We start from the raw sequence: 57,402 nt of genomic DNA on the forward strand, positions 1-57,402 counted from the left end.
ATGCGGATGCGGTCGGGAGGGGAGGGCGGGAGAACGGGGGCGGCGGGGAGGGGGGCGGCGGTGGGGGGGGGGGGGGAAGGGGGGGCGGTGGAGCGGGGGCTGGCCTGCGTGGCCGACGGCTGCGGTGGGGCGTGCGTCGCGGCGGCGTTGCGCAGCAGCCAGGTGCCGGAACAGAGGGCGAGGACGGTGACGGCGGCTATGGCGCAGTTGCCGACGCTGCGGCGACTGCTGCGGCGGCTGCTGTGGTGACTGCGGTGACGGCGGTGACTGCGCACGCGAGCCTCCTGTGACTCTCCTCGGGCCGCCCTCATCCCCTCCGGGCCGCGAGGGGCGTCGGACCCGGAGGGGGAGGGGACGTGCGGTACCGGTGGACGGACAGCGGAGGGTGTCCGTCAGATCCCGTCGCCTCTCGCCCGGCGATGCAGGAGCCAGGTACCGCCCGCGGCGGCGACGGCGAGAGCCGCCACGCCGGCCGCGGTCTGTACGGGATCGGGGCCAAGAGCGCCGCCGACCCCCGTCTTCACACTTCCTCTCGGATACACCTGTTCGTCACGCGGGGCCGTCAGCGTGACCACCAGGTCCCCCGTCACCCGCCGGCCGTCCTCGGCGCAGGTCGCGACGATCTCGTACGTCCCCGGCTGCGCACTCGGCGGCACCCGGAACTGCCCGGTCGCCGCCTGACCGTGCGTGCTCGGCGCCAGTGTGAAGGACCCCGCGCCCACCGCGCTGGCGTCGCCCTCCGCCGTGGCGCCCTCCTCGCAGTCGGCCGTGTCCACCGTGACCTGCCCGCCCGGCACGACCGACGCCGGGGACACCTCCAGGCCACCCCCGTCGCCGCCGTACGCCGGCGTGACGACGAGCCCCACGGCGCCCACGGCCAGCGCGGTCCCGGTCAGCACACGGGCGGTACCTCGCATCGATGTTCCTCCGCACTCAGCGGGGCCACGGCCCGCGACATCCCCATGTGCCGCTGCGTCGGTCGCGCCCCTGCCCTTACGAGGTAAGTGGCAGTGGGACGGGAGCGCTTCCCGAGGGGGCGTCAGAAATGCGGTGAACGGGTGTAGAGGCGAGCGCGGCGGGATCTATGACGCCGGCGTTTCAGCAGGTCATCGGGGGTGTGGCTGGGGTGTCGCGGCAAAGAACCCGAACGGCATGGTGCGCGCGTGTGAACGGGTGACCGGCACCGCGGCCGACGACGGTCCCCGGGGTGAGGATGCGTACGACGGCCTCGACCTGCGCCGCCGGCCAAGGGGCTTGCCGTCGTCACCTCCGGCTAGCCGCGGGTGGTGCGATTCCATAGGGGAAGCATCAGCCGGACAACTGGTCGATCCGGACGGAGTCCGCGCCGATGACAAGGATCTTGACCTGCTTCAGGACGCTGGTGCGAGGCGTCGTCGACGCGTTGCGGCACTGGAGGATGACGCTGCCCGGGTCCCGGTAGGTGTGAGCGACAGTCAGCGCGATCGGGACACTGCCTTCGGGGACCACGTCGACGGAGGTGATGTCGTAGTCGTTCCCGGCGTCGAGGCGGCACGTGACCCGTACGCCGCTGGTCTCGGGGTTCTCCACGTACAGTTTGGCCCAGATCACGTACGAGCCGGCATCCAGCGGCAGAACACCGACGCGCACATCTTCATCGGCGCGGCTGTGCAGCGTGAATTCGTCGTCGAAGCCGACCTTGACGGGCGACGTGGTCACCGTGCCGAGGAGGGCACCGGCACCGACCACGAGGCCCGCGCATACGCTCACCACCGCACCAGCGACAGACATGGTGACCCACAGCCGCCTTCTCGGAGCCTCCCGTCGCGCCTGCACGGCCCCAAAGACGCTCAGGCCCAGGGATACGGCGATGAAGGCGAGAAAAGCACGGGTCCACGGGCTGAGCTGTTCAATGAGTTGCGGCAAGGATGTGATGAGCACGCCCAGGAAAGCGGCAAGCAGGCCGGTGGCGGTGCCGGTGCCCGGTGGGGACTCACCGCGGGACGGATCAGGCGATGGCCTGGTCGGTTCCGACGCTTGGGACTCACCGCTGGAGGAGTCAGGCGACCGCGTGTTCGGCTCCAACAGCCGCTCCCCTCTCAACCTCGGTTCCATCCGCGCACCCTGTAGCCCCAACTTTCCCTGAAGCACCGGAGTTTAAGAACAGGGTCTCCTTGCACTTTCGCGCCATTTCGACGCACTCGGCCTTGTCGTCGCCGTTCGTCAAGGGAACGTCGCCGGGAGGGGCTGGCGGGAAAGGCTCGTGATGACGGGCCGTCAACCTACGATAGGCAAAGAGGCTTGTAGCCCTTCAGCTGTCGTGGGTACCACCAAAGGGGGATGGTGGAGGAGATGCGGCCGCTCGCGCGTGAAAGATCGACTACGCCTCGCCGCCGAAGGCCTGGTCTGCCTCCTCCCGTTGCCGCGGGTGGAGCAGGGGCAATCGCTGTGGCGGGAGCAGGGCTGGCGGCGTTACCCGGAATGGGTGTCGTTGGGCAGATCGCATGGCTCGGTGCCGCCGCGATCGGTGCCGGCATCGTCGTCTGGCTCCAGTCTGGGACCCTCGGCAGATCATCAGCGCAATCGGGAGGTCAGTCCATGGGCAGCGGCGACGGTCGGCCTGCCGAAGAAGAGCTTGTCTTTTCGGCCATTTTCCGGCTCCCCCCACAGACGTCGACTTACGTCAATTACACCGAGCTGCAGCGCTCGCTCCGCGACCTGGTGGCCAGGGCGGGCGACTCTCCCGCGAGCAACACCATCGTGTCGGCCATCACAGGCCAGGGCGGAATCGGCAAGACCGCGCTGGCCGTGCGGGTCGCCCACAGTGTGCGCGACCTCTTTCCGGACGGCCAGCTGTATGTGAATCTGCGCGGTTACGACAGCAGCCGCAAGAGCCCTTACGACGTCCTGGGGGACTTTCTCCGCGCCCTCGGAGTCGACGGAGCGGCCATCCCGACCGGTCTTGAACAGCGCATGATGCTCTACCAGTCCCGGATGGAGAACCGCCGGATCCTCGTCGTTCTCGACAACGCCCGCGACGCGGCGCAGGTGCGTCCGCTGCTTCCGGAGACCCCCCGATGCCCAGTGATCGTCACCAGCCGCTCCCGAATGGTCGGTCTCACCGGGACCCACTCCTGTGACATGGAGCTCCTCTCCCCTGAGGCCGCGGTGGAACTGCTCCGTCGTGTCGTCGGAGCAGAGCGTGTAGACGCGGACGCAGCCGCCGCGCGGCGCCTTACCGAACTCTGCGGTGGGCTTCCGCTCGCGGTGCGTATCGCGGCGGCCAAGCTCGTCGCCCGTCCGCACTGGACGCCGTCGAACCTCGTGGCGCGACTGGAGGACGAGCAACGGCGGCTGCGTGAGCTTCATGCGGGCGATCTCGGAGTGCGCTCCACTTTCGCCTTGAGCTACGCCGACCTGCTGCCACAAGCTCAGCGGCTGTTCCGTCTCTTGGCGGTGTGCCCGCCGTCGGGGTTCCCGCCATGGGTGGCCGGCGTGCTTCTGGAGGAGGATCTCCTGGATGCGACCGAGCTGCTGGAACTGCTCGTCGACGTGCATCTCATCGAGGTGGAGGACGCCCGTGATCCGGGCGGCCTGCCGCGCTACCGCTTCCATGATCTCCTCCGGGTGTACGCCCACGAACTCCTGCTGTCGGAGGACGGCGACGACGACGCCCGGCAGGCCCTGTCCCGGATCCTCACCCCGTATCTCTGGCTGGCCGAACGCGGTGCCGTACTCCTGCGGGCGCCGCTCGCGCCGGATCCGGGGCTGGCAGCCCTCGTCCCGGTCGAGGCGCGAAGGGCCTTGGAAGCCTCACCGTTGACGTGGTTCGAGACGGAGCGCGGCGCGCTGGTCGCTCTCGTGTCGGCGGCGCACGACGCGCGGATGGACGAGATCGCGTGGCGCCTGGCTGCCGGGCTCACCAAGTACTTTGACGTCCGTGCGCGCTGGCAGGACTGGGAGCGGACATACCGTCTGGGGCTCGCCTCGGCCGAACGCGCAGGCCAGGATCACGGACGGGCACTGATGACGCTGGGGCTGGGAGTGGCCGCGTGGTACGAGTCCGAGTGGACATCGGCGGACGAGCGGCTCCGTGAAGCGGTCGAGCTCTTCCGTACCACCGGGGATCGCCTGGGGCAGGCCCACGCTCTGCGGCGGCTGGGAGTGGTGCGCAGAGACCGCAGCCAGTGGGAGGCTGCCCGCAGCGCGTACGAGGAAGCACTGTCGCTCTTTCGAGCTGTCGGGGATGCGTCGTCCCAAGCACTGACGCTGCGCAATCTGGGTGACGTCGACCGGGACATGAGCAGGTTCGACACCGCGCACCAGCGCTTCGACGAAGCTCTCGCCCTCTACACCGCGCACCCCGACCCGGTTGCCCATGCCTACCTCGACCGCAGCCGAGGGGACGCGCTGTGCGCGGAAGGCCGCACGGAAGAGGCACTGGTCTGCCTGCGTGCTGCCCTGGACGTGTTCCACCAGGCCCACGACCGGCGAGCCGAGGCCCGCACCTTGCGCAACATCGGCCTCGTCCACCTGGACCAGCGTCACTACGGGGACTCCGAGGTCTATTTCCAGCGCAGCCTCGAACTCTTCGGCACCCTCGGGGATCGCCATGGCGAAGCGCGGACGCGCCTGTGTCTCGCCACAGCGCTCAGACACTCCGGGCGCGCCGTCGATGCGCTGCGTGCGGCACGGTCGGCCGCGACCGTCTTCCGCGAGCTCGACGACCGGCTGTGGACGGCGAAGAGCGAGGTGGAAGCCGGTGACATCGTGCTGAGCTCGGAGGGCCCCGCCGCGGCAGAGACCGCCTGGCGCAATGCGCTGGTCATCTTCAGGGAGATCGGCGCGGCCGAAGCAGCAGAGGTGGAAGGACGGCTCCACAACCTTCGGGAGGCCTGACGCTCGCGCGTCGCTGGTGGATCACGGCCGGACCCACCAGCGGCTCGGGGCACCTGCGTCGGGTGTGCCTGCGCCTCCCTTCAGCGCAGCGAGTCGAGTCAGCGCAGCGAGTCGAGCAGTTTGTCGATGAGTTGCTCGGGCGGCTGCTCCACGAGCCTGGCGTTGCCCGGAGTGGAGCACACCACGAACCGGACTCCCTTCCGGGCCTTCTTGTCGCGGCGCATGTACTGCCAGAGTTCCTCACGGGTCGCCGTCACGCCGCCGGTGGGCAGGCCAAGGCCCTGCAGCACGCGTTCCGTACGGTCGGCGAGACCTGGGCTCGCCGAGCCCAGGGCCTCCGAGAGCCTGGCCGCGAAGACCATCCCGATGGCCACGGCCTCACCGTGCCGATAGCGCGCATACCCGCCGACCGCCTCGATGGCATGGCCGACCGTGTGCCCGTAGTTGAGGAGCGCCCGCTCGCCCGCCTCCTTCTCGTCGGCACTCACGACGGCCGCCTTCACCCGGATGCCGCGCACCACGAGGTCGTCTACTACACCAGGTCCCGCGGCAATCGCGTCGTCCGGCGCTTCCTCGAGAATTCTCAGGACCTCGGGATCTGAGATGAAGCCGTACTTGGCCACCTCTCCCAGTCCGGCGACACGGTCCCGCTCTGGAAGGGTGCCGAGGGTGTCCAGGTCGATGACCACGGCTTTCGGCTGGTGGAAGGCGCCCACCAGATTCTTTCCGGAGGGAAGGTTCACTCCCGTCTTGCCGCCGACGGAGGAATCCACCTGGGCCAGCAAGGTGGTGGGCACCTGCACCAGCGCGACACCGCGATGCCAGGAGGCCGCCGCGAAACCTGCCATGTCGCCCACCACGCCACCGCCGACGGCCACCACCACATCGTCCCGGCCGAGCGCCATCCCCGCGAAGCGCTCGTAGCAGTGCTCGACCGTGGCGAGTGTCTTCGCCTCCTCGCCGTCGGGAACCTCGACCAGCTCCGCGTCCAGCCCGCTGCTCCGCAGCGCCTCGACGACGACGGGCGCGTAACGCGTGGCCGGTACCCCTGACGCCACCACGGCTGCTCGCTGGGTGTGTGGTGACAGGGACAGGCGGGTGCCGATGTCTGCCAACAGGCCCCGACCGATGATCACGGAGTACGGGCAGCCGGGCACGGACACCGGTACGGATACCGGATTCTGATGGTCACTCATGCGCTCAGAGTAACGGGGCGCCAACCGCTCTCCCCGCTTCGTCGGCGGACTGCCTTTCAAGACGGCGGTGCCGGTCGTAGAGCGCGCGATAGCGGGACGACGCCGCCACGTCCGGGGCCAGCGTCCGCGCCGCACTGACCCATCGTGTCGGGTCATCGACCGCCCGCACCGCGCGAGCCGCCAGCATCGCGCTGCCGTAGGAGGCTCCGACGGTCTGTGCGGGGATCACCTGCCCCTTGCCCAGCAAATCGGAGACGATCTGCGTCCACACGGTGTTGGCCGTACCACCCCCCACCGCCACCAGCCTCGCCGCGGGACCGCCGAATCGTTCCAGGGCCTCGAGGTTCCGCCGCGCCGCACAGGCGATGCCTTCCATCGCCGCACGGAACAGGTGCGGTGCTCCGTGCCGCAGGGAAAGGCCCCTCACACCGCCTCCCATCTCTGGGTGGAACTCGGGGGTCCGCATTCCCGCGAAATACGGGAGCACGAGCAGGCCTTCCGACCCCAGCGGTACTTCCGCGGCGGCGGCCGCGAGTTCACCAGGGGTACGGCGGGCCAGTTCGGCGATCCAGTCGAGAAGGCCTCCCGCTGTCGTGACGTTTCCGGAGGCGTGGAACGTACCGCGCATCAGCCCCGGGTAGATCCCTATGGAGCCTTCGGGCACGACCTCAGCCCCGTCTGGTCCGATCACCTGGAGCAGGAGCAGCGTGGTCCCGTACATCACCATGACGTCGCCCGGGCGTACGACTCCGACGCTGCACGCCTCGGCCACCGCGTCGATCGCACCCACGGTCACCGGCGTTCCCGCTGCGAGGCCCGTGGCGTCGGCCGCCTCGCGGGTCACTTCGCCGGCGACCTCGTCCGACCATGCCAGATCCGGTACCTCGAGGCCCGGGGCGATCTCCGCGTACCGGCTTCCGCACCACCGGGCCGCGCCTCGCGAGTACAGGGGAGCCGCCGAAGCGGCTGAGCCATGGTCCATGACATAGCGACCGGTCAGGCGTCGGATGAGGAAGGACGTCACGGTGTGCCATCTGGCGGCCCGGCGCCACAGGTGCGGCTCATGGCGACGGAGCCAGAGGAGTTTCGGGCCCACCGATTCCGACGTGAGCGGGACGCCGCCGTCGGCCAGCAGGGCGGCGCGGCCGTAGCGGGTGGCGAGTTCCTTGATCTCCGCTGAGGCCCGAGTGTCCACGCCGTAGAGGACGGCTGGGCGCAACGGCCGGTCGGCGGCGTCGCAGAGCGCGACGCACGGACCCATACCGCTGAGGCCCAGCGCGTCGACAGGCCGTGGTGACCTTGCGGCTAATTCACGCACTACCTGCACGAATCCGTCCCACCAGTCCCGTTCGGGCTCCTGCTCCACCTGCCCGGGCGAAGGCCGGCTGGACGTATGGCTACGAGTGCTGCGGGCGACGACTTGTCCGGACGGATCAACGAGTACGCCCTTGGTGCTGGAGGTTCCGACATCGACGCCCATGATCAGTGAAGGCATGGTCTCTCCTTGCCATAGGGAGCTACAGCTTTCCCTCGCGCAGGGCTGCCCATGTCGCCCAGGCGGGATCGGCCCGAACTCGCCGCCGATGCAGCGCTGTTGGATCCGCGCGGCGGCGAGGCCGGGGCATGCCTGCGGGGTGGCGTACAGAGGGAAGGAGCCTTCGTCGATATCAGGCAGCTCCCGCGCCACCAGCTCCGGCTGGAGGACGCGCTTCGTACTCAGCCCACGTTCACCGCACTCCAAGCCGCCCCCACCGCGCCGTACTCCGCGCTGCCGGCCCCGTACAGATCCTTCGCCGCGTTCAGCGTCGCCGTCCGTGCCCCCGCGTAGTTCGTCGAGGACGTCATGTAGACGGTCAGCGCCCGGTACCAGATCTTGCCGAGCTTGTCCCGGCCGATCCCGTTCACCGAAGAGCCGTTGCAGGTGGGGGAGTTGTAGCTGACGCCGTTCACCGTCTTCGCGCCGCTGCCCTCGGCCAGCAGGTACGCGAAGTGGTTGCCGATGCCCGACGAGTAGTGGACGTCGAGCGTCGCCGTCGTCGCGCTCCAGCAGTCGGCCGAGCTGCCGTCCTTCGACGGCTTGTCCATGTAGCGCAGGGCGTCCCGGCTGAAGCCCGAGCGGACGATCTTCTCGCCGATCAGGTAGTCGCCCGGGTCCGAGGAGTTGCCGGCGTGGAATTCCACGAGTGTGCCGAAGACGTCCGACGTGGCCTCGTTCAGCCCGCCGGACTCGCCCGAGTACGTCAGCGCGGCGGTCTTCGAGGTCACGCCGTGCGTCATCTCGTGGCCGGCCACGTCCAGCGACACCAGCGGGCCGAGCTGGGTGCCGTCACCGTCGCCGTACGTCATGCAGAAGCAACTGTCGTCCCAGAAGGCGTTGTTGTAGCCGTTGCCGTAGTGCACGCGGTTGAACGAACCCTTGCCGTCGCCGGCGATGCCCTTACGCCGGTGGACGTCCTCGTAGTAGTCCCACGTCACGTCCGTGCCGTACTGCGCGTCCACCGCCGCCGTCGAGCGGTCGGTCGCCGCACCCGTACCCCAGTGGTTGTCGGCGTCCGTGAAGACCGTCGCCGGGGCGCGGTTGAGGCAGACGGTCAGGAGGCACAGATCCGTCTTGTTCGCGGCGTCACCGGTGTACGTGCCGCCGCGCGTCGGGTCCTTCAACTGGTACGTCGACCCGGACGCCGTCGTCTCCAACGGCACCGTGCCGCCGTACAGCGACTTCCCGTCGCCCGACGCCGTCTCGATGCTGTCCCACGCGTCGATCCGGGCGCCGGTCAGGGCGTCGGTCAGCACGGTGCGGGCGACCGGGTTGCCGACGGAGTCCTGGGCGACCGCGTCGGTCCGCCAGGCCAGCTTCGGGGTGCCGTGCAGGACGTCGACGACCAGCTCGGGCTTGGCCGTCAGCCGCTTCAGCGTCTCGCCGAGGTTCGCGGCACGCAGCAGCTTCGCCGCGAGGTCGGCCGCCTTCGGCGCCGAGATCTCGGGTGTCACGCTCGACAGGGAGATCGGGCGCTCCGTGGCGCGCGAGGCGCCGCGGTACGTACCGTCCTTGGCCAGGTGGACGACGAAGTCGCCGCCGAGGACAGGCAGTTGGCGATACGTACGGTCGTAACGGACGTGCTGCGTGCCGTCCGGGTCCACGATCACGTCCCGCACGGTGGTGTCCTGCGCGGCGGTCAGCCCCAGGCTCGCCGCCTGGTCCGTGAGGACCGACGCCGCGTTCTCGAGCGCGGTGGCCCTGGTCGGACTGTCGTCCGCGTCGGCAGTGGGGGAGAGGGCGGTGGCCAGCAGGGTGGCGCCGACGGCGGCGATGCCCGCCGTGGCAAGACGGGAACCCCGGATGTGCGGCCGTATTCGGCTCATCGGTCTCCTTGAACTGGACGGCGCAGAGGATGCCCAAGATTCAAGGGGGCGTGCACATGCCATGGCCAGGGTGAATACGTGGAGGTGTGTGAGGGGAGAGAATCGTTTCCGTGCCCCTCTCTCCTCGACTCCCGTTCTTCGTCTACGGCACCCTCCGCCCGGGAGAGCCCAACCACGACCACTTCCTGCGCGGCCGCACCCTCACCGAGGAACCGGCACGACTCGTCGGAGCGGCGCTGTACGACGGCCCGGGCTACCCGTACGCCGTCGAGGAACGGGGCGGCGGCGACATGGTGTACGGCGACCTGATCACCGCCCGCCCCGAGGAGTACCCCGCGCTGCTCGCCGCCCTCGACCGCCTGGAGGAGTACGCCCCGGGCGACCCGCGCAACCTCTACGAACGCATCGCCCGCGAGGTGATCCGCGATGCCGACGGCACGTCCGTGCGCGCCTGGGTCTACGTCGCCGCCCCCTCCGTCGCTGCCCGCCTCCGCATACACGGCGAGCTGATCGAGAGCGGCGATTGGGCGGCGCGGACCAGTTGAGCTTCACCGACACGGCCGTCGGTGTCCGGGGCGGCCGTACCCGCAGACCCAGGCACAGCGTGAGCCTGACCTACGCGGGTTGACACTTCGGTGGTGCCCCCGACGAACCGCTGCGACCAGCGTGTCCTCCCTGTCGCCTGACGCTACGCTGCATTGACCGGTGGGGCGGTGGACGCCGCAGCCGTGCCGGACATCAGAGCGTGCCGAAGGAAGGCTGGGCATGGGGGACAGGCTGCGCATCGCCGACGTCGAGCACATTCCGACGGAGACGCTTGTACCGCTGATCACCGACAGCTTCGACAACCTCGTGACCGTGGCCGTCGCGGAAGCCACCAACGGTTTCATCCCGCAACGCACGCGTCGTCTCCTGCGGAAGGCGGAATGGCGGCTGGACTGGCAGGACGCCCTGCTCTGCGCCGCCGGAGAACTCCAGGTCGCCACCGAGCGGATGCGCTACACCAACGACCCCCGCCTGGAGGTCACCGAGCACCGCCTGCGTCGCGTCCGCCACCGCAGGCACGAGGCCGAGATCCTGGTCAAGAAGTTACGCCGCAACGACTTCCACAACAGCAGGGAACGCAAGAACGGGGCGGACTCCCGCCTCACGGCCCAGAGTTGGCTGAGGAGCGCGTTCCCGGACGAGTACGCGGATCTCCTTCGGCGGGAGCGCGCCCGCCGGAACCTGGGCGAGGAATCCGAGGCTCCCTCGTTCCGCAACGTGCACGAGCAGATCGAGTACGCCTGTGCCCACGGCCAGATCACCGCGCCAGGCACGCCGGAAGTCGACGCGTTGCTCGCCGCCGACGACATCGTCGTGCGGCGCGCCGCGGCCGACGACGCCAAGGACCAGGAGGAGCGCAACCCAGCGCTGCGCCATCCGCTGCTGCTCGGCCGCTGGGAGAACGCCCTGAGGGAGCTCGGGTACATGGTCGCGGAACGGGCTCACGCGCAATCCCCTCACGGGCTGGGCACGCTCCCGGACGACTTCTACGCCCTTCCCCAGCGCGAGGCGATCGAGGTGCTCAATGCCCGGCGCTTCCTCGCCGCCGTCCAGCAGCGGCGCCTGGAGTACAAGAGGTATCTCCGCCAGTTGACCCAGGTGCTGCGCGAACGCGAACGCGAAACCCCGCACGTGATCGCCTTGTTCGAGGCCAGGGAAGCGGCCGACCGACTCCTCGCCGAAACCCACCCGCTCGAATACGCCTTCATCCGCGCCGAGCTGCGCCCGCACGAGGAGCACGACGGCTTTCTGCCCCGCTCGCTCGTCAACAGTCCTCAGCGCGCCGAGATCAAGCGGCGGGTTCTGGCGGCCTTGACGGACGACACTTGGGCTACAACTTCCCTTTGACCAGGGCCGTTTGGAAGGCGGTCCAGGTGGTGGGGTGGAGGTGGAGGGCGGGGCCGGTGGGGTGCTTGGAGTCGCGGATGGCGATGGTGGTGGGGATGTTGGTGGCTATCTCGACGCACTCGGCTTCGTAGTCGCTGTAGCTGGACTTGCGGTAGTGGAAGGCAGGCATCACGGCTCACAGTTCCTTACGGAGTCTGCGGAGGAACGAGGCCGACTCCCGCTTGCCGAGCGCTCGATCCGCGATCATCTCGAACAGTTCATCGTATGCTGCGGCGCCCTCTCCGCCCTCCACCCAGCGCTGGGTGAAGGGGGCCTCCGCGTAGACGATGTCCATGGCTCCGGGTTCGGTGAACGAGATGATGTTGAACGAGCCGTTGAGGCCCAGGTGTGTGCCCCCGCTGAACGGATAGATCTGGAGGGTGATGTTCGGCAGGTCGGCCATCTGTGCCAGGTGGTCGAGTTGCCCGCGAGCTGTGTCTGCTCCGCCGGGGAAGTTGCGGAGCACTGCCTCGTAGATCACCGTGTGCAGCGAGAGCGGCGGATCGTTGGACAGGCGCTGCTGGCGTGCGAGCCGAGCGGCGACGAACTCCTCTTCCGGACCTCGGGTCCTGGCCGTCGTGGCGGTGGGCTCCCGCGTCAACGCGCGTACGTATACGGGGGTCTGGAGTAGTCCGGGCACGAAAGAGGGCTGCCACATCTTGATGGCTGTTGCAACGCTCTCCAGAGTGACGTACTCCTGCATGACGCCGTTGATCGCGTGGTCGTTCCACCAGCCCTTGGCCTTACGCCGTTCGCGATCGACCTTCGCCAGTTCAAGGAGTCCGCCGACGACGCCTGGGTCGTGCACGCCGTACAGCTCGCACAGTGCCCGAATGTCCGGGTCCCGCACGGGCACCCAACCGCCCTCCATCTTCGCGATCTTCGTGGTGGACGCGGTGAGCGCCTTGGCCGCATGCGTCTGGGTCAGGCCGGCGGCGGTACGCAACTTGATCAGCTCACCACCAAGTCGCCGCCCCAGGACGGTGGTTGTGCTGTTGCCCTGTGTCGGCCGGCTCGCGGTCACGTCGCTTCTCCTTGGGGGTCGGTGCGCGGTCAGTCTGGCCCGTTGCTTGAGTGCCACGCAAACCGATCGGAGGAATTTATCCGAGAGGAACTTGCGACGAATGTGCCGCCACCCCTACCGTCGGTGACGAACTGATCGCAATGCGACGTCAGTTGCTGCCCAACCCTGCCCGGAGGCCCGCCACATGACCGCCCCCACCGAACCTCCTGTTCTCCACCGCGACCGCCTCGACTACACCCCGTTCCCCAAGAGCGTCACCCTCGCCCGCCGCCGCGCCCACCGCCTCCTCACCGACTGGGGTCACCCCGAACTCGCCGCCGACACTGCCCTGTTGGTCTCCGAACTCGGTGGCAACGCCGTACTGCACGGCTGCCTCCGTGACCGCCTCTTCCGGGTCGAACTCACCCTCACCGAACACGCCGTCCGTATCGCCGTCACCGACCCGAAGGGCGAGTCGCTGCCGAGCCCGCGCAAGGCAACCGGGGGCGACATGTTCGGGCGGGGACTGCTCATCGTGCGCGAGGTGGCCGACCGCTGGGGCGTGAGTGAGCTGACCGTCGGCAAGGCGGTGTGGTGTGAGCTGGATGTCGCCCGCCGTGATGTCGAGGTGGAGGTCCCCGACAGCATCCCCGACATCTGCGCGGCTCTCCCGGAGGGGCGGCGTGAGGAGTTCGACCAGGCCATCAACGGGGCCGGCGTGCAGGAGATCCACGCCGTCATGCGGCACTGGATGCTGGAGGCCAGGCAGGGCGCCGCTTGACTTCAATCGGGCGCCTCGTCGTGCGCGACGTTGTGACCGTCAGTAAAGTAGGAGAAGTTCCAACTTTGCCGCAGTCCTACTTTTGGAGCCGTCCATGGCGTTCACCGGCCGCCGCCGAGAACTGCGCATCCTCGATTCCTGGCTCGACAAGGTCCGCTCGCCGTCCGGCGGGAGCCCGGGGCAGGCGCTGGTCCTCAAAGGACGGCGCAGGATCGGGAAGACCCGGTTGGTGCAGGAGTTCTGTGCGCGGTCCGAGGTGCCGTACGCCTTCTTCCAGGCGACCAGAAGCCAGCCCGCGCCGCTTGCCCGGCAGGCCCTGTTCGATGCCGTGACCGAGGGAGAAGGGCTGCGTGAACATGCTCGGGCACTCGCCCATGCTGTGCCCCCCGAGGACTGGGTGCGATCACTCGCCGCCGTCGCGGCCGCCTTGCCCGCTTCGGAGCCGTCGATCCTCGTACTGGACGAGGTGCCCTGGCTCGCCGAAGCCGACCCCGGGTTCGACGCCGCGCTCAAGACCGCCTGGGACATGCACCTGTCCGCCCGACCCGTGCTTCTCCTGCTGCTGGGCTCCGACCTGGCGATGATGGACCGGCTCACCTCCTACGACCATCCGTTCTACGGGCGGGCCGGGCAGTACACGGTCGGTCCGCTCAACCCCGCAGACGTCCGTGCTGTCACAGAACTGGACGCGGCGTCCGCCCTCGACGCCTACCTCGTCACGGGCGGATTCCCGGAGGTCGTCACAGGCTGGCGGCCGGGGGAGTCGTGGTCCGCCTATCTCGGACGGCAGTTGGAGGATCCCTCCTCGGTGCTGCTGACCACCGGGGAGCGCTCGCTGGCGGCGGAGTTCCCAGCCCGGCTGCAGGCGGGCCGGGTACTGCGGGCCGTCGGCTCCGGGGAGCGGACCTTCTCCGGGATCGCGGCCCGCACCGGCGGCAGCGGAGGTCAGCCGCTCGCCCACGGGACCCTCGCTCCGCTACTGAATGAGCTCATCGAGGCCAAGAAGATCGTGGCCGTCGACATGCCGCTCTCCACCCAGCCGGCTCCCAAACTGAAGCGGTACCGCATCGCCGACACCTACCTCCGCTTCTGGCTCGCTCACCTGGAGAACGCGATCGCCCGAGCAGAACGGGGGCGAGGCGCCCAGTCGCTGACCCGCATCGAGAAGTCCTGGCCGTCCTGGCGCGGGCGCGCGATCGAACCGGTCATCCGGGAAGCACTGGTGCGGCTGCTGCCCGACGACACCTTTCCCGACGTGTCCGAGGTGGGCGGCTGGTGGAATCGCCAGAACAACCCGGAAGTGGATCTGATCGGCGCCGACAGCGAGCCGGTGGCCGGTGCCGTGAGCTTCGTCGGCTCGGTGAAGTGGCGGGACGACGCCCCCTTCGACGTGCGCGATCTTGCTGAACTCGGCGAACACGTCCGTCATGTCCCAGGGGCGGAGAGGGCCGCGCTGGTCGCCGTTACTCGTACGCCGCCAACAGAGAGGGCGAGTGAGGACCTGGTGGCATGCTGGCAGCCGGACGCTCTGCTGGAAGCCTGGGGCTGACCGTCCCTCCCCGGTACTGGCGTGGTGAGCCCGGCGAACCCCGGCTCACTCAGGGTGAGTTGGGCTCCTGGCGGGTTTGTGCACGGAGGGGACGCCATGGGGGAGGTCAACGCGGAGACCAACCGCGACATCTTCCTGCGCGTCCGCACCGAGTCCGAGGTCCTGGAGGACTGCGCGCTGGGCGACTCCCGCAATGTCTACGAGCGGGTGGCACGGGAGGTCACCCGCGCGGACGGCACCGTTGTACAGGTTTGGGTGTACGTGGCCAGGCAAGCTCATCGAGGGCGGGGATTGGCGAACCCCGAGCTGAAGGTCAGTTCCGGACCGCCTCCACCCGCACCGCGCACGCCTTGAACTCCGGCATGCGTGACGTCGGGTCCAGTGCCGGGTTGGTCAGGGTGTTGGCGCGGCCCTCGCCCGGCCAGTGGAACGGCATGAAGACGGTGTCCGGGCGGATGCCGGTCGTGATGCGGGCGGGGGCGACCGCTCGGCCCCGGCGTGAGACCACGGCCACCGGATCGCCGTCGGCCGCCCCGAGCCGCGCCGCCAGCCGGGGGTGCAGCTCCACGAACGGGCCCGGCGCGGCGGCGTTCAGTTCGTCGACGCGGCGGGTCTGGGCGCCGGACTGGTACTGCGCCACGACCCGCCCGGTCGTCAGCAGCACCGGGTACTCGGCGTCGGGTTCCTCGGCGATTGCCCGGTGCGAGACGGGGGCGAAGCGGGCGCGGCCGTCCGGCGTGGCGAAGCGGTCGAAGAAGAGGCGGGGCGTGCCGGGGTGCACCGCACCGCCCTTGGCCTCGGCGCTCGTGGTCCCGTCGTCCGTGGCCTCGTCGTCCTGCGCCGGGTCGTCGGCCCCGGCGGCCGCGTCCAGCGAGGCGTCCTCGGAGTCCTCGGAGTCCGCCGGGGCGGCGTCCGCCTGCGCCGGGCACGGCCAGAACACCCCGTTCTCCTCCGCCAGCCTGCCGTACGTGATCCCCGAGTAGTCCGCCGCTCCGCCCGCACTCGCCCGGCGCAGCTCCTCGAAGACCTCCTCGGGGTCGGTCGGGAAGCCCTTCTCCAGGCCCTTCTCGCCGCCCAGCCGCGCCGCGAGCTCGTGCATGACGTCCAGGTCGCTGCGGACGCCCTCGGGTGGGGTGATCGCGCGACGGCGCAGCAGGACCCGGCCCTCCAGGTTGGTCGTCGTGCCCGTCTCCTCCGCCCACTGCGTCACCGGAAGGACGACGTCCGCGAGGGCCGCCGTCTCCGACAGCACGACGTCGCACACCGCCAGGAAGTCGAGGGACTTGATGCGCTCCTCGATGTGCGCGGCACGCGGCGCCGACACCACCGGGTTGGAGCCCATCAGCAGCAGCGACTTGATGTCCGTGCCAAGTGCGTCCAGCAGTTCGTACGCGCTGCGCCCCGGCCCGGGAAGGCTGTCCGGGTCCACGCCCCACACCTCGGCCACATGCCGCCGCGCCGCCGGGTCGTCCAGCTTGCGGTAGCCCGGCAGCTGGTCGGCCTTCTGGCCGTGCTCGCGCCCACCCTGCCCGTTGCCCTGCCCGGTGAGGCAGCCGTAGCCGGACAGCGGCCGGCCCGCCCGCCCGGTCGCCAGGCACAGGTTGATCCACGCGCCCACGGTGTCCGTGCCCTTGGACTGCTGCTCGGGCCCGCGCGCGGTCAGCACCATCGCGTGCTCCGGCTCGCAGAACATCCGTACAGCGTCCCGGAGTTGAGGAACAGACACACCCGTGATCCGCTCCACGAACTCCGGCCAGTGCGCCATCGCGGCGGCTCGCGCGTCCTCCCAGCCGACCGTGCGCTCCTGGACGTACTCCTCGTCCACCCGCCCGTCGGCGACGACCAGGTGCAGCATGCCGAGGGCCAGCGCGAGGTCGGTGCCGGGGCGGGGTGCCAGGTGCAGGTCCGCCTGCTCGGCGGTCTTCGTGCGGCGTGGGTCGATGACAATGAGCGTGCCGCCGTTCTCCTTCAGCTCAGTGAAGAAGCGGAGCGACGGCGGCATCGTCTCCGCCAGGTTCGAACCGACCAGGATCACACAGCCTGTCTTCGGGATGTCCTCCAGCGGGAACGGCAGCCCCCGGTCGAGCCCGAACGCCTTCATCCCGGCCGCGGCCGCCGACGACATGCAGAAACGGCCGTTGTAGTCGATCTGCGAGGTGCCGAGCACGATCCTCGCGAACTTGCCGAGGCTGTACGCCTTCTCGTTGGTCAGACCGCCTCCGCCGAAGACCCCGCACGCGTCCGGGCCATGTTCCGTACGCGTGCGTGCAAGGCCCTCGGCGATGCGGTCCAGCGCCTCGTCCCAGGTGGCGGGCACGAGCTCGCCGCCCGACCGCACCAAGGGTGAGGTCAGGCGGACGCTCGACGCCAGCACCGCGGGCGCCGTGCGGCCCTTGCCGCACAGCGCCCCCTTGTTCACCGGGAAGTCCGGGCGCTCGACCACCGCGACACCCCCGTCCTGCAGGGGCGTGAGGTTCATCCCGCACTGCAGGGCGCAGTACGGGCAGTGCGTGGGCGTCGCGGAGTTCGGCATACCGTTCAGCGTGCTTCCGGCGTGTTACGTGCGCGACGGCTCCCTGTTACGCGGCCGGGACGGTGACCTCCCCGTCGCCGCCCGGCCGCCGTGAGGCGCGGGAGCGCCCTGCTTGAGTTGCCGCGGGGTGATGGTGAGGTTGCCGTGGTTGCTGAAGTCGCCTCGTGTGTCTTATTCCGTACCGTAGTTGGCTGGTCACGCATGGTTGACGATTGAAGCGCCGGGGCTACAGTCCCAACTAAGGCGCTGAGCGCTCCACTGTGAGAGCCGCGATGGGTTGTTGGTTGTCTGCGGCGCCGTTGTGGCTGGTCGCGCAGTTCCCCGCGCCCCTTTCGGGGCGCTGCACCCCACGCGGTTATATGCGCACGGCCGCTCAGCGCATCGCATCTCCGCACGGCGTTCGACATACCGGGTATGCCCGCCGCTCATGGCGAACCGTCCATCGAAACAGCCCGCCAGGAGGTCCCCCGACCATGCCCCTGCGCCCTGCCGGCCCCCTGGGCCACCTGCCTCCCCGCGACCAGCACCTCTTCTGGCAGTACGGCCGCGGCCCCACCGTCCCCGTCCGTGACCCCCTGATCCACCACGCCGTCCAACGGCAGGCCACCGCCGCCCCGCACGCCATCGCCGCCGAACACCAGGGCGCGACGATCACCTACGGCGAGCTCGACCGCCGCGCCGACGCCCTCGCCGCCCGCCTGGCCCGCGAGGGCGTACGCCCCGGTGACCACGTCGGACTCTTCGTACGCCGCTCGATCCCGATGCTCGTCGGTCTGCTCGGCATCCTGAAGGCGGGCGCCGCCTATGTCCCCCAGGACATCGGCCAGGCACCCCCGCACCAGCTCGCCCACGTCATCCGCACCGCCCGCACCCGCGTCGTCCTCACGGCCGCCGAGCATGCCCACCGGGTGCCGCTGCCCGACGGCCACCTGATGATCACGCCGGACGAGCCACAGCCGTACGCCCCGAAACCGCGCACCCCGGAACCCCGCACCCCGGAACCCCACCCCCCGCTACGCCCCGACGACGGCTGCTACGTCCTCTTCACCTCCGGCACCACCGGCCGCCCCAACGGCGTGAAGGTCACCCACCGCAACGTCGCCAACATCCTCCTCACCGAACCCGGCGGCCTCGGCATCCGCCCCGGCGACCGCGTGGCCCAGCTCCTCAACGTCGCCTTCGACATGGCCGCCTGGGAGATCCTCGGCTGCCTCACCCACGGCGGCACCCTCGTCATCCGCGGCAAGGACGCCGCGGCGGCCGCCCGCACGGCCGACGTGCTGATCGCGACCCCGACCGTGCTGTCCGGCATCGACCCGGCGACCTGCCCGCGCGTCCACACGGTCGCCGTCGCCGGAGAGCCCTGCCCACGCCCGCTCGCCGACCGGTGGGCCCGGCACGCCGCCTTCCACAACTGCTGCGGCCCGACCGAGACGACCATCGTCAACACGATGCACCTCCATCACCCGTCCGACCCGCTGCTCACCATCGGCCGCCCGACCCCCAACAACACGGTCTACGTCCTCGACGCAGACCGCCGCCCGCTGCCCATCGGCGAGGTGGGGGAGATGTGGGCGGGCGGCGACTGCGTCTCGGCCGGCTACCTCGACAACGACGCCCTCAACGCCGAGCGTTACGCCCCGGATCCCTTCCTCGGCGCCGGCCATCGCATGTTCCGCACGCGTGACCTCGGCCGCTGGACCCCCGACGGCGACCTCGAACACCTCGGCCGCACCGACGACCAGGTCAAGGTGCGCGGCTTCCGGGTCGAGCTCGACTCCGTCTCCTCGGTGCTGGAGTCGGTCGAGGGCTGTCTGCGCGCGGTGACCTTGAAGCGGGATGCGCGGACCCTCGTGTCCTTCGTCTGCCCCGCGGACGTCGATCCGGACGGTGCCCGCCGCGCGGTGGCGGAGGCGCTGCCGTACTACTGCGTGCCCGAGACTGTCATGCCCCTGCCATCCCTGCCGGAGACCGACCGCGGCAAGATCGACAAACAGGCGCTGCTGCGGATGGCGGAGGAGCGGACGCTTCAGGGGGCGGCGCGATGACCACGTCGCTCAACCGTCAGGCCGTCGATCTGCCGCCGCTGATCCCAGGCCCGCGCCGCCTGCTCAAGCACCCGCGCCTGATGCACTACAACCGCCTGGCGGCCCTCGTCCTCACCGCCAACCTCACGTTCCTGTGGACGGGTTGGCCCCTGTCGACACCGACCCTGGGCCACGCGGCACTGGCGAACCTCGCCCTCGCCGTCCTCGTGCGCCAGCAGTACGTCATCAACCTCCTCTTCAGGCTGGCCACTTGGGCGCCGACCACCTGGCCGCTGAAGGTCCGCTGGACGCTGGGCAAGGTGTACCACTTCGGCGGGCTGCACGTGGGCGGGGCGCTGGCGGGGACGGCGTGGTTCCTGGCGCTGGCGTTCATGACGACCGACCCGGCACTCCTGGCCGTGAGCTGGACCCTGATCACCCTTCTCGCGATCGTCATCGGCACCGCCCTGCCCCCCTTCCGCTCCCGCCACCACGACCACTTCGAGAAGATCCACCGCTTCGGCGGCTGGACGGCCCTGATCCTGTTCTGGGCGCACACCCTGCTGTCGTCGTCCGGCCCGGTTGCGCTCATGGTGCTCGCGCTCGTCACCTTCAGCGTCGCCCTGCCCTGGTTACGGCTGCGCAAGGTGGACGTACGCCTGGAACGCCCCTCCCGGCACGTCGTACTGGCCCGCTTCGACCACGGCGAGACCCCCTTCGCGGGCTCCTCCACGGCGATCAGCCGCAGCCCGCTCAAGGAATGGCACTCCTTCGCCAACGTCCCCGCACCCGGCGAGCCCGGCTTCCGGCTCACCATCTCGCGCGCCGGGGACTGGACGGGCGCCTTCATCGACGACCTGCCCGCCCGGGTCTGGGTCAAGGGCATCACTACGGCCGGAGTCGCCAACATAGAGACCCTGTTCAAGAAGGTGGTCTACGTCGCCACCGGCAGCGGCATCGGCCCCTGCCTGCCCCACCTCCTCGCCGCCGAGGTCCCCTCCCGCCTGGTCTGGGCGACCCGCGACCCGCGCACCACCTACGGCGACGCCCTGGTCGACGAGATCCTCGCCGTGCAGCCGAACGCCCAGGTCTGGGACACCTCCCGGCACGGCAAGCCCGACATGGTCCGCCTCGCGTACGAGGCGTACCGCGACTTCGGGGCCGAGGCGGTCATCTGCATCTCCAACAAGAAGCTCACCTGGCAGGTGGTGCACGGCCTGGAGCGACGCGGGATTCCGGCGTACGGCGCGATCTGGGACTCGTAACTCGACGCAGAGGAGCGGATGATGAACAACCTCAAGATCGAACGCGACGGCGCCGTGGTGACCGTACGCCTGCACCGCCCGCACGTGCTCAACGCCCTCAGCGGCGAGCTGCTGGCCGAACTCCTCGATGCCCTGCGCCCGTTGGACCAGGACCCTGAGGTGGGCTGCTTCGTCCTCACCGGTTCGGACAAGGTGTTCGCGGCCGGCGCCGACATCAAGGAGATGGCGGGGAAGACGGCCGCGGAGATGGCGGCCGAGGACTACTTCGGGACGTGGGAGGGCTTCACAACACTCCGCACCCCGAAGATCGCCGCCGTCAACGGCTACGCGCTCGGCGGCGGTTGCGAGCTGGCGATGATGTGCGACCTCGTCATCGCGGGGGAGTCGGCGGTCTTCGGCCAGCCGGAGATCAAGCTCGGCGTGATCCCCGGCATTGGCGGCACCCAGCGCCTGACCCGCCTCGTCGGCCGCGCGAAGGCGATGGACCTGATCCTCACCGGCCGCACGATGGACGCCCGCGAGGCCGAAAGCTGCGGTCTCGTCTCCCGAGTCGTCCCGGACGACCAGGTCCTGCCGGAGGCCCTGCGAGCGGCGGCGACGATCGCCTCGTACGGCCGCCCGGCCGTCACGGCGGCCCGCGAGTGCGTCGACCGGGCCCTCGAAACGGGCCTGCGCGACGGCCTCCTCTTCGAACGCCGCGTCTTTCACGCCCTGTTCGCGACCGATGACCAGAAGGAGGGCATGACCGCGTTCCTGGAGAAACGAGCGCCCGTCTTCAAGGGGCGCTGAGGATTTCGCCGTGCGGTGCGGCCGGCGGTGCGCACGACCGGCGGCCACACTCGCGGCGATCACCCGCGTTCGTTCTGGTCGCCGGCAGCTCCAGCGCCCTGGTCGCCGGCTACGGTCTGGAAACGGTCAGGGGCGACACCGGATACAACCCCGAGCGGCCGCCGATGGCCTGGTGGAACCGCTCCGCCCTGACGGACCTCGTCACCGAGATCCTGGACGGCACCCAGGCTCAACGGGACGCAGTCGGCTTCGACCTCGAAGCGCTCGAAGCCGCGGCGACCGTCCGGCACGCCCGTGCCCGCCGTGACCTCGCACGCCGGCTGGGACACCGGCCGCCCGACGCTCCCCGCGCACCCCTCGTCCAGACTCCGCCCGCCCGGGAACGCGACCGCCAGGTGAAGATCGCCGCCCACACGGTCGTATCACTACTTGTCCCTCACGCGTGGCGCAGGACACGTTCCGTTGGGGAAAGGTCAGGGAAGTAATAGGGGCGCCTCAGACCGCCGCGAAAGGATGACCGTGACCACGTCGACTGCGCCTCCCCCCATACCTCGGGCTGCAGGATCGTTTCCGCTCATTGGTCACGCTCTGAAGATGCGCGACAACCTCGGTTTCATCGCCTCGCTGCGAGAGACGGGGGAACCTCTGATCGAGATCGTTCTGCACCCCGGGACGCGGACCGTGGTGGTGCAGGATCCGACCCTGATCCACCAGATGCTGAAGGCTCTCGGACCGAGCCTCGACAAGGGACGGCTCTACGACAAGATGGGCCAGCTGCTGGGCGACAGCGTGGTCACCGCCGTCGGCCGCACGCACGTACGCAAGCGCCGCCAGCTCCAGCCGGCCTTCGCCCACACCGAGATCACCCGCTACATCGACATCATGCGCGCCGAGGTGACGGCCGCCGTCGCCGCCTGGAAGCCCGGCGAGACGCTCGACGTCCGCGAGGTGATGGTCCAGCTCAGCCTCAACATGCTCACGAAGACCGTGTTCTCGGGCAGCCTCGACGAGGTCACCTTCCGTCAGTTGCGCAGCGACCTGTCGGTGGTGATGAACGGCATCGGCGCCCGCGTCATGCTGCCCGACTGGGTCGAGCGCCTGCCGCTTCCCTTCAACCGCCGCTTCGACCGGGCCCGAGCCGCCATACGCGCCACCATCAACAGCGCCGTCGAGGACCTGCAGGCCTCCGGGCACGGCACCGGGGACATGCTGTCCATGCTGCTGCGCGCCGTCGACGAGGAGACCGGCCGGCCGCTGACCGGGGATCAGATCTGTTCCGAGATCCTCACCCTGGCCATCGCCGGCACCGAGACCACCGCTCTGGTGCTGTCCTGGATCCTGTACGAACTCGCCCGCCACCCGGAGATCGAGGCCCGCGTCCTGGCCGAGCTGGAGGAGGTCGTCGGCGATCGGCCGGTCGCCTTCGACGACCTGACCCGTCTGCCTTACCTGAACCGGGTGATCACCGAGACCCTGAGGCTGCACCACCCCGGTTGGCTCGTCACTCGCCGCACGATCACCGAGACCCGGCTCGGCGAGTGGACCCTTCCCGCCGACACCGAGCTGGCCTACTGCCAGCACGCCCTGCACCGCGATCCCGAGCTCTACCCCGACCCGCTCACCTTCGATCCGGAACGGTGGCAGGACGATGCCCAGGAGCCCCGGCCGGGCGCGTTCCTGCCCTTCGGGGAGGGCAAGCACAAGTGCATGGGAGACCGCTTGGCCCTCGCCGAAATGATCACGGCGGTCGCGACGATCCTGCGGACGGTACGACTGGAACTCGCCGAAGGACAGGTGGTCCAACTCGTGGCGCGGACCACCGTACGGCCCCGCACTCTGCAGATGACGGTCCGCCCCCGGAACGGATGATCGCCGGTCAGGGAGCGTCTTCCGAACGGGAGGCGCTCCTCAGGCGCTCCGGCCTCGCTCTCGGTGAAGGTGCAAAAGCCCGGTCGGACACCGAAGAACCGCTCGATGGCGGCGATGTTCTCCGGGCTCGTCATCTGCTCGTTCTCGAAGAGGTGGTGGACCGTCTGCGAGGCGGCGCACGATGCGCTTCTGCGCGGCCGCCTTCGAGTTGTCGCGCTCCGGGCCCGCGCCGTCGAGCAGGGCCGACACGCGCTCGGGTGCGACCCCGGTGGTGGCCGGCTCGTCGGCGGCATCGTTCACCTGGGCGCAGCTCGTGATCGAAACCATCTCCCTGGCACTCAACGAGTCCCGCAGGGGCGTCCGCAAAGTCGACCTTCAAGCCCGCCGACGTGCTCGCCGCACAGCCGCACAAAGCAGCCCACGCACCCCTACCGTTCCGCGGTGAGCGCCTGGGTCACCCCGGGTTCCTTTCGCCCGAGGAACCGGGGGTCCGGTTCGAAGACGGCGTCCAGGGCCGCCTTGCCCGCCGCGAAGATCTCCCGGGTGCCGCCGTAGTACCAGGTCGCATCGTGCTTGGCCTCGACCCCGACGCCGTACGAGGCCACCCCCGCCTCCTGGCACAGTGCGACCGCTCGCCGGATGTGGAAGCCCTGGCTGATCAGCACCGCCTCGTCGACGCCGAAGATCTTCTTGGCGCGGACGCAGGAGTCCCAGGTGTCGAAGCCGGCGTAGTCGCTGACGATGCGGGAGTCGGGCACGCCATGCCTGGTCAGATACGTGCGCATGGCGTCGGGCTCGTCGTAGTCCTCGCGGCTGTTGTCGCCGGTGACGAGGACGACCTCGATACGGCCCGCGCGGTACAGCTCGGCCGCCGCGTCGAGCCGGTGCGCGAGGTACGGCGACGGCTCGCCCTCCCACAGACCGGCGCCGAAGACGACGGCGACGTCGGTGCGCGGCACGTCGGCCGTCGTGCGCAGCCGGTCACCGGTCACGACGTACATCCAGGTGGCCGGAAGCAGCGCCAGCACGCACCCGGACATCACGGCCTGCACCAGCCGCCGCTGCCCCGCACGGGTGCGCGGCAGTCGTGGTCGGGGCAGCTTCGGTCGGCGCATCTCATGGTCCTTCCCCGGTCGGCTGACCGCCTGTTCTCGACAGTCAGGGACGTCCTGTCAGCCTCCGCGGTTCACCGCCACCGACGTGACCAGGTTCACTCCGCCCCTCGAATGCGCAGGTCACACCCCCTCACACACCCCTGGCACCCCACCGTGAACCCGGTGTAAAGACCCGTTATTCAGGCGCAACGGGGAGGCAACCTCCCGCCGCCACCATCGGTTCATGACGGCGTCGAACCCTCTTCACGACGAGTCCACGACCCTCCCCGGCCCGGGGGCCCACCTCGACAGTACGGCGCACATCATGAACCGGATCAGCAGCCAGCTCGCCAGCCAGCTCAGCCTCGTCTCGCTCGACGGCAGGCGGCGTCCGCAGCCGCCCGCGCTCGTCGTCGTGGCCCACGGCAGCCGCGACCCGCGCGCCCTGAGCACCGTGCGCGCGCTCCTCGGCAAGGTCCGCGAGCTGCGCCCCGGCCTGCCGGTCCACCTCGGCCACATCGAGCTGAACGAGCCCCTGCTCCCGGACACCCTCGCCTCCCTCGCCGGCCGCGAGGCGATCCTCGTCCCGCTCCTCCTCAGCCGCGGCTACCACATCAAGCGGGACATCCCCGAGATGGCCGCCGAGTCGGAGGTGCACGCGCGCGTGGCCGGCGCACTCGGCCCGCACCCGCTGCTGGTGGAGGCCCTGTACTCCCGTCTCGTCGAGGCCGGCTGGCGCACCCCCATGGACGAGGCCACCCGCCGCAAGAGCGCGGTGGTCCTGGCGGCGGCGGGCTCCCGTGACCCCGAGTCGAAGGTGGACACCTCCCGCACGGCCCAGCTCCTCGCCGACCGCCTGGGCGTCCCGGTGGTCCCGGCGTACGCGACGACGGCGGCCCCGACCGTCTCGGACGCCATCCGAGCCCTGGCCGCCCGAGGCCGCACAAGGGTGGCAGTGTCCTCCTACTTCACGGCCCCCGGCCGTTTCGCGACGGAGTGCGCGCAGGCGGCGCCCTGGATCGCATCGGCGCCCTTGGGCACGCACCCCGCGATGGCGAAGCTGGTGCTCCAGCGCTACGACCAGACCCTGGCGACCCCGGCCACCACGACACCCGAACTGGCATCGGCCTAGGTCCCATGACGCCGCGGGGCCCGCGACGGGAATGGTCAGACAGGCCCTGGAGGGTCTGCGCCGCTCCCGGCCTCGACCGGACGGCGTAACGACGGCGCGTCCCGGTCCGTCGGCCGACTTACGTTCGTAAGGAGGCCGAGGGAGGCACTGATGCCCGACCATCCGAACGTCGCCGTCTTCCAGCGCGCCATGACCGCCTTCGCGGCGGGCGACATGGACGCGTTGGCCGAGGTCTTCCATCCCGACGTGGTGTGGCACATCGGGGGCAGGAACCGCCTGGCGGGCGACCACCGAGGGCGTGACGACACGTTCGCCCTGTTCAGTCGCGAGTTCCAGCTGACGGGCGGCACCTACCGCCCGGAGCTCCACGACGTCCTCGCCGACGACGACCACACGGTCGCCCTGCTCCATGTCACGGCGTCACGCGAGGGCCGAGTGCTCGACCTGGACTACGCCCTCGTCCTGCACATCGACGCCGGCCGGATCACCGAGGGCTGGGTGGTGACGACCGACCCGGTGGCGTACGACGACTTCTGGTCATAGCGGTCCGGTCACGCGACAAACCGGCAGATGAACAGGCGCATTCACTCACCCCCATTTGTCAGACCCTGCCTTTACTGTCGAGACATGGAAGGAACCGCGGCACACCCCCACGAAAACCACATCCCACCGCCCGGCTACGACCCGGCGTCGGTCGAACGCTGGGCCCCCGAACCCGACAAACGCCCAGGCCGCACCGCCTTCCAACGCGACCGCGCCCGCGTCCTGCACTCCGCAGCTCTGCGAAGGCTCGCCGGCAAGACCCAGGTCGTCACACCGGGTACGCACAGCCACGCCTGGGACCCAAGCCCCCGCACCCGCCTCACTCACTCCTTGGAGTGCGCCCAGGTCGGCCGAGAGCTGGGCGCAGCCCTCGGCTGCGACCCTGACCTCGTCGAAGCCGCCTGCCTCTCCCACGACCTCGGCCACCCCCCCTTCGGCCACAACGGCGAAGTCGCGCTGAACGAATTCGCCGAGGACTGCGGCGGCTTCGAGGGCAACGCCCAGTCCCTGAGACTCCTCACCCGCATCGAACCCAAACGGTTCACCCCGGAGGGCTCGGTAGGCCTCAACCTCACCCGAGCCACCCTCGACGCCGCCACGAAGTACCCCTGGCCCCGCGGCGCCCACCCCACCGACCCGGCCTCCACGAAGTTCGGCGTCTACGAGGACGACCGCCCCGTCTTCGACTGGGTCCGCAAGGACGCCCCCGGCTCCCGCACCACCTTCGAGGCCCAGGTCATGGACTGGTCCGACGACGTGGCGTACTCGGTGCACGACGTCGAGGACGGCCTGCACGCCGGCCACATCGACCCCAACTGCCTGCACGCCGAGCCGGAACGCCAGGCGGTCTTCGCCGTCGCCGTCGGACGGTACGTCCCCGCCGACACCGACCCGGCCGAACTCGCCGCCGCCCTCGACCGGCTCCAGGAAGAACCGTGGTGGCCGCACGGCTACGACGGTTCGGCCGTCGCCCAGGCCCGCCTCAAGGACGCCACGAGCCAGCTCATCGGCCGTTTCTGCCTGGCCGCCGAGAGCGCCACGCGCGCGGCGTACGGCAGCGGCCGGCTCACCCGCTACGGCGCCGAACTCGTCGTACCGCACGCGACCCGCCTGGAGTGCGCGGTCCTCAAGGCAGTCGCCGACCGCTATGTGATGCAGCGCGCCGAGCAGGAGCGGCTCCGTGCCGACCAGCGGATCGTGGTCGCCGAACTGGCCGAGGCCCTCACCGCCCGCGCGCCCGACGGGCTGGACCCGCAGTTCCGGGCCCTGTTCGACGCGGCCGCCGACGACCGCGCCCGCAAGCGCGTGATCGTCGACCAGATCGCGTCCCTGACGGACGCGTCGGCACGTTCACTGCACGCACGGCTCACCCAGAGGGCGTAGAGAGCACCCTTCCCGAGGGCGTCGCCGACGCGGCCGGGCGTGCGACCGGTGAGACACATGGGGCGAACGGGCACTCGAAAGTGACCCTGCGTGGCCTGATCGGGTCACCCCCTCTTCCCGCATCACGCTGCGTGCGGGACGCTCGTGTGGCGGCACCCTTACGAGGAGGCATCAAGTGGTCGACGCGGATCAGACATTCGTCATCGTCGGAGGCGGGCTCGCCGGCGCGAAGGCGGCCGAGACGCTCCGCGCGGAGCGCTTCACCGGGCGGGTGATACTGATCTGCGACGAGCGCGACCACCCGTACGAGCGCCCGCCCCTGTCCAAGGGCTACCTCCTCGGCAAGGAGGAGCGCGACAGCGTTTTCGTGCACGAGCCCGCCTGGTACGCGCGCAATGACATCGAGCTGCACCTGGGCCAGACCGTCGACGCGATCGACCGTACGGCGAAGACGGTGCGGTTCGGCGAGGACGGCACGGTCGTCCACTACGACAAGCTCCTGCTGGCCACCGGCGCCGAACCCCGCCGCCTGGACATCCCCGGCACGGACCTGGCCGGCGTCCACCACCTGCGCCGCCTCGCGCACGCCGAGCGCCTCAAGGGCGTCCTCGCCTCGCTCGGCCGGGACAACGGGCACATCGTGATCGCGGGCGCGGGCTGGATCGGCCTGGAGGTCGCGGCGGCGGCCCGCGAGTACGGCGCCGAGGTCACCGTCGTCGAGCCGGAGCCGACCCCGCTGCACGGCGTGCTGGGCCCCGAGCTGGGCGCTGTCTTCGCCGAGCTGCATCGCGAGCGCGGGGTGCGCTTCCACTTCGGCCGGCGGCTGACGGAGATCGTCGGCCAGGACGGCATGGTGCTGGCCGCGCGCACGGACGACGGCGAGGAGCACCCCGCGCACGACGTCCTCGCGGCGATCGGCGCCGCTCCCCGTACGGGGTTGGCGGAAGCGGCGGGACTCGAGATCGCCGACCGTGCGCACGGCGGCGGCGTGGTCGTGGACGAACACCTCCGCACTTTTGACCCCGACATCTACGCGGCCGGCGACGTCGCCTCCTTCCCGCACGCCCTCTTCGACACCCGGCTGCGCGTGGAGCACTGGGCCAACGCGCTGAACGGCGGCCCGGCGGCGGCGCGGGCGATGCTGGGGCGGGACATCACCTACGACCGGGTGCCCTATTTCTTCTCCGATCAGTACGACTTGGGGATGGAGTACAGCGGGTGGGCGCCGCCGGGGTCGTACGACGAAGTGGTGATCCGCGGGGACGCCGGGAAGCGGGAGTTCATTGCGTTCTGGGTGAAGGCGGGGCGGGTGCTGGCCGGGATGAACGTGAATGTGTGGGACGTCACAGAGCCGATCCAGCGGCTGATTCGCTCGCGGGCAGAGGTCAACACGGAGGCACTGGCGGACCCACACGTCGGGCTTGAGAGCCTGATCGCCTAGTCGTCTGCCGGGTTCGGTCGTGTCGCGGGTGCGGGTCGTATGTGGCTGGTCGCGCCGTTCCCCGCGCCCCTGGGGCGTAAAGCTCGCCCCAGATGTGTCAGTGCGCCCCCGTAGAATTCACGCGTGGCTGGACGGATCAACGACGAGGACGTGAAGGCGGTTCGGGACGCGGTCCCGATCGACGCCGTGGTGTCCGAGTACCTCCAGCTGCGCGGCGCGGGCGGCGGGAACCTCAAGGGGCTGTGCCCCTTCCATGACGAGAAGTCGCCGTCCTTCCAGGTCAGCCCCAGCAAGGGGCTCTTCCACTGCTTCGGCTGCCAGGAGGGCGGCGACACCATCACGTTCGTGATGAAGGTCGACCACCTCTCCTTCTCCGAGGCGGTCGAGCGCCTCGCCGCCCAGGCCGGCATCACGCTGCGTTACGAGGAGGGCGGGTACAACCCCTCCCACCAGCGCGGCGAGCGCATCCGCCTGGTCGAGGCCCACAAGATCGCCGCCGACTGGTACGCCGAGCAGCTGGCGACCAGCCCCGAGGCCGACACCGGCCGGATCTTCCTCGCCGAGCGCGGCTTCGACCAGGCCGCCGCCGTCCACTTCGGCGTCGGCTACAGCCCCCAGGGCTGGGACCACCTCACCCGCTACCTCCGAGGCAAGGGCTTCAGCGACAAGGAGATCCTCCTGTCCGGGCTCGCGCAGGAGGGTCGCCGTGGCCCGATCGACCGCTTCCGGGGCCGTCTGATGTGGCCGATCCGCGACATCGGCGGCGACGTGGTCGGCTTCGGCGCGCGCAAGCTGTACGAGGCCGACAACGGGCCCAAGTACCTCAACACCCCCGACACGGCGATCTACAAGAAGTCCCAGGTCCTCTACGGCATCGACCTCGCGAAGCAGCACATCGCCAAGGCCAGCCGGGCCGTCGTCGTCGAGGGTTACACGGACGTCATGGCCTGCCACCTCGCCGGCGTCACCACCGCCATCGCCACCTGCGGTACGGCCTTCGGCGGCGAGCACATCCGAATCCTCCGCCGGCTGCTGATGGACAACGGCTCGGCCCGTGTCATCTTCACCTTCGACGGCGACGCGGCCGGCCAGAAGGCGGCCCTGCGCGCCTTCGAGGACGACCAGAAGTTCGCCGCCGAGACGTACATCGCGATCGCGCCGGACGGCATGGACCCCTGCGAGTTGCGTTTGTCGAAGGGCGACGAGGCGGTCGCCGACCTGGCCGAACCGCGCACCCCGCTCTTCGAGTTCGCGCTGCGCCAGATCGTCCTGCGCTACGACCTCGACACCCCGGCGGGCCGCGCGGCGGCGCTGGACGAGGCGGGGCCGATCGTCGCCCGCATCAAGAACAGCGGCGCCCAGCACGAGGTGGCCGTCCAGCTCGCAGGCATGCTCGGCATCCTCGACACGCAGTTCGTGGTCAAGCGGGTGGCACAGCTGGCGCGGTGGGCGCGGGACCGGGGCGGCAGAGGACAGGCGCCGACGTCCGGCCCGGGGTCCCGCAACCCGCAGCAGCACTACGACGCCGCACCCGGCCCCCGCACGTCCGGCCCGGCCCTGACCCTGCGCAACCCCGTCTACGCCACCGAACGCGAACTGCTCAAACTCGCCCTCCAGCGGCCCGAGTTGGTCTCCCCGGCGTTCGACGCGTACGGCGTCGACGAGTTCACCGCCGCGCCCTACGCCGCCGTACGCCAGGCGATCATGGACGCGGGAGGCGCGGAGTACGGCATCCAGGACGCGCAGGAGTACCTGGTCCGCGTCCGCGAGGCGGCCCCCGACGACCAGGTCCGCGCGATGGTCACGGAGCTGGCGGTCGAGGCGATCATGCGCAGGACGGTCGACGAGAACTACGCCGGCGACCAACTCGTGACGGTCCGCCGCCGCGCCGTGGAACGCCGCGTCCGCGACGTCCAGAGCCAGCTGACCCGCCTGGGCGCGGGCGGCGACCCGGCCCAACTGGCCGCCGTACAGAACGAACTGTGGGTGTTGCAGCAGTACGACCAGGCATTGCGGGGGCAGGGCGCGGCGGCGCTCTGACGGATACACGGGGATTTGCGTACGGCTGGGTAACCGCCCGGTCACGCACCGGACTCAAAAAGTCCTCGCACGCCCCTCGTGGCGGCGATGTGTCGTACTCCACACTGGGTTCCGGTGCCTGAGTCCTCGGAGCGCGGCCGATCCGTTCCTCACGGGTCCCACACCCCCGCGGTTCCGCTCATCGCGTACGGGACGGACAGCGGCGAGGCCGCCGACTCCGCCCTCGAAGCAGCGCTGCCGTATGCCTCGGCAGCGATCATCCTGGAGGTCGCCCCCGTGCAGACCCAGACCCTCATCGAGACCGACGTCGCTGCCGCCACCGGCACTGACAGCACTGAGCCGGACGCGGAGGCCGACGTTCTCGTCGCGGTGCCGCCGCAGAGCCGTGTCGCGCACCACCCCGAGGCGGAGCCGGAACCTGCGGAACCGCCCGCAGAGGCCCTGGACGCCACCGACGCCGCCGAGCCGGTCGAAGCACCGCTGCCGGCCCGCGCCCGCGCCGACAACAGCGGTCCCTCCTCCGACCTGTTCCGCCAGTACCTGCGGGAGATCGGCCGCATCCCCCTGCTCACCGCGGCCGAGGAGGTCGAACTCGCCCGCCGCGTCGAGGCCGGCCTGTTCGCCGAGGAGAAGCTGAGCAGCACCCCCGATCTGGAGAGCCGGCTCGCCCTCGACCTGGACCGACTGGTCGTCATGGGCCGGATGGCCAAGCGCCGCCTGATCGAGGCGAACCTGCGCCTGGTGGTCTCCGTCGCCAAACGCTACGTCGGCCGCGGGCTCACCATGCTCGACCTCGTCCAGGAGGGAAACCTGGGCCTGATCAGGGCCGTCGAGAAGTTCGACTACGCCCGCGGCTACAAGTTCTCGACGTACGCCACCTGGTGGATCCGCCAGGCCATGTCCCGCGCCCTCGCCGACCAGGCCCGCACCATCCGGGTGCCGGTCCACGTCGTCGAGTTGATCAACCGGGTCGTCCGCGTCCAGCGCCGCATGCTGCAGGAACGCGGCTACGAACCCACGCCGGAAGAGGTGGCCGCCCACCTCGACCTGCTGCCCGAGCGCGTCAGCGAGGTGCTGCGCCTGGCCCAGGAACCGGTGTCCCTGCACGCCCCGGTGGGCGAGGAGGACGACGTCGCGCTGGGCGACCTGATCGAGGACGGCGACGCGACATCGCCGGTCGAGTCGGCGGCGTTCCTGCTCCTGCGGGAACACCTGGAAGCGGTCCTGTCGACCCTGGGGGAGCGGGAGCGGAAGGTCGTACAACTGAGGTACGGCCTGGCGGACGGCCGCCCCCGCACGCTGGAGGAGATAGGCCGCATCTTCGGCGTGACCCGGGAACGGATCCGCCAGATCGAGTCGAAGACCCTCAACAAGCTGCGGGACCACGCATTTGCGGACCAGCTGAGGGGCTATCTGGACTGACGCGGTCCGCGGGCCGTTGGAGGCTGACCGCGCCCACACGGCGGAGCCGCACATAGATACAGCCCCGCGCCCCTTAGGCGGGCCCAGCTGCAGTCGGTTCGGTGCGTCCGCTGTCGTTGTGGGCAGTCGTGTGGGTTGGGTGGGGCGCGTTCGTGCGGTTGGTTCGGTGCGTCCGCTGTCGTTGTGGGCAGTCGTGTGGGTTGGGTGGGGCCCACCCGTGCGGTTGGTTCGGTGCGTCCGCTGTCGTTGTGGGCAGTCGTGTGGGTTGGGTGGGGCCCACCCGTGCAGTCGGCTCTGTACGCCCGCCGTAGCTGCGGGCAGTCGTGCCGCTGGGGCGGCACGGGTGGGCGCGGCGGCGGCCCGCCAACGCGGGCGAGTGCACCCACCCGGCCTCAGCCACGGCGTCAGTCGACCTCGGCCACCGCCTGCGCGAACTGCGCCTTGTACAACCGCGCATAAGCCCCGTCGGCCGCCAACAGCTCCCCGTGGGCGCCCTGTTCCACGATCGACCCGTTCTCCATGACGAGGATCGTGTCCGCGTCCCGGATGGTCGACAGCCGGTGTGCGATGACGAACGACGTACGCCCGTGCGCCAGCTTGGCCATCGCCTTCTGGATCAGCACCTCGGTACGGGTGTCGACCGACGAGGTCGCCTCGTCGAGGACCAGGATCACCGGGTCCGACAGGAACGCCCGCGCGATCGTGATCAGCTGCTTCTCACCCGCGCTGACCCCCGACCCCTCGTCGTCGATCACCGTGTCGTACCCGTCGGGCAGCGTACGGATGAACCGGTCGGCGTGGGCGGCCCGCGCAGCCTCCTCGATCTCACCCCGGGTCACCTTCCGCGAGGCCCCGTACGCGATGTTCTCCGCGATCGTGCCGCCGAACAGCCACGTGTCCTGCAGCACCATCCCGATCCCGGCCCGCAGTTCGTCCCGGGACATCCGCGCGATGTCGACCCCGTCGAGGGCGATGCGCCCGGACGAGACGTCGTAGAACCGCATCAGCAGGTTGACAAGAGTCGTCTTGCCGGCGCCCGTGGGCCCGACGATCGCGACCGTGTGCCCGGGCTCCACCGTCAGCGACAGGTCCTCGATCAGCGGCTTCTCGGGGTCGTACCGGAAGGACACCCCCTCCAGTGCGACCCGCCCGCGCAGCTCCTCCGGCCGCACCCCGGGTACGGGATCCGCCTCCTGCTCCTCCGCGTCCAGGAGCTCGAAGATCCGCTCGGCGGACGCGACACCCGACTGCACGAGGTTCGCCATCGACGCGACCTGCGTCAGCGGCATCGAGAACTGGCGCGAGTACTGGATGAAGGCCTGCACATCACCGATCGACAGCGAGCCCGACGCGACGCGCAGACCGCCGACCACCGCCACCAGCACGTAGTTGATGTTCGACACGAACAGCATCAGCGGCTGCATGATCCCGCTGTTGAACTGCGCCTTGAACCCGGCCTCGTACAGCGCCTCGTTCTGCTCGGCGAACTGCTTGGCCGACTCCTCCTGCCGCCCGAACACCTTCACCAGAGTGTGCCCGGTGTACATCTCCTCGACGTGCGCGTTGAGCTTGCCGGTCGACCGCCACTGCTGCACGAAGTGCGGCTGCGACCGCTTGCCGACCCGCGTGGCGACCACGAACGACAGCGGCACGGTCACCAGCGCGACCAGCGCCAGCAGCCACGACACCCAGAACATCATCGCCAGCACACCGATGATGGTGAGCACCGAGTTGATGAGCTGGCCCATCGACTGCTGCAGTGTCTGCCCGATGTTGTCGATGTCGTTGGTCGCGCGGGACAGCACCTCGCCGCGCTGGCGCTTGTCGAAGTACGACAGCGGCAGCCGCGACAGCTTCGCCTGGACGTCCTCGCGCATCCGGTACATGGTCCGGTTGACGGCCCGGTTCACCAGCCGCGTCGCCACCGCCATCAGCAGACCGGCGACGACGAACACGGCGAGCGCGAACAGCAGGACATTCCCGACGGCACTGAAGTCGATGCCCTGCCCCGGCGTGAAGTCGGTGCTGTGCAGCATGTCGGCGATCTGGCCGTCGCCGCGCTCCCGCATGGCCGCGAGGACCTGCTCCTTGGTCATCCCGGGCTCGAACTGCCGCCCGACGATGCCCGCGAAGACCAGGTCGGTGGCCTCACCGAGGATCTTCGGCCCGGCGACCGACAGGCCCACGCTCACGACCACGCAGAACAGCAGCGCGTAGAGGGTGAGGCGTTCGGGCTTGAACCGGGCGACCAGCCGCCCGCCCGACACCTTGAAGTCCAGCGAGTGCTGATCGGGGCCGCCGCCGGTCATCATCCGCCCCATCGGCCCGGCCATCAGGCAGCCTCCGCTTCCGTCAGCTGGGAGAGCACGATCTCCCGGTACGTCTCGTTGTCCGCCATCAGCTCGTGGTGCCGGCCCGTGCCGACGACCCGCCCCTCGTCGAGCACGACGATCCGGTCCGCGTCCCGGATGGTCGCCACGCGCTGGGCGACGATGACGACGGTCGCCTCGGAGGTCTCGCGGGCGAGCGCCGTACGCAGCGCCGCGTCCGTCGCGTAGTCGAGGGCGGAGAAGGAGTCGTCGAAGAGGTAGATCTCCGGGCGCTGGACCAGCGTCCGCGCGATGGCGAGGCGCTGGCGCTGACCGCCCGACACGTTCGTGCCGCCCTGCGCGACGGGCGCGTCGAGCCCGCCCTCCAGCCGCTCCACGAACTCCTTGGCCTGCGCCACCTCCAGCGCGTGCCACAGCTCCTCGTCCGTGGCGTCCGGATTGCCGTAGCGGAGATTGGTCGCCACCGTCCCGGCGAACAGGTACGGCTTCTGCGGTACGAGGCCGACGGTCTTCGCCAGCAGCTGGGGTTCGACGTTCGCCACGTCCTCCCCGTCCACCAGCACCCGTCCGTCGGTCGCGTCGAACAGCCGCGGGACGAGCCCCAGCAGGGTCGACTTCCCGCTGCCGGTCGACCCGATCACGGCCGTCGTCTCACCCGGCAGCGCGACCAGGTCGATCGCCTTCAGCACCGGCTCCTCGGCACCCGGGTAGCGGAACCCGGCGCCCCGGATCTCCAGATGACCGTGCCGGCGCAGCTCCCGCACCGGCGCCTTCGGCGGCACGACGCTCGACTCCGTCTCCAGGACCTCCTGGATGCGCTCGGCGCACACCTCCGCGCGCGGCACCATCATGAACATGAAGGTGGCCATCATCACGGACATCACGATCTGCATGAGATAGGCGAGGAACGCGGTCAGGTCACCGATCTGCATACCGCCGCTGTCGATGCGATGGGCCCCGAACCAGACCACCGCGATGGACGACAGGTTCACCACCGTCATGACGATCGGGAACATCAGCGCGAGCAGATTGCCGGTGCCCATCGCCATCTCGGTGAGCTCGGCATTGGACTTCCTGAAGCGCTGCTGCTCGTACTCGTCGCGCACGAAGGCACGGATCACCCGGTTGCCGGTGATCTGCTCGCGCAGCACCCGGTTCACCGTGTCGAGGCGCTCCTGCATGGTCCGGAACAGTGGCCGCAGCCGCCGCACGATCAAGGTCACACTGATGCCGAGCACGGGGACGACCGCGACCAGTACCGCGGACAGCGGCACATCCAGACCGAGGGCCAGCACGATGCCGCCCACGCACATGATCGGCGCCGACACCATCAGCGTGAACGTCATCAGCGCCAGCATCTGCACCTGCTGGACGTCATTGGTCGTACGGGTGATCAGCGAGGGCGCGCCGAAGTGCCCGACCTCACGCGCCGAGAACGACTGCACCCGGTCGAAGACGGCCGCCCGCACGTCCCGGCCCAGCGCCGCGGCGGTCCTCGCGCCGTAGTACACGGCACCGATGTTGCACACGACCTGCGCCAGCGAGATGCCGATCATCAGGGCGCCGTAGGAGAGGATGTAGCCGGTGTCGCCGTTGACGACGCCCGTGTCGATGATGTCCGCGTTCAGCGTGGGCAGGTAGAGGGTGGCGCAGGTCTGCAGGAGCTGCAGCAGCACCAGCCAGGTGATGGGTTTTCGGTAGGGCCTGAGGTAGGTCCGCAGAAGTCGTATGAGCACGCTGCTTCTCTCGGAGTCGACGACGGGGCGATTGGTTGCCCTTGGCCCCTATCGTCGAACACTCCGGTGGTGTTACCTCAACCGATTAAGCCGTCAGCGCGGCTCCGTACGGCCTTCCGGGTGCGACTCCTACCGGTCTCTTACATTCCGCTACGCCGTCGCTACGACCGGAACGCCCCGGGATGGGTCTGCTCCCGTACCGACACGAACTGCTGCCGCACCGCCTGCCCCACCGCCAGCTCCTCGCCGGGTTCCAGGACCTGCGCGGCCGCGCCCTGCCAGACCGGCGGGGTGCGCGGATCGAGCGAGCCCTGCGACACACCGAGCGCCCATGCGGCCTGCCGGGCGGCGCCGATCGCCGCGTAGTCCGCGGGCTGCGGTACGACGACCTGCGCGCCGAAGAGCATGGGCGCCGCCGCCTGCACGGCGGACAGCTCGGCGGCCGCCCCGAGCAGGAAGATCCGCCGCACCTCGACACCCCGGCCACGCAGCACGTCGAGCGCGTCCGCGAGCCCGCACAGCATGCCCTCGAACGCGGCCCGCGCCAGGTGCTCCGGCTTCATCGACTCCCGCCGCAGCCCGGCCAGCGTGCCCGCGGTGTGCGGCAGACTCGGCGTCCGCTCACCTTCCAGATAGGGCAGCAGGACGAGCCCATGAGCCCCCGGCGTCGACTTCATCGCCAGGTCGGACAGGCTCTCCAGGTCGGGCGCGCCGAGGAGTTCGGCGACGCCGCGCAGGGTCCGTACGGCGTTCAGGGTGGTGACGACCGGGAGGTGCATGCCGGTCGCGTCGGCCAGGGAGGTGATCATCCCGGTGTTGTCGACGAGCGCCTCGGGGTGGACGGCCATCACGGACCCGGAGGCACCGAGCGAGACGACGGCGTCCCCCAGCCCGATGCCGAGCCCGAACGCGGCGGCCATGGTCTCGCCCGTCCCCGCGGAGATGAGGAGCCCCTCGGGGGTCGTACCGGCCGCATCCGCCGGCCCGATCACCTCGGGCAGCATCGCCTGATGACCGAGCGCCAGCTCGACGAGATCGGAACGGTAGGCGCCGGTGGCCGCCGACCAGTAGCCGGTGCCGGAAGCCCCGCCCCGGTCTGTGGTCCTTCTCACGGGCCGCCCGAGAAGCTGCCACACCAGCCAGTCGTGCGCCTGCATGAGGACGGCGGCGCGTACGGCGTGCTCGGGTTCGGTCTTGGCGAGCCAGCGCAGTTTGGTCACCGGCTGCGCGGCCTGCGGCACACACCCCACGGCCTGCGCCCATGCCTCGCGTCCGCCCAGCGCGTCGATCAGATCGGCCGCCGCGACCTGCGCCCGCTTGTCGCCGCCGACCATCGCGGGGCGCACGGTGTTGCCCTGGGCGTCGAGCGGGACCACCGCGTTCTGCTGCGCCGACACACCGATGGCCTGCACACCTTCGAGGAGCCCGCCGCCGGCCGCCTCACCGAGGGACAGCAGCCAGGCCTGCGGATCGACGTCGGAGGGGCGCGCGCCACCGCCGTCCGGCGACTCCACCGGATGCGGGGCGTACCCCTGCCTGAGCACGGCGCCCGTGTCCGTGTCGCAGACGACGATGCGAGTGAAATCGGGCGAACTGTCCAACCCGGCGACTATCCCCATGGCCCCAATTGTGCCGTGGCGCTGCGCTTGCTGGGGCCGTGGGCGCCGTGGGGGTGCGGGGTGTGTTTCGGGTGCGGGTGCGTTGTGGCTGGTCGCGCCCGCGCGGCGGAGCCGCATGTCGACACGGCCTCGCGCCCCTTGGCGGCGTTGCAGCCCCCGGCGCCCAGAGGTGCTGCTACGTATTACTGGTTCCCCAGTCGTCCTCTGCGCCTCCGTTATGGGCGCTTCGCTCTCGTAGGGAGCGGACTCGTTGGGCCACCGTCTCCGGGACTCGGTCGCTGACCTTCTCACTGACCGTGTGGTACGCCTTGCCCGCGAAGTGGCGGCCCTGCTGGGCGGCCGACTCGGCGGTGTTGCGGACGGCGGGGTTCTGGGAGATCTCCCGGGCTGTCTTCTTCAGCTGCTCGTAGCGCTCGCGTCCGGCGCGTGTGCCGAGCACGTAACCGACGGCGACTCCGATGACGAACGTGAGCCGGTAGCGCATGGCGGCCACCCTTCCCTTGCGTAGGTCCCTGGTGCGGCGTCGGCGCCGGCGGGGGGAACCGATTGGCGGAGCACCCCCCTGCTTGCGCTAATGTATGTGTCGCAGCGAGCGCACGCCCCCTGGCGAATACCCAGGTAGGTACGTTCGATGCAACGAGGCATTCCTCCGTAGCTCAATTGGCAGAGCAGCCGGCTGTTAACCGGCAGGTTACTGGTTCGAGTCCAGTCGGGGGAGCTCGGTCCTCCGTAGCTCAATTGGCAGAGCAGCCGGCTGTTAACCGGCAGGTTACTGGTTCGAGTCCAGTCGGGGGAGCATGCTGAACAAGGACCCCGTCGGGGTCCTTTTTCATGTCCGGCCTCTTCTCCCGGGAACCGTGCAGGTCGCGGGGGAGTCCTTGAGGGCAGGCGAAGTCGACCATACGAAGCAGGAGATCGTATGAGCGGCTATGCTGCGGCAGACGGCGCGCACACATGTACGCGACACGCCGCTATGGGGCGGTAGCTCAGCCGGTTAGAGCAGCGGACTCATAATCCGTCGGCCGTGGGTTCGAGTCCCACCCGCCCCACCCACTCGCTACGCGAGCAGAACCGTTTCTATCTGCGGAAACGTGAGAGCGGGGGCATCGCCCGAAGGCAGTGACCCCCGCTCATCCGTTCAGACCAAGATCCAGGGGACACGCAGGGGACACGCGGCCGGGGGACGGCTGGTCAGGAGTTGAACGGTGTGGATCCGTCGTCCGTGACGATGCGCCACAGATGGTCGGCGGTGCCGTTGTCGTCCCACTGCAGGACCGGGGCCCCGGATGCGGTGGACATGTTCTGGATGCCCAGGACCATGCCGCTGTTCCTGTTGACGATCTTGCAGTAGCCGCCGCCCGCGTCCACCACCGACCACAGGTGGTCGGAGGTGAGGGTGTCGCCCCACTGCAACGCTGTCGCCCCCGCCGTCTTGGAGGCGTCCTTGATGCCGAGGACCTGGCCGCTGTTGGTGTTGAAGATCTTGTAGTAGCCGTTCTCGGCGGGGACGATCTTCCACCAGTGGTTGGCCGTGCTGTCGGACGTCTGCTGCTGGGCGGCGCCACCGGCGTTGGTCGAGGAGCCGGCGATACCGAGCTCCAGGTTGCTGTTCTTGTTGACGATCTTCACGACCGGTGTCTCCGGATACCAGGACTCCAGCTCCGTGACGCCGACGAACTTGCCCGCCTGCGGGGTGAAGACCACCCGGAACTGGGAGGTGGTGATGGTCGGGAAGGTCACCTCGTTGGCGTTGTCGGCGACCGGGGTCGCCGGGCTCTTCGTCTGGCTCGGGACGTTCACCCACGCCCCGTCCTTGAGGTACTGGACGGTGTAGCTCGCCGGTGCGCGGACGCCCGCGCCGTCGTCGTAGGTGTAGAACTTCACCTCGTTGATCTTCCGTGGCGCGCCGAAGTCGACGCCGAGGTGGTCGGTGGCGTTCGGCGAGCCGGAGTTGGTCCACCGGTCGTCGGGGATCTTGTCGTAGCGGATCCAGCCGTCGGTGGCCCGTAGCGGGGCGTCGAACGTGGTGGGCTTGCAGGTCTGGCCGCTGTGGCAGTGCGGGCCGTTGGAGACGGTGTTGGTGTAGGAGGCGAAGGCCTTCGGGTAGGGCTGGGTGATGGTGCGGCCCAGCCAGTCCTGCTCGGCGGTCAGGGGGTTGGCCGCCACGTTCATCATCCGCGCGGGCTGCGCCGGGGTGACCGGGGCGGCCACGTTCACCGTGGTGTTCCCGACGGTCGCGGACTGGTGGATGCGCTGGCCGTCCTGGAAGATCTGCAGGCCGCTGCCCTTGCCGTAGTGCGTGCCGTCACGGTCCCAGCGGATCGCGTACGTGTGCCCGTGGTACGGCAGGCTCTCCACCGCGAACCAGTCCCAGCCGGACGGGATCAGCGGCTTCAGCACCAGTGTGTTGTTCGCCTGCGGCTTGATGCCGAGCAGGCCGGTGAGGACCAGGTCGTTGAAGCTGGAGTGGTTGTAGTTCTCGCTGAAGTTGAACCCGTCGTAGATCCACTCACCGGTGTCGCCGTTGGCGGCCTCGGCGATGTAGGGCTTGCCGTCCTTGTGCTGGAGGTCGGCGAACTGCGCCAGCATCGTCTGGTAGTCCTGCTTGGTGACGTAGCTCTGTGCCGGGTAGTCCTGGAGCAGGTTCGCCATGCCGGTCAGGACCTGGCTCGTCTGGAAGGGCCAGCTCGGGCCGTTCCAGTGGCAGCAGTTGGCGTCGTCGCGCTGCTGGGAGGCGGGGATCGCCTCGTAGTTGAAGTACGGGTTCGCCGTGATGCGGTCGAGCTCGGCGAAGCTGGTGCCCGTGGCGAACTTCAGCGTGTTGGCCCCGGCCTTCATCGGGACCTGCACGGTGACGGCCTGCGACTCCGAGAACCTGCCCCAGGCCCCGGTGGACGGGTAGCTGACGGTGATCGGGTTGGCGGTGTCGTCGTTGGCGATGAGCTTGTGGGTCGACGTGCCGCTGGTGCCGTTGGCGTAGTACACGGTCACCGGGTACGTCCCGGCGCCGGGCGCGTCCACGGTGAACGTGACGTAGCTGTCGTCGAAGTCGATCTGCCCGATGTACTGGCCGTTGGAGGCCGTCGACGAGCTGAAGAGGTTCGCGTGGTTACGGGCGGCCTGCTCGGCCTCGAAGTCGTGCACCCGCTCCAGGGTCGTCGGCCCGAACGGCGCCTTGAACCGCTTCGAGTCCGTCAGGTGCTTCCACGCCGAGGCGTACTGCGCGTCGGGCAGGTTGAACGCCCAGGGGGCGTAGCCCATCAGCTCCCGCCAGGTCGTCCTGGTCTGCTTCAGGGTGCCGTTGGTGCTGTCCGTGTTGTAGACCTGCATGAAGAAGTTGCGCTGCGGGTCCCAGAGCGAGTTCTGGACGGCGGCCTTCAGTTGCGCGGCCTTGGCGTCGTACTCGTTCGCGGTCGCGGTGTCGCCGTTCATGGTGGCGATCTTGCTGATCGCCTGGGCGGCGGCGAACATGTACGCGTTGATCGTGGGCCGGTACCCGCGGCCACCGCTGAACCAGTTGCTGCTGTGCATCGACGTCTCGGTGTATTCCGTGGCGTCGGACAGAGGTGTCTGGTGGTACAGGTCGCTGGTCGACTGGGTGCCGTTCACCGTGACGTCGGTGTTGAAGTTGGAGTCCCACCGCTTGTACAGGGCGATGAGGTGCGGCAGGGCGGACTTGATCTGCGCGGCGTCCCCGGTGACGAGGTAGCGCTGGTACGCGGCGCTGGTGATCCACTCGCTGAAGTTCCGCACCCCCGAGTTGCCCGCCCCGCGCAGCCAGAAATCCAGGTAGTCACCGGCGTAGTCGCGGTTGCGCAGCCAGCGCCCGTCGAGCAGGTGGTAGCCGGCCGCGTCCGAGAGGGCGGTGTACGGGTTCCCGGCGTAGCCGATGGGCACGTCGTACTCGGTCGACACGTAACCCGTGCCCGGCACGGTGTAGCGGAGCGCACGCTTGTAGGTGCTCCACCGGTAGTAGTAGACGTCGTCGATGTCGTTGTCGGGGGTGTCGACGAACGGGATGTTGTCCTTGTACCACTGCCGCTCGTCGAGCTGGTTGGCGGCAAGGATCGCGTCCTTGTCGAGCGCGACGGCGTTGGGGTCGTCGGCTGCTTGAGCGGGAGTTGCCCCCGGCCCTCCCGCCAACAGGGTCGCGGACAGCGTCGAGCCGCACAGCGCGACCACCAGGCGGTTGCTGAATCTGGGCCGGTAACGCATTGAGGTGTCCTCCATTGGGCACTCACGCGGGCGTATTCGAAATGCCGGACGTTGTTCGAAATTCTGGGAAACGGTAATGGCGGCCGGCGGCGGAGACGTTCGGCGGCGGATGCCAAGGATGCCGACGCCCCTCTGGAGGCGTCGGCATCCCCGGTTCTGCCCGGGTCAGCTCGTCACGCGGAAGGTGGCGTCACTGCGGGCCGCAGTGGTGGTGATCGGGTCGAGGCGGAGTTCGTAGGCGTAGTGGCGTATGTAGCGGTCGGGGAAGTTGTACGACTGGAAGGACGACCAGCTTGAGTCGGCGAGGCCGGCCACCTGGCGGAAGGTCGCGTCCTGGGCGAACTGGCTGCTGCCGTCGTTGTAGGCGAGCTGGAAGTCGTAGGCGGAGTGCCGCAGGAAGTAGCCGGGGAAGTTCACCGACTCGAAGGAGACGGTGCCGGTGCCTGCCAGGCCGGGCCGCAGCCGGAACCGGGAGTCGTCGGCGGGGCTGACGTTCGGGTCGATGCGCACGTCCATGTTGGTGTGCCGCACGTACCGGTCCTGGAAGTTGAACGACTGGAGCCGCTGGGCCGCGGTGTTGGCATAGCGTGCGAGCACGCGGCTCTCCTCGGCGGCCGTCATGTTCAGGATCCAGCCGTGGCGCTTCTTCGTGCCGCCCATGTTGTAGCTTTCCGACGCCTGCTTCTGGTAGGCGGCGGGATTGGACGGGTCGGTCGTCAGGACCGGCATGTAACCGCCGTTGCTGGCGTACTGGTCGAGGTAGAGACCCCATTTGTTGGTGCCGTTGAACTTCATCCACATCGGGCCCTCGACCATGGAGCCGGTCAGGCCGATGCCGGAGAGGTCGCCGATCCTGGTCCACGTCCCCATGATCGAGTTGCTGCCCTCAAGGGTGATCTGCCCGTCGCCGGAGGCCCGTACGTAGCGGTAGTTGCCGACGCCGGAGGGCACCTCGATGATCTGGGTGTCGATGATGTTCTGGGTGCCGGGGCGGTCGATGTAGAGCTGCGGGGTGGTGATGGTGCGGAAGTCGCTGGTGCGGGCGGCGTAGATGCGGTGCTTCAGCACGCCGTTGAGGGTGGCGTTCGTCGCCCAGTACAGGACGTAGTCGTTGGTGGCCGGGTCCCAGATCGCCTCCGGCGCCCAGGCGTTGCGGCCGTCGGGGATCGCGCCGGCGACGTTGAGCAGCCACGGCTTCGACCAGGTGACCAGGTCCGTGGACTCCCACACCACCAGATTGCGGCTGCCGTTGGACATGGAGTCGCCCCACGACTGCCCGCAGCCGATGCACAGGTCGGTCGCGATGATCCAGTACTTACTGCCGTCGGGGGATCTCACCAGCGCGGGGTCGCGCACCCCCTTCGTACCGACCGTGGAGCGCAGGACCATCCCTCCGCCGTTGAGGTCGTTCCAGTGCAGACCGTCCGTGCTGTGCGAGAGGTACATCTGCTGATTGGTCGACCCCTCCCCGGTGAAGTGCACCATCAGGTAGCCGGGGTCGGCGGCCGCGGCCTGCTGTGGCGTGGTCAGGGCTTGACCCGTGAAGAGGAGGCAGGCGGCGAGCAATATCGCCGACAGCCGTGCGCGCAGCGCGGACATGTACGTCTCCTGTAGTTCTGAGGAGGCCACCATCGGGTGGAGAGGGGTGCGGTGGCGTGGTGGAGGGGGCGGCTCGGTCTCGGTGTCGGCGGGACAGACCCGGGCACCGCGCGATGTGGAACGGCGAAGTCACGGTTGCCGCCTGGGTGGGGCGGTCGTGGTAGGGGGCAGTCGGTGCGGTTGGCCGGTCCGCGCGCGGGTGGGCTTGGTGGAGCAGGACGTTCTGTGGCTTTCGGACGCTCGTGAGGTGGCGCTTCACCCTGTTTCCGCTTCGGCGTCCTGTTTTCGTGCGACTTCTGTTTCTCTCTCTTGTTCAGGCCCAGAGGCCTTCGGGGTACGGCGATGTCCGGCGGGCGACCGAAGTCTCCGCCTCCTGGTGGTGACCGCCGTTGCGTCTTACGGTGTGCCGTCCCGGTCCTTGGCTGGGGGAATTCTGCGCAGCCGATTCCCTGTCCGACCGGGGCGAGTTGTCCGAAAAATCGAACAGTGTTCGTAGAGTCGGGCAGACGTTAGGTGTGGGAAGCGGGATGCGTCAATACCTCCGACATCCTGGATCGGGACCTGGAAGGCAGTTGCCCTCAGGTTTCCGATGTGTTTCGGAGGGTGTGCGAGAGGTATTGACACCCCGAGCGCGTGGTCGTCACCGGCGACCTGGCCGCGAAGTCCGTCCACTGTGCCAACCTGCGGTGCCCGTGAACCTCGATGAGATGGCCGAGCGGGCCGGTCCTCGCGGAGCACCGTGTCGTCGGCCGGCGCCAAACCCTGGGTCGACATGCTCCCTGACCAGCCCTGGAGGCTTGTCAGCCGTCTTGCCGAGAAGTACCTGGCCGGCACCGACGGATGGAACCCGATCGGGACCTAGGCACACCGCCGGACCGGCAACACCCCCGCCCTCACGGTGCGGTGAACCACGGCGGGGCCGGGACAGCACACAGTCCTGGTCCTGGCCCCGCCGCTGCGTTCGAGCTCGGCTTCGCTCGTGCGGGAGGGACCCCGCCTGGGCCGCGGATCCGGTGTGATTCCGGCATCGACGCGTACACCATGCACGGCGTCCGGACCGCTGGGCGACGGCCGCGACGGTGTCACCAGCACTTGCGGATGCGGCTTGAGAGCTCGGCAGGCTCTCCAACCTTCCTCACCCGGCCACGAATCGGAGGGAGAACAGGGCCGATACCGGGTGACGGGCGCGCGGGACCCCTCCCGGGCACCCGCCTGTAGAACGTGCCCCATGACCACATCGGAAACATCGGCCCGCCGCCGTGCGGGCAGGCTGTCCGCGGTGCGCGGCGCGGCGGGGACATCCTGCGCCCTCCTGGCCCTCGCCGCCACGCTGACCGGCTGCGGCTCCGACTCGGGCGACGACGCGGGGGTACCCGCGCCGGCCACCCCGTCGCGTTCGGCCGAACCGTCGCCCGCCTCACCCACGTCCACGAAGCCCTCCTCGTCGCCGTCGCCGTCGCCGACCGTGGTGAAGCCGATGAAGCCGTCGACGCAGGCCGAGCTACGGGCCTGTGCGGACGGAAGCTGCACGGTCGTCGTGACGAAGGGCACCGAGATCCCGCGCGCCGATCGCCTGCGGGCGGGACCGTTCACGGTGAGCACCGTCGGTGCCGAGGGCGTGGACCTGACCTCGGTCGACGCGAGCGGATTCACCTCCAACCTCCTCGGGCAGCGACCCGACCAGGGCGGGCCCTCCACCGTCAACGAGCTGTCGATCGCCGTTCTCGCCATCGTGGAGGACACCGCGAAGCTGCGGCTCTTCCCGGCGGAGCACTAGCTGTCGCACGCGTCAACCGAAGCAACGCTTTTGCATGCGCCTTCGAGGAGGAATGGCCATGGGGCAGGTACGCGCGGGGGCAAGGTCAGGGGCCTGGGCTGTCGGCGCGGTCGTCAGCCTGGCGGTGTTGTACGCGATCGGGGTGTTCGCCTTCGGCGGCGCGGGGTGGATCACCGCCCCGTTCCGCGGTGAGGTGGACAAGCGCGAGAACACCGTCGGCTCGGGCGAGTTCCGTCAGACCACGTACGAGGAGTTCTTCGGTCTGTGCGAGGCCGTGCAGAACGCCGAAGGGACGATCCAGGCGCTCCGGGAGGAGCGGAAGACCGCTTCGCGGACTCGCACGACGCAGATCGACCAGTCGATCACCGCGCTGAAGGCCACGCGGATCGAGTCGGTCAACGCCTACAACTCGAAGGCCGCCCAGGAGCACCGCGCGCCCTTCCGTGACAAGGATCTGCCGTCCCGGCTGGATGCCACCGCCGAGCGCACGACGTGCACCAACTGATCCCCATCTCATCCCGGGAAGAGGGCGGCACCGCATGAAGAAGTTCCAGTTCGCGCGCACGGCCCTGGCCACTGTCGTCGCGCTCGTTGTGGGCCTTGCCCTGACGTCCTGCACCGACTCCAGCCAGGACAAGGAGAACAAGGCCAAGCAGGAGAACTACGACCGCCTCGTGGCCCAGCAGCCGGCGGGCCGAATGGAGTACTCGCCGACCCGTGAAGCGATCAACCAGTGGATCAAGACGTGGGGGAAGCGGGGCAAACTCTCGTACGTCTACATCCAGAACGCCAACGGCGAGTACGGATACTTCATCATGAAGGGCCTGCCGGTGCCGCGCTGCAAGATGCTCACTCCGACAGAGAAGGCGGAGTCCTCCTCCCACGGCGTCGCGGTCCTCGAACAGCCCGGCATGGACGGCACGTACACGTCGGGTTCCACCTGCAACGCCTACTACGGTTTCGACGCCACGACGGATGCGTACATGGAGTTCACGGTCGGCACGAACCAGTCGTTCTTCCTGTTCGACAAACCCATGACGATGCCGGAGTACGCCAGCGCCAAGCAGTTGGGGCCGACCTCGGTCAAGGACGTCGACTCCCCGTGAGGTCGTGAGGCCTTATGCGCCGTTGGCTGGACGGATGAAAACGATCTGCTCCATCAGAGGTGCCGCGATCGGCTGTTGAGCACCGCAGGGATTCGCTCGGCTCCGTGATGAACAGGAAGCTCGACAAGGACGGGGACGTCTGCCCGCCCGTACTTGGCGGCTGAAGTAGGTCCTGTACGGCCCCGACCCTGAGTACCCGTACTCATGCTCGAGTGCGCCCTCCGGTCCACCGTGGAGAACACGATCCGGACCGATCCGAGGGAATCCCGATGCCGAATGCCTCCCGTCCGCGCCGCCTCCCGCGGCTGCGGCGGTTCCTTGCCCTCGCCACGGACAACTGGCACGCCCGGGGATATCTCGCGGTCGTCGCCGTGTCCGTCCTGGTCATGGTGGTCTTCCCGGACAGCGGCTTGGCTGCGAGCCCGATGATGCTCACGGCGCCCCTCTCCTTCGCGGGAGTGGTCCTCCCCTTCGGTCCCGGTACCGAGGGCGGTGGGGCGGTCGAGGTGTTCGCCGTCGGCTCCTGGGCCGTATGGCTGCTCGTGTGCGCTGTCGTGAACGCCGCCGTGCTCGGTGCCCTAGCCACCAGGTCCGCGTCCGCCGCGACGGATGTGGCCGCGCAGCCCCGTCCGGGGAGGGTTCCGGCGCTGCTGGCGCCCGCGGTGGACAACTGGCTCGCGCGTGGGTACCTGGCCGTGGTCGCGGCGGCGGTGGGGTTCTTCCTATGGGCCGCGTACCTGTCTCCGGACCCGGGGTTCGCCGGGATCTGGCCGCTCATGGCGACGGCGCCGCTCAGCATCCTCGCCCTGCTGGTGGCGGCACCCGCCGAGTGGGGCTCCTCGGTCGCCTGGCTGAGCCCGTTGATGTTCTCCGCCGGTGCGGCCCTGGCCGGGCTGTTCAACGCCGTGCTGCTCGGCCGGCTCGCACACAGGCTGCGGGCGCGGGAGGCGCGCCCGGCCGTCTGACGGACGGAAGGCGCCTCGGCGACACTCGCCGGGCCGTGGGTCCGAGCCCCGTCACTCGCAGACGATCTCGTCACGCGGTGTGTAGTGGGTGCGGAACGGCTCCCGCTTCACTTCGCGGCCGTCGGCGTAGAAGACTCGCTCCACCTTGACGTCGAAGCCTTCGAGCGGGGTCTGCGGCACGCACTTCTCGTCGGTGCTCACCTTCTCCTCCGGCTGCTTCACGTTCTCGCGCGGCCCGGTGACCGACTCGATCTCGTCGTACTTCCGGGTGCCGAGGAAGGTGATGGTCACCGAGGTGTCGGTGGCGTCGGCCTGGATGTAGATGGCGTTGCCGGAGTCGTTCTTGAACCGCAGGTCCAGGCTGCCCCAGGCGACCGTCGCCTCGCGGCCCTCCGGGTAGCGCTCGATGTAGAAGGAGTGGGCGCCGTACTCCACGGGCTTGACCCCGGCGAAGAACATCGCGTTGAACATGGTCGTGGCCACGGCGGAGACACCGCCGCCGGGTGCCTTGGTGAACTCGTCGTTGAGGATCATGATGCCCTCGGTGAAGCCGTTGGCCTCGGTGCGTTCGCCGACGGTGCGGTTGAAGCTCCAGGTCTGGTCCGGCATCACCACGGACCCGTTGATCAGTTCCGCGGCCCGGCCGATGTTCTTCGTGCGGTACGGCGCCGGCTCGAACTTGACCGTGAAGGAGGACATCTTCTCCGTCAGGCCCAGCCGCGCGGCGTTCTCGGCGGTCACCTGCGGCTGGGTCACGCGCGCGGCGACCTCGCCGGTGCGGGCGGTGATGCCCGACTTGGTGAGCAGCGGCAGCACGGCCTTGCCCAGCGCCTTGTCGGTGACCAGGACGCCGGGCCTGGCGTCGTCCACCGCCACGACCTCGCCGCCGTCCAGGCCCAGGGTGGCGTTCCGGGGCTCGGCAGGCAGGTCGGACAGGGGCTCGGCCACCGCGGGGGCGGCGCGCAGGCCCTTGGCGTCCAGCTTCGGGGTGAGCTTGCCGGCGCCGTCAGGGCGCATCGTCAGGTACTCGCCGAGGACGTCCGGGTCGATCGTGAACCGTTCGCCGGCCGCGGCGAGCCTGACCGGCGCCGACATGGCAGGCTGCGCGAACTCGCGCACCGCCCGCCGCACCTCCGCCGCCGTGACCTCGGGTTTCGTCTCGCGGGCGGGCAGGGCCGTGACGGAGTCGGCCTTGCCGCTGAGGAAGGCGGTGCGCAGGGGGGCGAGCGCGGCGTCCGTGTCCAGCGCGTAGCCGCCCCGTGGGGAGACCTGCCGGACCTCGCCGTCCGCGAACGTGACGGCGCCGTCGCGGACCTTCTGGTCCAGTGACTTCGCCAGCTTTCCGAGGGCGGCGTGGGCCTTGTCCTCGTCGACGTCCACGACCGGCTCGACGGCGCCGCCCGAGCGGAAGAGGCCGCCGATCACGGTGAACGGATCGGCGGCGTGGGTGCGCGCCGCGTGGTCGACCGTCTTCTCGTAGTTGAAGGTGATGCCCACCTGCCGTGGATCGACCGTGCCCTTGCGCTCACCGACTGTCACGGTCAGCTCCCGCGAGGCGGCGGGGCCCAGCCGGTCCTCCAGCTTCCGGACGGCCTCCGCACGGCTCAGGCCCCCGATGTCGACACCGCGCACCGTCGTGCCGGCGTCTATGTCCCCGCCCGCGACCAGCAGCCCGGCGACGTACAGGCCGCCGATGCTGACGGTCAGGGCGCCGCCCGCCAGGGCGAGGGGCGGAAGGGAGGCGATACGGGGAGCTGAGGAGAGTCGCGGGACGGAGGGTACGCGCAGGCGCATGGGTCTCCAGGGCGGATGGTCGGCTGGGACGGCGCGTCCGGTGACGCGTCGCTGTGCGCGAGGCAAGCACATCCAGCTAGCCATAATCGGGCGAAAACGCCTATGCCGTAGACCACGTATGTTTCAGGTCACGTACTTCAGGTCACGCGCCTGCCGCAGCTCAGGCCCCCGCCTTCACCGCCAGCACCGGGCAGCCCACCCCCAGCAAAATCTGCTGTGCCGCCGAGCCCATGATCAGCTTGCCGACCGCGCTGCGCCGGCGCATGCCGATCACCACCAGGGACGCCTCCGTCTTCTCCGCCAGGTCGATGATCTCCTCGGCGGCGTCGCGGGCGCCGAGGACCTGGCGGAGGTCGAAGTCGACGCCCAGTGCCGCGAGGTCCTCGCGTACGTGGCTCAGGTCGGGCTCCTGGGCGAAGTGGGGGTCGACATAGGCGTCGCCCCGGGTGGTGTTCACCACCAGCAGCTTCTCGCCGCGCCGACGGGCCTCGTCGATGCCCGCACGCAGCGCTGCCTCGCCCTCGGGGGAGGGGACGTAGCCGACCAGGATGGTCATCTCGATCTCCAGATCTCTCAGGCTGCGCTTCGCGCGCGCAGGGGACGTACGACGAACCTGCGGATCAGCGGCCACACCAGGACCAGCACGATCGCCGTGTAGACCGTGTACGACACCGGGCCGCCCAGCAGGCCCGACAGCTCGCCGCCGGAGAGCTGCAGCGAGCGTCGGCCCTGCAGCTCCGCGCGCGGGCCCAGGATCACGCCGACGATCAGCGGCAGGACCGGCAGTCCGAAGCGTCGCATGGCGAAGCCGAGGAGGCCCAGGCTGAGGAGGATGAACAGGTCCAAGGGCTGGGCGTTGACGGCGTAGGCGCCCATCGTGGCGAAGAACAGGATGCCCGCGTAGAGGTAGGGGCGCGGGATCTGGAGCAGCTTCGCCCAGGCCGGGGCCAGGGGGAGGTTCAGCAGCAGGAGCAGCAGGTTGCCGATGAACAGGCTCGCGATCAGGACCCAGACCAGGCTCGCCTCGCGATCGAGGAGCAGGGGGCCGGGCTGGATGCCGTACGACTGGAAGGCCGCCAGCATGACCGCCGCCGTGGCGTTGGTCGGCAGGCCGAGCGCCAGCATCGGGACCAGCGTGCCCGCCGCGGACGCGTTGTTCGCGGCCTCCGGACCGGCCACGCCCTCGATGGCGCCCTTGCCGAACTCCTCGGGATGCTTGGAGAGCCGCTTCTCCGTGATGTACGACATGAAGGTCGGGATCTCCGCGCCACCGGCCGGCAACGCGCCGAACGGGAAGCCGTACGCCGTGCCCCGCAGCCAGGGCTTCCAGGACCGCTGCCAGTCCTTCTTGCCCATCCACGGGCGGCCCACCGGGATCACCTCGGCCGGCCTGCGCCGCAGATGCGCGGCCACCCACAGCGCCTCGCCGACGGCGAAGATGCCGACCGCGACCACGACGACGTCGATGCCGTCGGCCAGCTGCGGGATGCCCAGGGTCAGGCGCTGCTGGCCCGACTGGTCGATGCCGACCACGCCGATCGTCAGGCCCAGCAGGAGCGAGATGAGGCCCCGGATGCGGGACGAGCCCAGCACCGACGTGACGGCTATGAACGCCAGCAGCATCAGCGCGAAGTAGTCGGGAGCGCCCAGGCTGACCGCGAAGTCGACCACGAACGGCATGAGCAGAACCAGCAGCAGCGTGCCGATGGTGCCCGCGACGAAGGAGCCGATCGCCGCTGTGGCGAGGGCCTGGGCCGCCCGGCCCGCCTTCGCCATCCTGTTGCCCTCGATGGCCGTGACCACGGAGGACGACTCGCCGGGGGTGTTCAGCAGGATCGACGTCGTCGAGCCGCCGTACATGCCGCCGTAGAAGATGCCGGCGAACATGATGAACGCCTGCACCGGCTCCATGCCGTACGTGATCGGCAGCAGCAAGGCCACCGTCATCGCCGGGCCGATGCCCGGCAGGACGCCCACCGCGGTGCCGATGACGACACCGATGAGGGCGAGCAGCAGGTTCATCGGGTCCATGACGTCCGCGAAGCCCTGCATGAGGTTGTTCAGGTTGTCCATCAGGGCCTCACAGGATTCCTTGCAGGACGCCGGCGGGGAGGTTCACGCCGAGGCCGATCGCGAACGCGTAGAACGTCGTCAGGGAGAGCGTCGCCGAGATGAGCAGGTTGCGGATGTAGTGGCGGTTGCCCAGGGCGAACGCCGTGCCCCAGAAGAGCAGGCCGCCGCTGATCACCCAGCCGAGACGCTCGATGAGCAGCGCGTTCGCCACGAACACCGCGATCAGCAGCAGCACCGTGCGCCAGTCGCTGCCCTGGGACAGGTCGACGTCCTCGCCGGCCTCCGGCTCACCGCGGCCGCCCCGGGCCACGTCGACGGCGTACAGCACCGCGAGCAGCAACAGCAGCGCGCCCAGGAGCAGCGGCACCGCGCGCGGCCCGACCGGGTCGGTGCCGTTGGTGACGCGCTCGATGCCGAGGGCGTCCACGATCACTGCGGTGCCCAGCAGGGCGAGGAACGCGCACATGCCGTACTGTGCGCGGTCCCCGCCCTCCCGGGACGGACGGGAGTCCTCCACGGTCCGTTCGTCTTTCAGTCCGTCCTTCACCTCGGAGCTCATGCCAGCCCGAGCTCTGCCAGCAGGTCGGCGACCGCCTTGTCCTGCTCGGTCAGGTAGGTGCCGAACTCGTCACCGGTGGCGAAGGCGTCGACCCAGCCGTTCTTCTCCAGCTGTGCCTTCCAGTCGTCCGAGTCGTGCATCGTGGTCAGCGCGTCGATCCAGGTCTGCTTCTGCTCGTCGGTGATGCCGGGAGGGGCGACGATGCCGCGCCAGTTGGTGAAGACCAGGTCGATGCCCTGGTCCTTGAGCGTGGGCGCGTCCTTCAGCGCCTCGACCGGCTTCTCGCTGCTGACGGCGAGGACGCGCACCTGGCCCGCCTCGACCTGGTCGAGGAACTCACCGAAGCCGCTGGCCCCGAAGGCGATCTTGTTGCCGAGGATGGCCGGCAGCAGCTCACCGCCGCCGTCGTACGAGACGTAGTTGACGTCCTTCGGCTTGATGCCGACGGCCTTCGCCAGCTGCATCGGAAGCAGGTGGTCGGGTCCGCCCGGCGATGAACCGCCACCCACCGCGAACTTCTTGGGGTTCTTCTTCCAGGCGGTGACGAGGTCGTCCATCGACTTGTACGGGGAGTCCTTCGGCACGACGATCGCGCCGGCCTCCTCGATCAGCCTGGCGAGCGGCGTGGTGTCGGTCAGCGTCGCCTTGGACTTGGAGGTGTACGAGGCTCCGACGACGCCGAGGCCCATCTGCATGGCAAGCTTGCCGTTGCCCTTCTCGTTCACCAGGCGCTGCAGGCCCACGGTGCCGCTGGCGCCGGGCAGGTTGAAGACCTGGACGCCGGAGGCCACCTTGGTGTCCTGCATGACCTGGGTGACGGTGCGGGCGGTGAGGTCGTAGCCGCTGCCCGGGGTGTTGGGGACCATGAGCCTCAGGCCGGTCACGGGCTTGTCGGACCCGCTTCCGCTCCCGGACTCGTCCTTGTCGGCGGTGGCACCACAGGCGCTGACCGCGAGCATGGACGCGGCGGCAAGAGTTCCGACAAGTGCGGCTCGTCGAGTTCTCATGGCTCATCTCTTTCGCTTGGGCCGATCCGGCGCCATGATTGTGCGATTCCTGAGACACCCCGTCTCGGTTCTGTGACCATTGAAGGTTGAGTTCATAGTGGTCATCACGGCACGGCAAAAACGGGGCCAGACGCTCGCCGGTGAGCTGCTCGTATGGCAGCTCGCCATTGTCGTGATCGTGCTGGCCGCCGTCGCCGCGGTCTCGCTCTCGCAGTCGAAGGCGACCTTCGACCGGGTCGAGGGCCGCCGGGTGACCGCGCTCGCCGAAGAGATGGCGGGCAACCCCCTCGTACGCACCCAGCTGGTCCGGCCCGCCCCGGCCGAGATGCTCGCGCCGCTGCTCCAGTCCACGCTCACCAGGTCCGGCGTCACCTCCGCGACGGTCGCCGACGCCGACGGCGAGATCGTCGCCTCGACCAACCCCACCCTGGTCGGCACGCGGATGCCGTCCGACGGTCCGCAGGTCGCCGAGGGCCGCGGCTGGTCCGGCGAGCTGCCGGTGAACGGCGTCACCGAGCTGGTGGCACAGGCGCCGGTGCTCGGGGCGGAGGACGACAAGGCCCGCCGCATCAAGGCCGGGGACCACCTCGGCACCGTGATGATCGGGCGGGCCTCACCGTCGGTGGGGCAGCGGCTGGTGGGCGCCTCGTCCTATCTGCTCGTCTACCTCGGCGTCGCCAGCGTCCTCGGGGTGGCCGGTTCCTGGCTGCTGGCCCGGCGGATCAAACAGCAGACCTTCGGCATGGAGCCGCGCGAGATCGCCGGGCTCGCCGAACACCGGGAGGCGATGCTGTTCGGGATCGCCGAGGGCGTGGTGGCCCTCGACCCGCAGCAGCGGCTCACCCTCGTGAACGCCGTCGGCCGGGGACTGCTGGACCTGCCCGAGAACTGCGTCGGGATGAGCCTGGCCGACCTGGGGATCGAGGGGCGGCTGTACGACGTCCTGGCCGGGACCGCCGACGAGGCCGAGCCCGGTGGCGGGCGGCGGGACGAGGTGGTCGTACGCCGGGGCCGCGTGCTGGTGATGAACCGGATGGACGTCACCAAGGACGGCCGCCGCCTCGGCTCGGTGACGACCCTGCGCGACCGCACCGAACTCGCCCAGCTGGAACGGGAGTTGGGCTCCTTCCGCAGCACCACCGAGCTGCTGCGGGCCCAGGCCCACGAGTTCTCCAACCAGCTGCACACCATCTCCGGGCTCATCCAGATCGGCGAGCACGACGAGGTCGTACGGTACGTCCGCGCCCTGCGCAAACACCGCGAGTCGCTCGACCTGAACCTCACCAGCCGGGTCCGCGACCGGGCTGTCGCCGCGCTGCTCATGGCCAAGTCGTCGCTCGCCGCGGAACGCAAGGTGCGGTTGAAGATCTCCGAGCGCACCGCCCTGGAGCGCCTTGAGCCGACCGACTCGGCGGACGTGGCGACCGTGCTCGGCAACCTCGTGGACAACGCGGTCGACGCGGCTGCCGCCGGAGACGACGATCACGACGCGTGGGTCGAGGTCGAACTGCGCCAGGACGCCTCCAGCGTGGAGATCGTCGTACGGGACTCGGGGCCGGGGGTGGCGCCCGAGCTCGCGCAGGAGGTGTTCTCGCACGGGTTCACCACCAAGGCCGCCCAGGGCGGCGACCGGGGGATCGGCCTGGCGCTCACCCGGCTGGTGTGCAAACGGCGGGGCGGTGAGGTGTCGGTGGCCAACACGCGGGCGGGCGCCATGTTCACCGCCCGGATGTCCGTCGGCCGTCCGGCCGACCTGGCGACGGAGGGAGTCCGGTGATCGACGTACTGATCGTGGAGGACGACTTCATGGTGGCGCGGATCCACCGCGGATTCGTCAACGACGTCGACGGGTTCCGGGTGATCGGCACGGCGAACTGCGGGGAGCAGGCGCTCACCGCCGTCGCCGAGCTGCAACCCGACCTGGTGCTGCTCGACCTCTATCTGCCGGACATGTTCGGCCTGGAGATCATTCCCCGGCTGCGGACCGCCGGGCACGACTGCGACTTCATGGTGATCAGTGCCGCGCGCGAGTCGGACGCGGTGCGCGGTGCCGTACGCCAGGGCGTCGTCGACTATCTGCTCAAGCCGTTCGACGCCGGGGACCTGAGGGCGCGGCTCGAGCAGTACGCGGCGCGGCGGAGCAACCTCTACGCGGCAGTGGTCAGCGGGCAGTCCGACGTGGACCGGGCGCTGGCGCGGGGCGCGGCGCCGGCCGCCACGACGGCCACCCTGCCCAAGGGCATGAGCGTGGAGACCGCCGAGCTGATCGAACGGGAGCTGCGCGCGGCCGAAGGCAGCCTCTCCGCCGCCGAGTGCGCGGCCCGGCTCGGGGTGTCACGGGTCAGCGCCCGGCGGTACCTGGAGCACTTCAGCGTCACAGGGCGGGCGGAGGTATCGCTGCGGTACGGGCAGGCGGGGCGGCCGGAGCGGCGGTACAGCTGGGTGGACGGTTAGGGCCGCTCCCACGCCTGGCTGCCTCCCGGGTCGACCGGGCCGGCCAGCTGCACGATGTCGTCCGACGCGATGTCGTGCAGCCTGATGGCCAGGTCCTCCAGGGCGCGGCTGGCGGCGAGTTCGTCGCCGATCTCGGGGATGGGCCGGTCGATCGGATTGCGGTGCGCCACGCCCCGGCCGGTGACGGCCGACGTGTCCTGAGGCGTGCTCTGAGCCTGGTCCTGCGTGGTCAGCACGGCCTCGGCACGCGTGTCGTCGCCGTCCTCGGTGATACGGATCCGGACGGTCCACTGCTTGTCTTCCATCGAGATCACTTCCGTACGGGGGTATGAGAGCTGGGCGATTCCTCCCCCACTGACGAGCGTGCGCCTGTTCCGGGGCCGGGTCCAGCGCGAGCCGATCAGGGGCGCGCCATTCTCCCCGGGAAGTAGCCCGGGACATATCCACTCCTGCCGCGGAGGCATGACAAGTGTCTCCGTGGGCACGATGTGCCGAAAGGTTGCGCAGAGAAGGCTGGCCGCAACGGACCCGAGGTACGAGGAGGGCGTCATGAACCGCCAGACCCACGTCCGCGTTCGCGTCACCCGTCGGCCGGCCGCTCCCCGCGACACAAGGGGCGAGATCGACCGCCGCACCCCCTCGGGGCGGATCCTGCCGTACTGACACGGGCCGCCGAACGGGGGCGGCTCTTCGACCGCTTCGTACGGCTGGACGAGTCCCCGGGGGCGTGACGGGGCCGGGGACGAGGGAGCTGTCGCGGGTGACGTCACCAGCGTCTCGGATGAGCTTGGGTTTTCCTGCGTGGGGCTGGGTTTCGGCCCGGTCCCGGTGGAAAAGAGACTCCGGCTGTCGCCCATGCCGTCCGTGTGGTGTGGCGTGGGTGTGCAGGTGGAAGCCTGCGCCGAGTCCGGCCCCGCGTGGCTGGTGCCGGGTGGGGGTGCTCATCGTGTGCGGTGCCTGCCGCCTGCGCCGCCGCTGGGTGCGACGGGTGGGTGGCTGGGGCATCCGCCCCGCCGGACGCTTTCCACCCGGGGCCCACACAACGCGGCCTCGGTCACGGGCGGCCTGCGCGAAGCCCGCGAGGCGGCACCGACCGCAAGGACATGACGGCGGCCGGGCAGCCGGCGCCGAGTCTGGAGGAGGAGATCGCCGAGGTGACGCGCTGAGGCCGGCCGCAGTGGCCCGGCGGGCGCGCCCGGCGCTCAGGTGGCCGGGTCCAGTTCCAGCGGCTCGATCCTGCCCTCCAGCATGGTGCCGAGGCCCTGGACGGCGCACACGTCGGGCCGCTCGGCGATGTACACCGGCATGCCGGTGGCCTGTCGCAGCATCTGGTCGAACCCGGGCAGCAGCGCACTGCCGCCCACCATCATGATCCCGCGGTCGGCGAGGTCGGCGACCAGGTCGGGCGGGCAGTCGCGCAGCACCTTGCCGATGCTGTCGAGGACGACGGTGAGCGGGGTCTGGATGGCGTTGCGTACGGCGGCGGTGTCGACCTGGACGCTGCGGGCGAGGCCGGTGCAGACGTCACGGCCGTGGATCTCGGTGGAGGCGGGGCCGTGGGGCGTGAGCCCGTTGCCGGAGAGCGCGAGCTGCAGGGGCCGTACGCTCTGGCTGGGCAGCATGAGTTCGTGCTCGTGCCGAAGGTGCTGCACGATCGCGTGGTCGACGGCCTCGCCGCCGACCCGGACGCGTTCGGCGGTGACGATGTTGCCGAGCGAGAGCACGGCGACCTCGGTCGAGGCCGCCCCGCACACCATGATCATGCTGGCCTCGGGCTGCTCCACGGGCAGCCCGCACCCCACCGCGGCGGCGATCAGCGTGTCCACCAGCTCCACGCGCCGCGCGCCGAGCCCCACGAGCGTCTCCATGGCGGCGCGCCGGGCGAGCGGGTCGGGGTTGTGCGGAGTGCAGACCGCGGCGCGCAGGAA

At 69.8% G+C, this 57,402-nt stretch carries 45 protein-coding genes, 3 tRNA genes and 1 pseudogene (1 of these 49 only partly in view); 25 read left to right on the forward strand and 24 right to left on the reverse strand.

Translation table 11 applies throughout. The features are described 5' to 3' along the window. The 3 genes and pseudogenes from ADL12_RS55715 to ADL12_RS32755 all read right to left on the reverse strand — a co-directional run. Positions 1-200: pseudogene (locus ADL12_RS55715) on the reverse strand (class F sortase); the annotation flags it as partial. A gap of 192 nt (positions 201-392) precedes the next feature. Beyond that, positions 393-917 carry a hypothetical protein gene (locus ADL12_RS32750; protein ID WP_062708726.1) on the reverse strand — a complete coding sequence of 175 codons (525 nt, stop codon included), beginning with the start codon at positions 915-917 and terminating at the stop codon, positions 393-395. Between the two features lie 391 nt (positions 918-1,308). Then, the gene (locus ADL12_RS32755) at positions 1,309-2,064 is read right to left on the reverse strand and encodes a hypothetical protein (protein WP_244188138.1); all 756 of its coding nucleotides are present in this window, start codon (positions 2,062-2,064) and stop codon (positions 1,309-1,311) included. Between the two features lie 513 nt (positions 2,065-2,577). Between ADL12_RS32755 and ADL12_RS32760 the strand changes: the two genes are divergently transcribed. Then, positions 2,578-4,878: an ATP-binding protein gene (locus ADL12_RS32760; RefSeq protein ID WP_062708728.1), complete on the forward strand. Its 2,301-nt coding sequence runs from the start codon at positions 2,578-2,580 to the stop codon at positions 4,876-4,878. Positions 4,879-4,976: 98 nt separating this feature from the next. On the opposite strand, the gene aroB is transcribed toward ADL12_RS32760, so the two are convergent. The 3 genes from aroB to ADL12_RS32775 form a co-directional block, all read right to left on the reverse strand. Then, on the reverse strand, positions 4,977-6,074 hold the full coding sequence (gene aroB / locus ADL12_RS32765; RefSeq protein ID WP_062708731.1) for a 3-dehydroquinate synthase: 1,098 nt from the start codon (positions 6,072-6,074) through the stop codon (positions 4,977-4,979). Between the two features lie 4 nt (positions 6,075-6,078). Next, the gene (locus tag ADL12_RS32770) at positions 6,079-7,569 is read right to left on the reverse strand and encodes an FGGY-family carbohydrate kinase (protein WP_063806765.1); all 1,491 of its coding nucleotides are present in this window, start codon (positions 7,567-7,569) and stop codon (positions 6,079-6,081) included. A gap of 221 nt (positions 7,570-7,790) precedes the next feature. Then, positions 7,791-9,437 carry a M4 family metallopeptidase gene (locus tag ADL12_RS32775; RefSeq protein ID WP_062708736.1) on the reverse strand — a complete coding sequence of 549 codons (1,647 nt, stop codon included), beginning with the start codon at positions 9,435-9,437 and terminating at the stop codon, positions 7,791-7,793. Positions 9,438-9,547: 110 nt separating this feature from the next. On the opposite strand from ADL12_RS32775, the gene ADL12_RS32780 reads away from it, so the two are divergent. Beyond that, positions 9,548-9,982, forward strand: a complete 435-nt coding sequence (locus ADL12_RS32780; protein ID WP_062708738.1) for a gamma-glutamylcyclotransferase family protein — start codon at positions 9,548-9,550, stop codon at positions 9,980-9,982. Positions 9,983-10,202: 220 nt separating this feature from the next. Continuing rightward, the gene (locus ADL12_RS32785) at positions 10,203-11,330 is read left to right on the forward strand and encodes a hypothetical protein (protein ID WP_062708742.1); all 1,128 of its coding nucleotides are present in this window, start codon (positions 10,203-10,205) and stop codon (positions 11,328-11,330) included. Here the strand turns inward: ADL12_RS32785 and ADL12_RS32790 are convergent. Further along, positions 11,314-11,499, reverse strand: coding sequence for a DUF397 domain-containing protein (locus ADL12_RS32790; protein ID WP_062708745.1), 186 nt, complete (start codon positions 11,497-11,499; stop codon positions 11,314-11,316). The two genes, ADL12_RS32785 and ADL12_RS32790, sit on opposite strands and share 17 nt — an antisense overlap. A 6-nt stretch (positions 11,500-11,505) precedes the next feature. Then, positions 11,506-12,393 (reverse strand): helix-turn-helix domain-containing protein, encoded by an 888-nt coding sequence (locus ADL12_RS32795; RefSeq protein WP_062708750.1) that lies wholly within the window; start codon positions 12,391-12,393, stop codon positions 11,506-11,508. A 184-nt stretch (positions 12,394-12,577) separates the two neighbouring features. Here ADL12_RS32795 and ADL12_RS32800 point away from each other — a divergent pair, with 184 nt between their 5' ends. The 3 genes from ADL12_RS32800 (at position 12,578) to ADL12_RS58165 (ending at position 15,056) form a co-directional block, all read left to right on the forward strand. After that, the gene (locus ADL12_RS32800; protein ID WP_063806766.1) at positions 12,578-13,153 is read left to right on the forward strand and encodes an ATP-binding protein; all 576 of its coding nucleotides are present in this window, start codon (positions 12,578-12,580) and stop codon (positions 13,151-13,153) included. Positions 13,154-13,247: 94 nt separating this feature from the next. Further along, the gene (locus ADL12_RS32805; RefSeq protein WP_062708752.1) at positions 13,248-14,702 is read left to right on the forward strand and encodes an ATP-binding protein; all 1,455 of its coding nucleotides are present in this window, start codon (positions 13,248-13,250) and stop codon (positions 14,700-14,702) included. A gap of 96 nt (positions 14,703-14,798) precedes the next feature. Continuing rightward, positions 14,799-15,056 carry a hypothetical protein gene (locus ADL12_RS58165; protein ID WP_062708754.1) on the forward strand — a complete coding sequence of 86 codons (258 nt, stop codon included), beginning with the start codon at positions 14,799-14,801 and terminating at the stop codon, positions 15,054-15,056. On the opposite strand, the gene ADL12_RS32815 is transcribed toward ADL12_RS58165, so the two are convergent. After that, positions 15,016-17,235 carry a molybdopterin oxidoreductase family protein gene (locus tag ADL12_RS32815; protein ID WP_062708757.1) on the reverse strand — a complete coding sequence of 740 codons (2,220 nt, stop codon included), beginning with the start codon at positions 17,233-17,235 and terminating at the stop codon, positions 15,016-15,018. The genes ADL12_RS58165 and ADL12_RS32815 overlap by 41 nt on opposite strands. Positions 17,236-17,708: 473 nt before the next feature. Here ADL12_RS32815 and ADL12_RS32820 point away from each other — a divergent pair, with 473 nt between their 5' ends. Genes ADL12_RS32820 through ADL12_RS32830 form a run of 3 tightly spaced genes read left to right on the forward strand, consistent with a single transcriptional unit; the run spans position 17,709 to position 21,316 of the window. After that, positions 17,709-19,283: an amino acid adenylation domain-containing protein gene (locus ADL12_RS32820; protein ID WP_062708760.1), complete on the forward strand. Its 1,575-nt coding sequence runs from the start codon at positions 17,709-17,711 to the stop codon at positions 19,281-19,283. Continuing rightward, the gene (locus tag ADL12_RS32825) at positions 19,280-20,527 is read left to right on the forward strand and encodes a ferredoxin reductase domain-containing protein (RefSeq protein WP_062708763.1); all 1,248 of its coding nucleotides are present in this window, start codon (positions 19,280-19,282) and stop codon (positions 20,525-20,527) included. Before ADL12_RS32820 ends, ADL12_RS32825 begins: the two co-directional genes overlap by 4 nt. Before the next feature lie 21 nt (positions 20,528-20,548). Beyond that, the gene (locus ADL12_RS32830) at positions 20,549-21,316 is read left to right on the forward strand and encodes an enoyl-CoA hydratase-related protein (protein WP_062708855.1); all 768 of its coding nucleotides are present in this window, start codon (positions 20,549-20,551) and stop codon (positions 21,314-21,316) included. A gap of 59 nt (positions 21,317-21,375) precedes the next feature. On the opposite strand, the gene ADL12_RS54375 is transcribed toward ADL12_RS32830, so the two are convergent. Next, on the reverse strand, positions 21,376-21,645 hold the full coding sequence (locus ADL12_RS54375; protein WP_208614670.1) for a hypothetical protein: 270 nt from the start codon (positions 21,643-21,645) through the stop codon (positions 21,376-21,378). 184 nt (positions 21,646-21,829) lie between these two features. Between ADL12_RS54375 and ADL12_RS32840 the strand changes: the two genes are divergently transcribed. After that, the gene (locus tag ADL12_RS32840) at positions 21,830-23,185 is read left to right on the forward strand and encodes a cytochrome P450 (protein ID WP_062708768.1); all 1,356 of its coding nucleotides are present in this window, start codon (positions 21,830-21,832) and stop codon (positions 23,183-23,185) included. Between the two features lie 428 nt (positions 23,186-23,613). Here the strand turns inward: ADL12_RS32840 and ADL12_RS32845 are convergent, their stop codons facing one another. Further along, a complete protein-coding gene (locus ADL12_RS32845) occupies positions 23,614-24,300 on the reverse strand; it encodes a SanA/YdcF family protein (protein WP_062708771.1) in 687 nt (228 codons plus the stop codon). 223 nt (positions 24,301-24,523) lie between these two features. Between ADL12_RS32845 and ADL12_RS32850 the strand changes: the two genes are divergently transcribed. From ADL12_RS32850 to ADL12_RS32875, 6 genes are all read left to right on the forward strand, one after another. Then, complete coding sequence (locus ADL12_RS32850; RefSeq protein ID WP_062708774.1) at positions 24,524-25,411, forward strand: sirohydrochlorin chelatase; 888 nt, start codon at positions 24,524-24,526, stop codon at positions 25,409-25,411. Positions 25,412-25,561: 150 nt separating this feature from the next. After that, positions 25,562-25,954 (forward strand): nuclear transport factor 2 family protein, encoded by a 393-nt coding sequence (locus ADL12_RS32855; RefSeq protein WP_062708776.1) that lies wholly within the window; start codon positions 25,562-25,564, stop codon positions 25,952-25,954. An 84-nt stretch (positions 25,955-26,038) separates the two neighbouring features. Beyond that, a complete protein-coding gene (locus ADL12_RS32860; protein WP_062708779.1) occupies positions 26,039-27,337 on the forward strand; it encodes a deoxyguanosinetriphosphate triphosphohydrolase in 1,299 nt (432 codons plus the stop codon). 175 nt (positions 27,338-27,512) lie between these two features. Beyond that, complete coding sequence (locus tag ADL12_RS32865) at positions 27,513-28,778, forward strand: NAD(P)/FAD-dependent oxidoreductase (protein WP_062708782.1); 1,266 nt, start codon at positions 27,513-27,515, stop codon at positions 28,776-28,778. Between the two features lie 123 nt (positions 28,779-28,901). Continuing rightward, positions 28,902-30,818: a DNA primase gene (gene dnaG / locus ADL12_RS32870; protein WP_062708785.1), complete on the forward strand. Its 1,917-nt coding sequence runs from the start codon at positions 28,902-28,904 to the stop codon at positions 30,816-30,818. Between the two features lie 114 nt (positions 30,819-30,932). Continuing rightward, on the forward strand, positions 30,933-32,240 hold the full coding sequence (locus tag ADL12_RS32875; RefSeq protein WP_062708787.1) for an RNA polymerase sigma factor: 1,308 nt from the start codon (positions 30,933-30,935) through the stop codon (positions 32,238-32,240). Between the two features lie 404 nt (positions 32,241-32,644). On the opposite strand, the gene ADL12_RS32880 is transcribed toward ADL12_RS32875, so the two are convergent. From ADL12_RS32880 to ADL12_RS32895, 4 genes are all read right to left on the reverse strand, one after another. Then, positions 32,645-34,573: an ABC transporter ATP-binding protein gene (locus ADL12_RS32880; RefSeq protein WP_062708790.1), complete on the reverse strand. Its 1,929-nt coding sequence runs from the start codon at positions 34,571-34,573 to the stop codon at positions 32,645-32,647. Next, a complete protein-coding gene (locus tag ADL12_RS32885; protein ID WP_062708800.1) occupies positions 34,573-36,306 on the reverse strand; it encodes an ABC transporter ATP-binding protein in 1,734 nt (577 codons plus the stop codon). The genes ADL12_RS32880 and ADL12_RS32885 overlap by 1 nt, the downstream gene beginning before the upstream one ends. Before the next feature lie 161 nt (positions 36,307-36,467). Further along, a complete protein-coding gene (locus ADL12_RS32890; protein ID WP_062708802.1) occupies positions 36,468-37,925 on the reverse strand; it encodes a xylulokinase in 1,458 nt (485 codons plus the stop codon). 175 nt (positions 37,926-38,100) lie between these two features. Continuing rightward, entirely contained in the window at positions 38,101-38,409 is a 309-nt protein-coding gene (locus ADL12_RS32895; protein WP_062708805.1) for a YtxH domain-containing protein, read from the reverse strand. A gap of 161 nt (positions 38,410-38,570) precedes the next feature. Between ADL12_RS32895 and ADL12_RS32900 the strand changes: the two genes are divergently transcribed. From ADL12_RS32900 to ADL12_RS32910, 3 genes are all read left to right on the forward strand, one after another. Further along, positions 38,571-38,643, forward strand: a tRNA-Asn gene (locus ADL12_RS32900). A 5-nt stretch (positions 38,644-38,648) separates the two neighbouring features. Further along, positions 38,649-38,721, forward strand: a tRNA-Asn gene (locus ADL12_RS32905). A 179-nt stretch (positions 38,722-38,900) separates the two neighbouring features. Continuing rightward, positions 38,901-38,974 (forward strand) — tRNA-Ile (locus tag ADL12_RS32910). A 142-nt stretch (positions 38,975-39,116) separates the two neighbouring features. On the opposite strand, the gene ADL12_RS57855 is transcribed toward ADL12_RS32910, so the two are convergent. After that, positions 39,117-42,140 (reverse strand): MGH1-like glycoside hydrolase domain-containing protein, encoded by a 3,024-nt coding sequence (locus tag ADL12_RS57855; RefSeq protein WP_062708808.1) that lies wholly within the window; start codon positions 42,138-42,140, stop codon positions 39,117-39,119. Positions 42,141-42,305: 165 nt separating this feature from the next. Beyond that, positions 42,306-43,739, reverse strand: a complete 1,434-nt coding sequence (locus ADL12_RS32920) for a glycoside hydrolase family 43 protein (RefSeq protein WP_062708811.1) — start codon at positions 43,737-43,739, stop codon at positions 42,306-42,308. Positions 43,740-44,967: 1,228 nt separating this feature from the next. On the opposite strand from ADL12_RS32920, the gene ADL12_RS32925 reads away from it, so the two are divergent. The 4 genes from ADL12_RS32925 (at position 44,968) to ADL12_RS32940 (ending at position 47,587) form a co-directional block, all read left to right on the forward strand. Then, complete coding sequence (locus ADL12_RS32925; protein WP_062708814.1) at positions 44,968-45,516, forward strand: hypothetical protein; 549 nt, start codon at positions 44,968-44,970, stop codon at positions 45,514-45,516. Positions 45,517-45,574: 58 nt separating this feature from the next. Continuing rightward, on the forward strand, positions 45,575-46,021 hold the full coding sequence (locus ADL12_RS32930; protein ID WP_341846388.1) for a hypothetical protein: 447 nt from the start codon (positions 45,575-45,577) through the stop codon (positions 46,019-46,021). Positions 46,022-46,055: 34 nt separating this feature from the next. Next, positions 46,056-46,622, forward strand: a complete 567-nt coding sequence (locus ADL12_RS32935) for a hypothetical protein (RefSeq protein WP_062708821.1) — start codon at positions 46,056-46,058, stop codon at positions 46,620-46,622. A 269-nt stretch (positions 46,623-46,891) separates the two neighbouring features. Next, positions 46,892-47,587: an SCO4225 family membrane protein gene (locus ADL12_RS32940; protein ID WP_062708824.1), complete on the forward strand. Its 696-nt coding sequence runs from the start codon at positions 46,892-46,894 to the stop codon at positions 47,585-47,587. A 51-nt stretch (positions 47,588-47,638) separates the two neighbouring features. Here the strand turns inward: ADL12_RS32940 and ADL12_RS32945 are convergent, their stop codons facing one another. The 5 genes from ADL12_RS32945 to ADL12_RS32965 all read right to left on the reverse strand — a co-directional run bounded on the left by ADL12_RS32945 (position 47,639) and on the right by ADL12_RS32965 (position 52,972). Continuing rightward, positions 47,639-49,381, reverse strand: a complete 1,743-nt coding sequence (locus ADL12_RS32945) for a VanW family protein (protein ID WP_062708826.1) — start codon at positions 49,379-49,381, stop codon at positions 47,639-47,641. Positions 49,382-49,541: 160 nt separating this feature from the next. Next, positions 49,542-49,937 carry a universal stress protein gene (locus ADL12_RS32950; protein ID WP_062708830.1) on the reverse strand — a complete coding sequence of 132 codons (396 nt, stop codon included), beginning with the start codon at positions 49,935-49,937 and terminating at the stop codon, positions 49,542-49,544. Positions 49,938-49,954: 17 nt separating this feature from the next. Continuing rightward, complete coding sequence (locus tag ADL12_RS32955) at positions 49,955-51,454, reverse strand: tripartite tricarboxylate transporter permease (protein WP_062708832.1); 1,500 nt, start codon at positions 51,452-51,454, stop codon at positions 49,955-49,957. Positions 51,455-51,461: 7 nt separating this feature from the next. Next, the gene (locus ADL12_RS32960) at positions 51,462-52,013 is read right to left on the reverse strand and encodes a tripartite tricarboxylate transporter TctB family protein (protein ID WP_062708835.1); all 552 of its coding nucleotides are present in this window, start codon (positions 52,011-52,013) and stop codon (positions 51,462-51,464) included. After that, complete coding sequence (locus ADL12_RS32965) at positions 52,010-52,972, reverse strand: Bug family tripartite tricarboxylate transporter substrate binding protein (RefSeq protein WP_208614672.1); 963 nt, start codon at positions 52,970-52,972, stop codon at positions 52,010-52,012. Before ADL12_RS32965 ends, ADL12_RS32960 begins: the two co-directional genes overlap by 4 nt. A 145-nt stretch (positions 52,973-53,117) precedes the next feature. Between ADL12_RS32965 and ADL12_RS32970 the strand changes: the two genes are divergently transcribed. Further along, positions 53,118-54,797, forward strand: a complete 1,680-nt coding sequence (locus ADL12_RS32970; protein WP_208614671.1) for a sensor histidine kinase — start codon at positions 53,118-53,120, stop codon at positions 54,795-54,797. Beyond that, entirely contained in the window at positions 54,794-55,474 is a 681-nt protein-coding gene (locus ADL12_RS32975) for a response regulator (protein WP_062708841.1), read from the forward strand. The genes ADL12_RS32970 and ADL12_RS32975 overlap by 4 nt, the downstream gene beginning before the upstream one ends. Here ADL12_RS32975 and ADL12_RS32980 read toward each other — a convergent pair. Together ADL12_RS32980 and mreB are read right to left on the reverse strand one after the other, a co-directional pair. Further along, positions 55,471-55,779 carry a DUF1876 domain-containing protein gene (locus tag ADL12_RS32980; RefSeq protein ID WP_062708844.1) on the reverse strand — a complete coding sequence of 103 codons (309 nt, stop codon included), beginning with the start codon at positions 55,777-55,779 and terminating at the stop codon, positions 55,471-55,473. The two genes, ADL12_RS32975 and ADL12_RS32980, sit on opposite strands and share 4 nt — an antisense overlap. An 897-nt stretch (positions 55,780-56,676) precedes the next feature. Then, positions 56,677-57,402: the 3' portion of a rod shape-determining protein gene (gene mreB, locus ADL12_RS32990; protein WP_062708849.1), read on the reverse strand. The gene runs 309 nt beyond the window's last position; only the last 726 of its 1,035 coding nucleotides appear in the window; its start codon lies beyond the right edge, outside the window; it ends in the stop codon at positions 56,677-56,679.

Source organism: Streptomyces regalis, from assembly GCF_001509475.1.
In the GTDB taxonomy this organism is placed as follows: domain Bacteria; phylum Actinomycetota; class Actinomycetes; order Streptomycetales; family Streptomycetaceae; genus Streptomyces; species Streptomyces regalis.

Coding starts and splice junctions, on each gene's coding strand:
- ADL12_RS32750 (WP_062708726.1), bottom strand. CDS start 917: ATGCGAGGTACCGCCCGTGTGCTGACCGGGACCGCGCTGGCCGTGGGC.
- ADL12_RS32760 (WP_062708728.1), top strand. CDS start 2,578: ATGGGCAGCGGCGACGGTCGGCCTGCCGAAGAAGAGCTTGTCTTTTCG.
- aroB (WP_062708731.1), bottom strand. CDS start 6,074: ATGAGTGACCATCAGAATCCGGTATCCGTACCGGTGTCCGTGCCCGGC.
- ADL12_RS32770 (WP_063806765.1), bottom strand. CDS start 7,569: ATGCCTTCACTGATCATGGGCGTCGATGTCGGAACCTCCAGCACCAAG.
- ADL12_RS32775 (WP_062708736.1), bottom strand. CDS start 9,437: ATGAGCCGAATACGGCCGCACATCCGGGGTTCCCGTCTTGCCACGGCG.
- ADL12_RS32785 (WP_062708742.1), top strand. CDS start 10,203: ATGGGGGACAGGCTGCGCATCGCCGACGTCGAGCACATTCCGACGGAG.
- ADL12_RS32790 (WP_062708745.1), bottom strand. CDS start 11,499: ATGCCTGCCTTCCACTACCGCAAGTCCAGCTACAGCGACTACGAAGCC.
- ADL12_RS32800 (WP_063806766.1), top strand. CDS start 12,578: ATGACCGCCCCCACCGAACCTCCTGTTCTCCACCGCGACCGCCTCGAC.
- ADL12_RS32805 (WP_062708752.1), top strand. CDS start 13,248: ATGGCGTTCACCGGCCGCCGCCGAGAACTGCGCATCCTCGATTCCTGG.
- ADL12_RS58165 (WP_062708754.1), top strand. CDS start 14,799: ATGGGGGAGGTCAACGCGGAGACCAACCGCGACATCTTCCTGCGCGTC.
- ADL12_RS32815 (WP_062708757.1), bottom strand. CDS start 17,235: ATGCCGAACTCCGCGACGCCCACGCACTGCCCGTACTGCGCCCTGCAG.
- ADL12_RS32820 (WP_062708760.1), top strand. CDS start 17,709: ATGCCCCTGCGCCCTGCCGGCCCCCTGGGCCACCTGCCTCCCCGCGAC.
- ADL12_RS32825 (WP_062708763.1), top strand. CDS start 19,280: ATGACCACGTCGCTCAACCGTCAGGCCGTCGATCTGCCGCCGCTGATC.
- ADL12_RS32830 (WP_062708855.1), top strand. CDS start 20,549: ATGAACAACCTCAAGATCGAACGCGACGGCGCCGTGGTGACCGTACGC.
- ADL12_RS32840 (WP_062708768.1), top strand. CDS start 21,830: ATGACCGTGACCACGTCGACTGCGCCTCCCCCCATACCTCGGGCTGCA.
- ADL12_RS32845 (WP_062708771.1), bottom strand. CDS start 24,300: ATGCGCCGACCGAAGCTGCCCCGACCACGACTGCCGCGCACCCGTGCG.
- ADL12_RS32850 (WP_062708774.1), top strand. CDS start 24,524: ATGACGGCGTCGAACCCTCTTCACGACGAGTCCACGACCCTCCCCGGC.
- ADL12_RS32855 (WP_062708776.1), top strand. CDS start 25,562: ATGCCCGACCATCCGAACGTCGCCGTCTTCCAGCGCGCCATGACCGCC.
- ADL12_RS32860 (WP_062708779.1), top strand. CDS start 26,039: ATGGAAGGAACCGCGGCACACCCCCACGAAAACCACATCCCACCGCCC.
- ADL12_RS32880 (WP_062708790.1), bottom strand. CDS start 34,573: ATGGCCGGGCCGATGGGGCGGATGATGACCGGCGGCGGCCCCGATCAG.
- ADL12_RS32890 (WP_062708802.1), bottom strand. CDS start 37,925: ATGGGGATAGTCGCCGGGTTGGACAGTTCGCCCGATTTCACTCGCATC.
- ADL12_RS32895 (WP_062708805.1), bottom strand. CDS start 38,409: ATGCGCTACCGGCTCACGTTCGTCATCGGAGTCGCCGTCGGTTACGTG.
- ADL12_RS57855 (WP_062708808.1), bottom strand. CDS start 42,140: ATGCGTTACCGGCCCAGATTCAGCAACCGCCTGGTGGTCGCGCTGTGC.
- ADL12_RS32920 (WP_062708811.1), bottom strand. CDS start 43,739: ATGTCCGCGCTGCGCGCACGGCTGTCGGCGATATTGCTCGCCGCCTGC.
- ADL12_RS32925 (WP_062708814.1), top strand. CDS start 44,968: ATGACCACATCGGAAACATCGGCCCGCCGCCGTGCGGGCAGGCTGTCC.
- ADL12_RS32930 (WP_341846388.1), top strand. CDS start 45,575: ATGGGGCAGGTACGCGCGGGGGCAAGGTCAGGGGCCTGGGCTGTCGGC.
- ADL12_RS32935 (WP_062708821.1), top strand. CDS start 46,056: ATGAAGAAGTTCCAGTTCGCGCGCACGGCCCTGGCCACTGTCGTCGCG.
- ADL12_RS32940 (WP_062708824.1), top strand. CDS start 46,892: ATGCCGAATGCCTCCCGTCCGCGCCGCCTCCCGCGGCTGCGGCGGTTC.
- ADL12_RS32945 (WP_062708826.1), bottom strand. CDS start 49,381: ATGCGCCTGCGCGTACCCTCCGTCCCGCGACTCTCCTCAGCTCCCCGT.
- ADL12_RS32950 (WP_062708830.1), bottom strand. CDS start 49,937: ATGACCATCCTGGTCGGCTACGTCCCCTCCCCCGAGGGCGAGGCAGCG.
- ADL12_RS32955 (WP_062708832.1), bottom strand. CDS start 51,454: ATGGACAACCTGAACAACCTCATGCAGGGCTTCGCGGACGTCATGGAC.
- ADL12_RS32960 (WP_062708835.1), bottom strand. CDS start 52,013: ATGAGCTCCGAGGTGAAGGACGGACTGAAAGACGAACGGACCGTGGAG.
- ADL12_RS32965 (WP_208614672.1), bottom strand. CDS start 52,972: ATGCTCGCGGTCAGCGCCTGTGGTGCCACCGCCGACAAGGACGAGTCC.
- ADL12_RS32980 (WP_062708844.1), bottom strand. CDS start 55,779: ATGGAAGACAAGCAGTGGACCGTCCGGATCCGTATCACCGAGGACGGC.